Annotated in this window: 48 protein-coding genes and 1 tRNA gene (2 of these 49 running past the window's edge); 16 read left to right on the top strand and 33 right to left on the bottom strand. The window is 72.8% G+C overall.

The window, feature by feature from the left end; translation table 11 throughout:
* On the top strand, positions 1-422 hold the end of the coding sequence (locus GD748_RS11115) for a glycoside hydrolase family 65 protein (protein WP_152195275.1). The gene continues 1,912 nt to the left of window position 1, outside the view; 422 of the gene's 2,334 nt are visible here — the last part of the coding sequence; its start codon lies beyond the left edge, outside the window; its stop codon occupies positions 420-422.
* A gap of 13 nt (positions 423-435) precedes the next feature.
* Here the strand turns inward: GD748_RS11115 and GD748_RS11110 are convergent, their stop codons facing one another.
* Together GD748_RS11110 and GD748_RS11105 are read right to left on the bottom strand one after the other, a co-directional pair.
* Positions 436-2,571, bottom strand: coding sequence for a DEAD/DEAH box helicase (locus GD748_RS11110; protein WP_152195274.1), 2,136 nt, complete (start codon positions 2,569-2,571; stop codon positions 436-438).
* A 277-nt stretch (positions 2,572-2,848) separates the two neighbouring features.
* Complete coding sequence (locus GD748_RS11105) at positions 2,849-4,516, bottom strand: FAD-dependent oxidoreductase (RefSeq protein ID WP_152195273.1); 1,668 nt, start codon at positions 4,514-4,516, stop codon at positions 2,849-2,851.
* 179 nt (positions 4,517-4,695) lie between these two features.
* On the opposite strand from GD748_RS11105, the gene GD748_RS11100 reads away from it, so the two are divergent.
* The gene (locus GD748_RS11100; protein ID WP_193312919.1) at positions 4,696-6,111 is read left to right on the top strand and encodes a two-component system sensor histidine kinase NtrB; all 1,416 of its coding nucleotides are present in this window, start codon (positions 4,696-4,698) and stop codon (positions 6,109-6,111) included.
* Between the two features lie 137 nt (positions 6,112-6,248).
* Here the strand turns inward: GD748_RS11100 and recQ are convergent, their stop codons facing one another.
* Positions 6,249-8,084 (bottom strand): DNA helicase RecQ, encoded by a 1,836-nt coding sequence (gene recQ / locus GD748_RS11095; RefSeq protein ID WP_152195675.1) that lies wholly within the window; start codon positions 8,082-8,084, stop codon positions 6,249-6,251.
* A gap of 310 nt (positions 8,085-8,394) precedes the next feature.
* Between recQ and GD748_RS11090 the strand changes: the two genes are divergently transcribed.
* Positions 8,395-9,162 carry a hypothetical protein gene (locus GD748_RS11090; protein WP_152195271.1) on the top strand — a complete coding sequence of 256 codons (768 nt, stop codon included), beginning with the start codon at positions 8,395-8,397 and terminating at the stop codon, positions 9,160-9,162.
* A 234-nt stretch (positions 9,163-9,396) separates the two neighbouring features.
* A complete protein-coding gene (locus GD748_RS11085) occupies positions 9,397-10,302 on the top strand; it encodes a hypothetical protein (protein WP_152195270.1) in 906 nt (301 codons plus the stop codon).
* A 28-nt stretch (positions 10,303-10,330) separates the two neighbouring features.
* Here GD748_RS11085 and GD748_RS11080 read toward each other — a convergent pair.
* Positions 10,331-10,404, bottom strand: a tRNA-Pro gene (locus tag GD748_RS11080).
* Positions 10,405-10,585: 181 nt separating this feature from the next.
* On the opposite strand from GD748_RS11080, the gene GD748_RS11075 reads away from it, so the two are divergent.
* Entirely contained in the window at positions 10,586-11,266 is a 681-nt protein-coding gene (locus GD748_RS11075) for an STM3941 family protein (RefSeq protein ID WP_152195269.1), read from the top strand.
* Positions 11,267-11,288: 22 nt separating this feature from the next.
* Positions 11,289-11,555, top strand: coding sequence for a zinc-ribbon domain-containing protein (locus GD748_RS11070; RefSeq protein WP_152195268.1), 267 nt, complete (start codon positions 11,289-11,291; stop codon positions 11,553-11,555).
* A gap of 43 nt (positions 11,556-11,598) precedes the next feature.
* Here the strand turns inward: GD748_RS11070 and GD748_RS11065 are convergent, their stop codons facing one another.
* Positions 11,599-11,853 carry a hypothetical protein gene (locus GD748_RS11065; protein WP_152195267.1) on the bottom strand — a complete coding sequence of 85 codons (255 nt, stop codon included), beginning with the start codon at positions 11,851-11,853 and terminating at the stop codon, positions 11,599-11,601.
* 157 nt (positions 11,854-12,010) lie between these two features.
* Between GD748_RS11065 and GD748_RS20205 the strand changes: the two genes are divergently transcribed.
* Positions 12,011-14,956: a helix-turn-helix transcriptional regulator gene (locus GD748_RS20205; protein WP_152815541.1), complete on the top strand. Its 2,946-nt coding sequence runs from the start codon at positions 12,011-12,013 to the stop codon at positions 14,954-14,956.
* Between the two features lie 74 nt (positions 14,957-15,030).
* Here GD748_RS20205 and GD748_RS11055 read toward each other — a convergent pair whose 3' ends face one another.
* The 12 genes from GD748_RS11055 to GD748_RS11000 all read right to left on the bottom strand — a co-directional run bounded on the left by GD748_RS11055 (position 15,031) and on the right by GD748_RS11000 (position 26,193).
* Complete coding sequence (locus GD748_RS11055) at positions 15,031-16,074, bottom strand: hypothetical protein (protein ID WP_152195265.1); 1,044 nt, start codon at positions 16,072-16,074, stop codon at positions 15,031-15,033.
* Positions 16,075-16,076: 2 nt separating this feature from the next.
* Positions 16,077-17,630 carry a ribosome biogenesis GTPase Der gene (gene der, locus GD748_RS11050; RefSeq protein ID WP_152195264.1) on the bottom strand — a complete coding sequence of 518 codons (1,554 nt, stop codon included), beginning with the start codon at positions 17,628-17,630 and terminating at the stop codon, positions 16,077-16,079.
* 5 nt (positions 17,631-17,635) lie between these two features.
* Positions 17,636-18,394, bottom strand: coding sequence for a lysophospholipid acyltransferase family protein (locus tag GD748_RS11045; RefSeq protein ID WP_152195263.1), 759 nt, complete (start codon positions 18,392-18,394; stop codon positions 17,636-17,638).
* Positions 18,394-19,200, bottom strand: a complete 807-nt coding sequence (gene cmk / locus GD748_RS11040; protein WP_152195262.1) for a (d)CMP kinase — start codon at positions 19,198-19,200, stop codon at positions 18,394-18,396. Before cmk ends, GD748_RS11045 begins: the two co-directional genes overlap by 1 nt.
* Positions 19,197-20,327 (bottom strand): prephenate dehydrogenase, encoded by a 1,131-nt coding sequence (locus GD748_RS11035; protein ID WP_226921212.1) that lies wholly within the window; start codon positions 20,325-20,327, stop codon positions 19,197-19,199. Before GD748_RS11035 ends, cmk begins: the two co-directional genes overlap by 4 nt.
* 83 nt (positions 20,328-20,410) lie before the next feature.
* Positions 20,411-21,154, bottom strand: coding sequence for a pseudouridine synthase (locus tag GD748_RS11030; protein ID WP_152195260.1), 744 nt, complete (start codon positions 21,152-21,154; stop codon positions 20,411-20,413).
* A complete protein-coding gene (scpB, locus tag GD748_RS11025; RefSeq protein WP_226921209.1) occupies positions 21,151-21,870 on the bottom strand; it encodes an SMC-Scp complex subunit ScpB in 720 nt (239 codons plus the stop codon). The genes GD748_RS11030 and scpB overlap by 4 nt, the downstream gene beginning before the upstream one ends.
* Positions 21,863-22,963 (bottom strand): segregation and condensation protein A, encoded by a 1,101-nt coding sequence (locus GD748_RS11020; protein WP_152195673.1) that lies wholly within the window; start codon positions 22,961-22,963, stop codon positions 21,863-21,865. Before GD748_RS11020 ends, scpB begins: the two co-directional genes overlap by 8 nt.
* Positions 22,953-23,825 (bottom strand): ParA family protein, encoded by an 873-nt coding sequence (locus GD748_RS11015; protein ID WP_405002678.1) that lies wholly within the window; start codon positions 23,823-23,825, stop codon positions 22,953-22,955. The genes GD748_RS11020 and GD748_RS11015 overlap by 11 nt, the downstream gene beginning before the upstream one ends.
* A gap of 71 nt (positions 23,826-23,896) precedes the next feature.
* Positions 23,897-24,187, bottom strand: coding sequence for a PLDc N-terminal domain-containing protein (locus GD748_RS11010; RefSeq protein ID WP_152195259.1), 291 nt, complete (start codon positions 24,185-24,187; stop codon positions 23,897-23,899).
* Between the two features lie 134 nt (positions 24,188-24,321).
* Positions 24,322-25,260 (bottom strand): site-specific tyrosine recombinase XerD, encoded by a 939-nt coding sequence (gene xerD, locus GD748_RS11005; RefSeq protein ID WP_152195258.1) that lies wholly within the window; start codon positions 25,258-25,260, stop codon positions 24,322-24,324.
* A gap of 21 nt (positions 25,261-25,281) precedes the next feature.
* The gene (locus tag GD748_RS11000) at positions 25,282-26,193 is read right to left on the bottom strand and encodes a heme o synthase (RefSeq protein WP_152815554.1); all 912 of its coding nucleotides are present in this window, start codon (positions 26,191-26,193) and stop codon (positions 25,282-25,284) included.
* A 445-nt stretch (positions 26,194-26,638) separates the two neighbouring features.
* Between GD748_RS11000 and tkt the strand changes: the two genes are divergently transcribed.
* Genes tkt through GD748_RS10975 form a run of 5 tightly spaced genes read left to right on the top strand, consistent with a single transcriptional unit; the run spans position 26,639 to position 34,174 of the window.
* Positions 26,639-28,825 carry a transketolase gene (tkt, locus tag GD748_RS10995; protein WP_226921203.1) on the top strand — a complete coding sequence of 729 codons (2,187 nt, stop codon included), beginning with the start codon at positions 26,639-26,641 and terminating at the stop codon, positions 28,823-28,825.
* Positions 28,826-28,874: 49 nt separating this feature from the next.
* The gene (tal, locus tag GD748_RS10990) at positions 28,875-30,017 is read left to right on the top strand and encodes a transaldolase (RefSeq protein ID WP_152195255.1); all 1,143 of its coding nucleotides are present in this window, start codon (positions 28,875-28,877) and stop codon (positions 30,015-30,017) included.
* Entirely contained in the window at positions 30,014-31,699 is a 1,686-nt protein-coding gene (locus GD748_RS10985; protein WP_405002677.1) for a glucose-6-phosphate isomerase, read from the top strand. The genes tal and GD748_RS10985 overlap by 4 nt, the downstream gene beginning before the upstream one ends.
* The gene (gene zwf, locus GD748_RS10980; RefSeq protein WP_152195254.1) at positions 31,696-33,225 is read left to right on the top strand and encodes a glucose-6-phosphate dehydrogenase; all 1,530 of its coding nucleotides are present in this window, start codon (positions 31,696-31,698) and stop codon (positions 33,223-33,225) included. The genes GD748_RS10985 and zwf overlap by 4 nt, the downstream gene beginning before the upstream one ends.
* Positions 33,226-33,250: 25 nt before the next feature.
* Positions 33,251-34,174: a glucose-6-phosphate dehydrogenase assembly protein OpcA gene (locus GD748_RS10975; protein ID WP_152195253.1), complete on the top strand. Its 924-nt coding sequence runs from the start codon at positions 33,251-33,253 to the stop codon at positions 34,172-34,174.
* Positions 34,175-34,411: 237 nt separating this feature from the next.
* Here the strand turns inward: GD748_RS10975 and GD748_RS10970 are convergent, their stop codons facing one another.
* The 11 genes from GD748_RS10970 to uvrA form a co-directional block, all read right to left on the bottom strand.
* On the bottom strand, positions 34,412-34,759 hold the full coding sequence (locus GD748_RS10970) for an RNA polymerase-binding protein RbpA (protein ID WP_152195252.1): 348 nt from the start codon (positions 34,757-34,759) through the stop codon (positions 34,412-34,414).
* A gap of 10 nt (positions 34,760-34,769) precedes the next feature.
* Positions 34,770-35,015, bottom strand: a complete 246-nt coding sequence (secG, locus tag GD748_RS10965) for a preprotein translocase subunit SecG (protein WP_152195251.1) — start codon at positions 35,013-35,015, stop codon at positions 34,770-34,772.
* Positions 35,016-35,299: 284 nt separating this feature from the next.
* The gene (tpiA, locus tag GD748_RS10960) at positions 35,300-36,094 is read right to left on the bottom strand and encodes a triose-phosphate isomerase (RefSeq protein ID WP_152195250.1); all 795 of its coding nucleotides are present in this window, start codon (positions 36,092-36,094) and stop codon (positions 35,300-35,302) included.
* Position 36,095: 1 nt separating this feature from the next.
* Entirely contained in the window at positions 36,096-37,286 is a 1,191-nt protein-coding gene (locus GD748_RS10955) for a phosphoglycerate kinase (RefSeq protein ID WP_152195249.1), read from the bottom strand.
* Between the two features lie 92 nt (positions 37,287-37,378).
* Positions 37,379-38,386 (bottom strand): type I glyceraldehyde-3-phosphate dehydrogenase, encoded by a 1,008-nt coding sequence (gene gap, locus GD748_RS10950; protein WP_152195248.1) that lies wholly within the window; start codon positions 38,384-38,386, stop codon positions 37,379-37,381.
* Between the two features lie 217 nt (positions 38,387-38,603).
* Positions 38,604-39,584: a DNA-binding protein WhiA gene (whiA, locus tag GD748_RS10945; RefSeq protein ID WP_152195670.1), complete on the bottom strand. Its 981-nt coding sequence runs from the start codon at positions 39,582-39,584 to the stop codon at positions 38,604-38,606.
* Between the two features lie 17 nt (positions 39,585-39,601).
* Positions 39,602-40,630 (bottom strand): gluconeogenesis factor YvcK family protein, encoded by a 1,029-nt coding sequence (locus tag GD748_RS10940; protein ID WP_152195247.1) that lies wholly within the window; start codon positions 40,628-40,630, stop codon positions 39,602-39,604.
* Positions 40,627-41,577: an RNase adapter RapZ gene (rapZ, locus tag GD748_RS10935; RefSeq protein WP_152195246.1), complete on the bottom strand. Its 951-nt coding sequence runs from the start codon at positions 41,575-41,577 to the stop codon at positions 40,627-40,629. Before rapZ ends, GD748_RS10940 begins: the two co-directional genes overlap by 4 nt.
* A gap of 4 nt (positions 41,578-41,581) precedes the next feature.
* Positions 41,582-43,741, bottom strand: a complete 2,160-nt coding sequence (gene uvrC / locus GD748_RS10930; RefSeq protein ID WP_152195245.1) for an excinuclease ABC subunit UvrC — start codon at positions 43,739-43,741, stop codon at positions 41,582-41,584.
* A 98-nt stretch (positions 43,742-43,839) separates the two neighbouring features.
* On the bottom strand, positions 43,840-44,325 hold the full coding sequence (locus tag GD748_RS10925; RefSeq protein WP_152195244.1) for an OsmC family protein: 486 nt from the start codon (positions 44,323-44,325) through the stop codon (positions 43,840-43,842).
* 58 nt (positions 44,326-44,383) lie between these two features.
* Positions 44,384-47,224, bottom strand: a complete 2,841-nt coding sequence (gene uvrA / locus GD748_RS10920; protein WP_152195243.1) for an excinuclease ABC subunit UvrA — start codon at positions 47,222-47,224, stop codon at positions 44,384-44,386.
* 335 nt (positions 47,225-47,559) lie between these two features.
* Between uvrA and GD748_RS10915 the strand changes: the two genes are divergently transcribed.
* The 4 genes from GD748_RS10915 to GD748_RS10900 all read left to right on the top strand — a co-directional run bounded on the left by GD748_RS10915 (position 47,560) and on the right by GD748_RS10900 (position 51,808).
* Complete coding sequence (locus GD748_RS10915; protein WP_226921200.1) at positions 47,560-49,782, top strand: glycoside hydrolase family 15 protein; 2,223 nt, start codon at positions 47,560-47,562, stop codon at positions 49,780-49,782.
* The gene (locus GD748_RS10910; RefSeq protein WP_152195242.1) at positions 49,775-50,455 is read left to right on the top strand and encodes an MBL fold metallo-hydrolase; all 681 of its coding nucleotides are present in this window, start codon (positions 49,775-49,777) and stop codon (positions 50,453-50,455) included. Before GD748_RS10915 ends, GD748_RS10910 begins: the two co-directional genes overlap by 8 nt.
* A gap of 103 nt (positions 50,456-50,558) precedes the next feature.
* Positions 50,559-50,846 (top strand): YciI family protein, encoded by a 288-nt coding sequence (locus tag GD748_RS10905; protein ID WP_152195241.1) that lies wholly within the window; start codon positions 50,559-50,561, stop codon positions 50,844-50,846.
* On the top strand, positions 50,846-51,808 hold the full coding sequence (locus tag GD748_RS10900) for a bile acid:sodium symporter (protein ID WP_152195240.1): 963 nt from the start codon (positions 50,846-50,848) through the stop codon (positions 51,806-51,808). The genes GD748_RS10905 and GD748_RS10900 overlap by 1 nt, the downstream gene beginning before the upstream one ends.
* A 122-nt stretch (positions 51,809-51,930) precedes the next feature.
* Here the strand turns inward: GD748_RS10900 and GD748_RS10895 are convergent, their stop codons facing one another.
* The 5 genes from GD748_RS10895 to uvrB form a co-directional block, all read right to left on the bottom strand.
* Positions 51,931-52,821, bottom strand: a complete 891-nt coding sequence (locus GD748_RS10895; RefSeq protein WP_226921197.1) for an IclR family transcriptional regulator domain-containing protein — start codon at positions 52,819-52,821, stop codon at positions 51,931-51,933.
* Positions 52,818-54,011, bottom strand: a complete 1,194-nt coding sequence (gene pcaDC, locus GD748_RS20200; RefSeq protein WP_152195239.1) for a bifunctional 3-oxoadipate enol-lactonase/4-carboxymuconolactone decarboxylase PcaDC — start codon at positions 54,009-54,011, stop codon at positions 52,818-52,820. The genes GD748_RS10895 and pcaDC overlap by 4 nt, the downstream gene beginning before the upstream one ends.
* 50 nt (positions 54,012-54,061) lie before the next feature.
* Entirely contained in the window at positions 54,062-54,886 is an 825-nt protein-coding gene (locus GD748_RS10885) for an IclR family transcriptional regulator domain-containing protein (protein WP_152195238.1), read from the bottom strand.
* A 117-nt stretch (positions 54,887-55,003) separates the two neighbouring features.
* Positions 55,004-56,089, bottom strand: coding sequence for a TerC family protein (locus GD748_RS10880; RefSeq protein WP_152195237.1), 1,086 nt, complete (start codon positions 56,087-56,089; stop codon positions 55,004-55,006).
* Positions 56,090-56,358: 269 nt separating this feature from the next.
* On the bottom strand, positions 56,359-57,671 hold the 3' portion of the coding sequence (gene uvrB, locus GD748_RS10875; RefSeq protein ID WP_152195236.1) for an excinuclease ABC subunit UvrB. The gene runs 784 nt beyond the window's last position; only the last 1,313 of its 2,097 coding nucleotides appear in the window; its start codon lies off the right edge, out of view — the gene reads right to left on this strand; its stop codon occupies positions 56,359-56,361.

The following is a 57,671-nucleotide window of genomic DNA, read 5'->3' as shown; positions in this document are numbered from 1 at the left end:
ACCACCCCGACCTGGCGCTGCGCTACCTGCGCGAGAGCGCGCTGGTGGACCTGCTGGACGTCCAGGGCGACACGGCCGAGGGGCTGCACCTGGCCTCGGTCGCCGGTGCGTGGCTCGCCCTGGTCGCCGGCCTGGGCGGGCTGCGCGAGGACCAGGCCACCCTCGAGCTCTCCCCGCTGCTGCCCTCGACGATCACCCGCACCGCCTACCACGTCACCTGGCGCGGGGCGCTGCTGCACGTCGAGACGACCCGCGAGGGCACGACGATCACGCTCCGGCGCGGCGACGGGCCGCTCGCCGTCACCGTCGACGGCGCGGCGTACGACGTCGGCCCGGGCCGCCCGGTGCACGTGCCGCTGCGCGAGCCGGCGCCGCTGCTGGCCGAGCCGACGCAGCCCGCCGGGCGCGAGCCGCGGACGTAGAGCGCACCCGCCGCTACGCGGTGACCGCCAGCTCCGTGAGCGCGTCGGTGATGAGCGCGACCAGCGCCTCCAGCTGCACGTCGCCCGAGGCGGAGATCTCCTCGTCCGAGCCGTCGAGCGCCCGGGCCGCGAGACCGGCCTTGCTGTCGATCAGCTCCGCGATCCGCGCGTCGAGGGTCTGCGCGGCGATGATCCGCCAGGCCGTGACCGGCTCCTTCTGGCCGATCCGGTGGATCCGGTCGATCGCCTGGGTCTGCTCCGCGTCCGTCCACGAGAGCTCGGCGAGCACCATGTTGGAGGCGGCCTGCAGGTTCAGCCCCACCCCGGCGGCGGTCAGCGAGCAGACGGCGACGGCGACGTCGGCGTCGTTCGTGAACGCGTCGATCGCCTTCTGCCGTGCCGTCGTCGACTGCTCGCCGCGGATCGACACGTACTGGATCCCGCGCCCGGCGAAGGTCTCCTCGGCGGCGTCCATGACGTCGACGTGCTTGGCGAACAGGACGACCTTGCCGACGCTGCGCACGAGCTGCGCCGCGTAGTCCGCCGCGGGGCCGGCCTTCGCCTGCCCGATGCGTCGCATCATGGAGAAGACGTTCTCCTCGGACTTCGCCGCGGTCTTGCCGGACAGCTCCGACCTGGCGATCTGGCGGACGAGCTCGTGGTCGATCCCCTCGGGGACGTCGGGGCCGCGGGCCTCGAGCGCCCGCTCGTACCGCGAGACCAGACGCCGGGTCAGCGCCTGCTCCGACGCGCGGATCGACCGGCCGGCGTCGTCGTCGAGCTCCACCGGCAGGTCCGCCACGCGGCGGGCCGGGATGTCGGCGGCGACGTCGATCTTGCGACGCCGGACGATCCCCTGCTCGATGACGGCGGAACGAGCCGCCGGGTAGAAGCCGCGGTCGGCCGGCGTCAGGCCGATCTCCTCGAGATCCTCCATGAGCGCGCCGAGCGGCTTCTTCTCGTCGATCCAGCCGAGGAACTGCCAGATGGCGCGGAAGTCCTCTATGTCGTTGATCAGCGGCGTGCCGGTGAGCGCCATGAGCAGCGGGCTGCCGGTGCGCAGGCGGATCTGCTCGGAGATCTGCAGGACGTGCTGCGAGCGCTGGGACTTCTTGTTCTTGATGTAGTGCGCCTCGTCGACGACCATGCCGCGGAACCCGAGGTCGCTGATCCAGCCGACGTGGCGGTCGAGGATCTCATAGTTGACGATGACGATGTCGGCGAAGGCGTCGACCGTGTCGCCGTCGCCGTGCACCACCGTCGCGCGGCGGTTCGGGGTCCACAGGCCGACCTCGCGCGCCCAGTTCATCTTGACCACGTTCGGCACGACGACGAGCAGCGGGTAGGCGTTCGCGGCCTGCGCGGCGAGCAGCGCCTGCGCCGTCTTGCCCAGCCCCGGCTCGTCCGCGAGCAGGAAGGTGCGGTGACCGGCTGCGGCCGCGGCGACCATCCGCGCCTGGTGCGGCATCAGCTCGAGGTCGGTCTGCGCGTGGAACGAGGACGGGGCCGGCAGGTCCATGCAGGACGAGGCCCCGCCGAGCTCGAACGACCGGAACAGCGGACCGAGCAGCTCCCAGCCGGCGAGCCGGCGCGGCTGGACCCGCCGCTTCTCCGCGGCCGAGTAGTCCGGCGCGAGGAACGGGTTGGCGAGCTGCCGCGACACGACCGACTGCGGCACGACCTGCCGCTGGGCGGGCGCGGCGGCGGCCGCCGGTTCCGGCTCCGGGGGCTCCTCGGGGGGCACCTCGATGCCGGCGTCCTCGAGGAGCTTGCGGCGCAGGTCGCGGGCCGCGTCGGAGGGCACGACGTCGGTGTCGAGCAGCCTGAGGAGGGAGGTGTCCCGGGCGGCGGTCTTGGCGAGGATGACGGCGATGCCGTCGAGGCGCTTGAGCTGCTCGGCGCGCCGGGCCTCGGTGATGGTCGTGTCCGCCTTCTGCCGGGAGCGCTCCTCGCGCACCAGCAGGGCGACGACCTGGAACCTGGTCCGGACCGACGGTGACACGCGGCCGCGCTGCACGGCCGCCTCGACCTCGCGCACGACCTTCGCGAGCACCGGGATGATGCCCTCCTCGTCGCGGTTGCGGGGCCGTCGTCCGTTCTCCGGAGCGGTCCGGCGCGCGCCCGACTGGCGCTGGGCTCCTCGAGCCACAGAGTCCTCCTCTTGTGTTTCCGACCGCACCCCCCGAGGGAGACGCGGACACAGCCCCGCGGACGGGGCGACAGGCCGGGTGGAGCGGCCGTGACGACCGCACCGGGGCTGAGCCGGCCTCGCGGACCTACGGATCGACGCGTCGGACTCGAACGGTCCCGCTTGCTACCCAGGAACGACCGACCCTCGAGGGCCGATCACCGAGCGGACGGGCCGCCGTCGGGGCGAGCCGATCCGTCGGTGCACGACCATGCTACCGCCTGTGCCGGTCTCCGCCTCACAGACCCGTCCCGGCCCGGTACTGCCAGACGGACATCACAGCCGTCGCGCCCTCGCCCACGGCTGTCGCCACCCGCTTGCCGGAGCCGAGTCGCACGTCCCCCGCGGCGAACACCCCCGGCACGTTCGTCTCCATGAGGTAGGGGTCCCGCTCCAGCGGCCAGCTGCGTCCCGCGCCCGCCCTACGGACCGTCGGCCCGCTGAGGACGAAGCCGCGGTCGTCGCGGGCGATACCGCCGTCGAGCCAGTCGGTGCGCGGCACCGCTCCGATGAGCACGAAGAGCGCGTTCGCCGGTTCGGTGGTGAGGTGCCCGTCAGCGGTGTCGCGCAGCACGATCTCCTCCAGGCGGTCCCGCCCGCGCACCTCCTCGACAGCCGTGCTGTAGCGGACCTCGATGTTCGGCGTCGCCGCGATGCGCTGGACGAGGTAGTGCGACATGCTCGCCGAGAGGTCGGCGCCCCGCACGAGGATCGTCACCCGCTCCGCGGCGGCGGCGAAGTGGAGGGCCGCCTGTCCGGCCGAGTTGGCGGCCCCGACGAGGTGGACCACCTCCCCCCGCACGGACGACGTCTCGGAGACGGCGGCGCCGTAGTAGACCCCACGCCCGGTCAGCCGGTCCGCCCCCGGCACGTCCAGCCGCCGGTAGTCGACCCCGGTGGCGACGACGACCGAGTGCGCCCGCAGCTCGGTGCCGTTGCCGAGCGAGACACCGATGACGCCGGCGTGGCCGTCGATCGCCACCACCTCGTCCGTGAGCAGGAACTCCGCGCCGAAGCGCCGGGCCTGCGCCGTCGCACGCCTGGCGAGGTCGGCACCGGAGAGCCCGCTCGGGAAGCCGAGGTAGTTCTCGATGCGCGAGCTCTGCCCCGCCTGCCCGCCGGCGGCGTCGCGCTCGATGATCAGCGTGCGCAGGCCCTCCGACGCCCCGTAGACCGCCGCCGCGAGGCCGGCCGGACCGGCGCCGACCACGATGAGGTCGTACAGCGGCACCTCGGCGCGGCCGCGCAGCGACGCCTTCTCGGCGACCTCCTGGGTCGTCGGGCGCTCGAGGACCGCGCCGTCGGGGAACAGCAGGAGCGGGAAGTCGCGGTCGGCGCCGCCGGTGAGCCGGAGCAGCTCGGGGGCCTCGGCGTCGGAGTCGAGGTCGATCCACCGGTACGGGACCAGGTTGCGCGCGAGGAACTCCCGGACGGCGTGCGACTCCTGCGACCACCGGTGACCGATGACCCGGATGCCGCGGTACTCCGGGGGGTGGTCGGCGAGCCAGTCGTCCAGCATCTCGTCGAGCATGGGGAACAGCCGCTGCTCGGGCGGGTCCCAGGGCTTGACCAGGTAGTGGTCCAGCCGTACCTCGTTGATCGCCGTGATGGCGGCGTCGGTGTCCGCGTACGCGGTGAGCAGGGCCCGCTTCGCCTCGGGGAAGAGACGCCTCGCCGCGGTGAGCAGCTCGAGGCCGGACATGCCTGGCATGCGCTGGTCGACGAGCATGAGGGCGACGGTCTCGTCGGCGACCCGCAGGCGCTCGAGCACGTCCAGGGCCCGCTGCCCCGACTCGGCGCGGATCACCCGGAAGTGCTCACCGAAACCGTGCCGGACGTCCCGTGCGATCGCCTGGAGCACCTGCGTGTCGTCGTCGACCGTCAGGATGATCGGCTTCGTGGCCACGTCGCTCTCCTATCGAACCGGTGCCACGGCTGCCACGTCCCCACGTCGGGACGGGCGGGTACACACGGCGGGCGCACTTTCCACGACCTGCCCGGGATCTGGTGCCACACTACAGGGACGGACCTCCGCTCAACCCCTGTTCTGCACAGGCTTCGGCCCAGCCAAGGATGGAGTCCCTGATGGTCGAGAAGGACCCGGCCGACCTGCGCCTGCTGGAGAGCGAGCAGCGCTACCAGGCGGTGATCGAGAACGCCTCGGACATGATTCAGAGCGTGCGACCGGACGGCACCTTCGAGTTCGTCAACCGTTCGTGGGCAGACACGTTGGGCTACACGGCCGACGACGTCGCCGGCATGACGGTGTGGGACATCATCCACCCCGACTCCCTCGACCACTGCCGCGTCGAGTTCAGCAAGGCCATCGGCGGACAGCCGCTGGAGTACTTCACCGCCACGTTCGTCACCAAGGACGGCCGCGCCGTGCCGGTCGAGGGCAACGCGACCTCCCGGCTGGTCGGTGACGAGGTGGTCGCGACGCACACCTTCATCCGTGACATCACCGAGCGGCTGCACGCGCAGGAGCTGGAGGAGCGCAACGCCCGCCTCGAGCGCGACGAGCGGGCGATGTACCTCGAGAAGATGGCGGCCCTCGGCAAGCTCGCGGCCGGTCTTGCCCACGAGCTGAACAACCCGGCCGCCGCGGTGCAGCGCGCCAACGCGGGTCTGCGGGAGACCATCGAGCGTCGGGACCGCACGCTGCAGCGTCTCACCGACGCCGGCCTGACCGCCGAGGGCTGGCGGCTCCTGACGGAGGTCCTCGACGAGGTGCAGGCGTCGGCGGCGGCGGGGCCGGCGGACCCGGTGGCCGTGGGCGAGGCCGAGGAGGCGATCGAGTCCTGGCTCGAGTCCCGCGGCGTGGACCGGGCGTGGGAGCACGCCGCGACGCTCTCGGAGGCAGGCTTCGCCGTCGCCGACCTCGAGCGGATCGCGGCCTGCGTCCCCGCCCCGGTGCTCGCGGACGCGATTGACTGGACCTCCGGCACGCTTGCCCTGAACGAGTCGGCCGAGACCATCGCCCAGGGCACCCGGCGCATCGACGAGCTCGTGCAGGCCATCAAGGGCTACTCGCACATGGACCGTGCCACCGAGCGCGACACGGACATCCACGACGGCCTGGACCAGACCCTGGTGATCCTCGCGCACCGCCTGAAGGACGTCGACGTGGCGAAGCGGTACGACCGTTCGCTGCCGCCGCTGCGGGTGTACGGCAACACCCTCAACCAGGTGTGGACGAACATCCTCGACAACGCGATCGACGCCGTCGGGGGCAAGGGCCGGATCGCCATCACCACCCGGTCGGAGGACGGGCGCGCCGTCGTCGAGATCGAGGACGACGGCGTCGGGATCCCGGCCGAGTCGCTCAGGCGGATCTTCGAGCCGTTCTTCACGTCCAAGCCGCAGGGCCAGGGCACCGGTCTCGGCCTCGACGTCGCCTGGCGCATCGTCACGAAGGAGCACGCGGGCACGATCTCGGCGGAGTCCGAGCCCGGGCGCACGGTCTTCCGGGTGAGCCTGCCGATCGCACCCCCAGCCTGACGCCGGTCGGCCGCGCACCCTCGAGAGACCGGCGTCGGCCGCACGTCGTCGGCTCGCCGTCGTCGGCTCGATGTCGACGGCGGCGTTGGCTCACCAGCGATCCCGGTCCGGTCCAGCCACCGGAAGATCGCCGGCCCTCAGCCGGTGGCGCCGACCACGTCGAGGACGGCGGCGCCGTAGCGCTCCAGCTTGGCGTCTCCGACGCCGGCGACGCCGCGCAGCTGGGCCTGTGTCGCGGGCCGGGTCTGGGCGATGCCGGCGAGGGTGGCGTCGTTGAAGACGACGTAGGCGGGCACCCCCTGCTCCTTCGCGACGCCGGCCCGCCAGGCGCGCAGCTGCTGGAAGAGCTCCTGCTGCGGCTCGTCCAGCTCGGCCCGGGCGGACCCCTTGGCACGCGCCCGGCGCGGGGCGCGGGTGCGCTCGGTCTCCCGGCGCAGCAGCACCTCGCGGCGGCCCCCGAGCACCTCGCCGGCGGCGGGGGTGAGGGCGAGCACGCCGTACTCGCCCTGGACCTCGAGGAGCCCCTGCGCGAGCAGCTGACGCACGACGCCGCGCCACTCCTGGTCGCCGAGCTCGGTGCCGATGCCGAAGGTCGTCAGCTCGGTGTGCCGGAGCTTCACCGTCCGCTCGGTCTCCCGGCCGAGCAGGATGTCCACCAGGTGCCCGGCGCCGAACTGCTGGCCGCGCTCGCGCTGCAGCCGCACGATGGTCGACATGAGCTTCTGGGCGGGGACCGTGCCGTCGAAGGCCTCGGGCGGGGCGAGGCAGGTGTCGCAGTTGCCGCACGGCTCGCTCGCCTGCCCGAAGTAGCCGAGCAGCTGCTGCCGGCGGCACCGGACCGTCTCGCACAGCGCGAGCATCGCGTCGAGGTGGAGGGTCTGCGCTCGCTTGCGCTGGGCGTCCCCCTCGCCGTCGGCGATCATCCGCCGCTGCTGGACGACGTCCTGCAGGCCGTAGGCGAGCCACGCCGTCGACGGCAGGCCGTCCCGGCCGGCGCGACCGGTCTCCTGGTAGTAGCCCTCGATGCTCTTGGGCAGGTCGAGGTGGGCGACGAAGCGGACGTCGGGCTTGTCGATGCCCATGCCGAAGGCGATGGTGGCGACCATGACGACGCCGTCCTCGCGCAGGAAGCGTGCCTGGTTGCGGGAGCGGGTCTCGGCGGGCAGACCCGCGTGGTACGGCAGTGCGGTGATGCCCCTGCCGGCGAGCCACTCGGCGGTCCGCTCGACGGAGGCGCGGCTGAGGCAGTAGACGATGCCGGCCTCGCCGGGGTGCTCGGCGTCGATGATCTGCAGGAGCTGCCCCTTGGCGTCCTGCTTGGGCGCGATGCGGTACTGGATGTTCGGCCGGTCGAAGCTGGAGACGAAGACGCGTGCGTCGTCGAGGTCGAGGTTGCGGACGATCTCCTCACGGGTCCCCTCGGTGGCCGTCGCGGTGAGTGCGATGCGCGGGACGTCGGGCCAGCGCTCGTGGAGCATCGAGAGCCTGAGGTAGTCGGGCCGGAAGTCGTGGCCCCACTGGGCCACGCAGTGGGCCTCGTCGATGGCGAACAGCGCGACGCGGGCCCGGTCGAGGAGGCCGGCGGCGGCGGGCAGGCGCTCGGGGGCGATGTAGAGGAGGTCGAGCTCGCCGTCGAGGAGCTGTCGCTCCACGGTGCGTCGCTCGTCGACCGACTGCGTCGAGTTGAGGTAGGCCGCGCGCACGCCCAGCTGCTCGAGGGCGTCGACCTGGTCGTGCATCAGCGCGATGAGCGGGCTGATGACGACGCCGGTGCCCTCCCGGACCAGCGCCGGGATCTGGTAGCACAGGCTCTTGCCGCCGCCGGTCGGCATGAGGACCAGGGCGTCCCCGCCGCGGGAGACGGTCTCGATGATCTCGGCCTGCTCGCCGCGGAAGGCGTCGTAGCCCCACACGCTGGTGAGCGCCTCGAGCGGTGACGAGGCCGACGCGCGAGCCGCGGCGGCGGCCTGCAGCGGCGCGGCGCCGCCAGGGTCGACGGCGACGGCCTCGGCGACCTCGTGGTCGTGCAGGTCCCACTCGCTCAGCTCGTCCGGAGGCGGTTCGTCCCAGTCGGGCGGCGGGGTCCACGTGTCAGTCACCTCACCAGCCTACGTGCGAGCGGCTCGCGCGGGATCGGCCGCGGCATGACGGCGAGGCACCAGGATCCTGAGACGCGGCCGGCCCTCCGGGCGGAGAATCGAGCGTGTCGCCGTATGCCGTTCGCGGGGGGACGCCATGGTCGGTATCGGAGTGCGGAGCTTGCGGGTCTCGGATCCCGCCGACGTGACCGCCGCAGCCACCGCCCTCGCCCACGGTGCCTTCGTCGTCCACGCGTTCGCCAACGTCTATGCGTTCACGACGCGCGGCGACGCTCCGAGCGTGCGCGCGGCGAACCTGTTCAAGGGTCGCCCGACGGCGCAGGTAGGAAGCGTGACGACGGCGCCGGCCCGGCTGAGCGGGCTGTTCGACCTGGGCCGACTGGGCGGAGGACTCCGCGCCGCCGACGTGCTGGGCCTCATCGACGAGTTCCTGTGTCTCGGTCCGGTGGGCTTCCGCGGCCCAGCAGCCGAGCACCTCCCCGACCACCTGACCGTCCGGGACGCTGCAGGTGATCGGTGGGTGCAGGCGATCGTCCCGGGATACCGGTGCCCCTCGAACGCCTTCCTCGCACAGTGCCTGCACCTGTGCGGCACCGATCACCTCCACATCACCTCGGCGAACCCGTCGCACCATGCGACCGGCGCACCGGAAGAGCCAGCGCACTACCGTGCCGCTGAGATCAGGGCCGCCTTCGCCGACGAGCCGCGCCTGGTGGTGCTCGAGCACGCCGACGAGGAGGCGGCGCTGCGCGCCTATCCAAGACATGCGCCGATGTCGGTCACGGTCCTCGGCATCGGGACGCACCAGGCCGGAACCTCGCGCCCGACGGTGGTCCTCGAGCGGCTCGGCTCTCTTCCGCTCGACGAGGTGCGCGCGGTCACGCGGCGTCTGGGCATCGACCTGAAGGTCGCGCCGGGCGGCCGCAGGCGCCAGCAGCAGCGTCACTACTGAAGCCGTGAACGGCCCGACCCGCACGGAGCGCGCTGCGGCACCGGCCGGCACGGCGTCGAGCCGGAGGCAGTCCGCGGCACCGGGACCGGCGCACGCGAGGTCGGGGTGGCGTCCTCGACAACGCACGCGAGGTCGGGGCCGCGTCCTCGACAAGCCGCATCAGGTGTCCCGTTTGCCGGCGCGACGTCGCTGCAGCGGGCACGATGTGAGTTCCTCCACCTCGAAGGAGCGACGATGGTCACCGGTGCCCCTTCGCTCACCAGGCGCGCTGCGGGGGCCCGCGCGCTCGCCGACGTGGTCATCGTGGTTCTGCGCGTCGTGGCCGTGCTGCTGCTGGTGGTCTCGGCCGTGGCCGGCTCTCAGGCGGCATGGTCCCGTTGGGCGGTGTGCTTCGTCGGTGGCGATCCGCCGGTGGACGGACTGCCCGCGGACCGGGCGGCGGACTGGTGTCTCTACCTGCAGGACCACCTGTACGACTACACCCTGCCGTCGGACCCGTGGGTGCCGATCGCCGACGCGGCGCAGCGGGAGGGGGTTAGTCTGCTGGCACTGGGTGCGGTGGTCGTGCTCGTCTCCCTCACGGTGGTGGACCGCTGGTACATCTGGCTGCTCACCGTGGCCGCCGGCGGAGCTCTCGGCACCATGTGGGTGGTGACCGGGTTGTCGACGCTGCTCAGCGGGCAGGCCGGCGAGCCGGTCGAGGCAGACCTCACGGTCCCCCTGGCGCCGCTGATCTGGCTCATGCCGTGGGTCACTATCGGCCTTGCCGTTCTTGCCCGGCGGCGCGGCGAGGCTGACGCCGCGGTCCGGAAGCCGGGCACGGCGCGTGACGGGCGGCAGCTCGCGGTGTTCTGGGCGGCGATGACGGCGACCCAGCCCTTCCCCGAGTACTTCATCACGCTGATGATGTGGCCGTCCCACGACTCCTCGCCGCTGGAGGGGTTCTTCCGGTGCACGGCCGTCACCGTCGCGGCGGCGGCCGTGGCGCTGACGTTGATCTCACCGGAAGGTCGATCGAGGCTGCTACCGCCTCCGCTCAGGTGGGTGGGGCGGGTGACCATGAGGGGTCTGGCGACCGTGTCCGACCGTCTGAGGCGCGCAGACACCGGGCCGGACCCGAGCATGACGAAGCCGTGGTGAGATTCGCTGTCTCACCACGGCTCTTGTGTCGGGCTGACAGGATTTGAACCTGCGACCCCCTGACCCCCAGTCAGGTGCGCTACCAAGCTGCGCCACAGCCCGTCGCCGTCCAGCACAGGCCGATCGGGACTGGACGATGCTACCCCAGCGGCGGGACCGTCTCCGAATCCGTCGCGCAGCGCGTCAGTGTGACCCTTGCGACAGATCCCACGGCCGGCCCTTCGGCCGAGGTCCGCCGCTGGGCCGATACCGTCACCCCGGGATGCGACGAAACGGGAGGAACGTGTCTGATACAGAGCTCTGGGAGTCCGAGCTGGCCGGCACCGGTCAGGTGCGGCTGCGCACGAACCACGGCAAGAACGTCCTCGCGCTGCTGGGCTGCCTGGCCTTCGCCGTCGTGGGGCTGGCCCTCATCGGTGCGGACTCCTCGGTGGTCCGGACCATCGTCGGGTACGCCGCGGTGGTCTTCTTCGGCGTCATCGGGATTCCGGCATTGGTCGTGCAGCTCTTCCGCCCTCGCGACGTCGTCGTCACGCCTACCGAGGTACGGCTGAGGAACGCCACGGTCCCGTGGAACCAGGTGCTCCGTGTGGAGTACGGCGCGATCAGCGGCCAGACGTTCGCCGTCCTGCGCCTGACCGACGAGGGCGCCGTCGCCGTCCAGCAGCAGTACGGCCCGCTCACCCGGCTCCTCGACAGGGCCAACAGCAGGCTCACCCAGGGACCGTCCGTCGCGCTGCCTGCCCAGCTCAAGGCTGACAGGCGTGAGCTGACCGTGTGGCTCGTGTCGGTCCACCAGCGGGCGCTCGCGCAGGTCTGGCATGCCGTCGGTCAGCAAACCTCCAGCGGCCCCGAGTCACCGGCGGCACCCGGTCCGTCAGCCCCGCCGACCGACGGGCCGGGCGACGAGGGCACGGACTCCGTGGACCACACCCGGTTCATGCCCGGCCCGCCGGCGTCCTGACCGAACTCCGTAGGCTGGTCGGATGATCATCCTGTTCGGGCTCAAGCCCTACACGACGCTGCTCGCGACACCCACGCTGGTCTGCCCGCAGTGCCACAACCCGGCAGCGCACCGCCTTGTCCGGATGGTCAACAAGTTCACGCTGTTCTTCGTCCCGCTCTTCGCCGTGTCGACCAAGCACACGATCGACTGCACCTTCTGCGGTCTGCGGCGCACGCCGAGCCGGGGTGAGGCGGAGGGGCTGCGGAGGTACGCCGAGGCGCAGCAAGCACCCTCCCCGCAGCCTTGAGGTCCGGATGGACGCAGCCGAATCAGCCTGACGACGCGGCGGGTCAGCGCGACATCGTCGTGATCGCTGCTCCTTGGGGCACGTAGGACGGCGCACTGACACCGCCACCGGTGTAGTTGTCGCACCGCATGTACTGGTCATCGAGCCGAGTGAGCGGGCACGGCCGCTCGACGCCGGTGAGGTCGCCGAGCGAGGCGTCGTCGGGGCTCGCCATGGCCGCCGGCGCCAGTGCCAGCGCCGTCATGCCTGCCAGTGCGACCGCCGCGAGGCGGCGGGCGAGGTTCTTGCGCGGATTCATGATGAGCACCTCCAACAGGTTCTGATGGGTTCACCCTCCGGCCGCGTACCCCTTAGTCACATCAGGTGCCCACCCTCAGATTTCGCTTCCCCGCAACGCAGGCGCCCGAGCCTCTTATGCACTTCTCCCTCAGGAGTCGCGGTGTCACACTCGACGGGTGGACGACGGGGTCCCCCCACGGTCCCTGCTTGCCGGGCGTGAGGCCGAGCTCGGCCGCCTTCTCCGAGTGATAGAGGAAGCGGTCGCGGGCCACTTCGCGATGTCGCTCCTCCCTGGCGAGCCGGGCGTGGGCAAGACCTCGCTGGTCGGCGAGATCTGCGCCCGGACGGCCGAGAGGACGGACCAGCTCTTCGGGGCCTGCCTGCCCTTGAGCTCCCTCTCCCTCCCGTTCCTCCCCCTTCGGGCTGCGCTGCGGGCGTGGCAGAACGCGCACGGCGAACCTGGACCGGCCCTCTCCCGGAGCGACTACGACCGCCTGCCCGAGGTCTTCGAGGAGTGGCTGGACAGCCGGACCGCCGAGCGCGCCGTCCTGCTCGTGATCGACGACCTGCACTGGGCAGACCAGTCCACCCTGGACGTGCTGACCTACCTCCTCGCGGGCCGGGCCGACCGGCACCTCGCCATCCTCCTCACCGTCCGGTCCACGGAGGTGACCGAGGGACACCGGCTGCACCGGTGGCTCGCCGACGCCGCCCGCATGCCGGGGTTCACCACGATCCCGCTGAGGCCGCTCGACCGGACAGCCACGTCCGAGCAGATCGCAAACCTCCTCGGTGGCCCGGCACGGGAGTCGCTGGTGGATGACGTCTTCGCCCACACCCATGGCAACCCGTACCTCAACCGGCTCCTGCTCGACGGTCTCCCGCCAGACGCTGCCAAGCTTCCCAAGGAGCTCCCCGCAACCCTCCGGGAGGCGCTGCTGCGTTCCTGGCACGGCCTGTCGAGCGGGGCACGCACACTCACCCGGCTCATCGCGGTCGGCGGGCACCCCGTCGACACGGACGAGCTCGTTGCGGTCGCAGGCACGCTCGGCCTGTCGCTGCCTGTCGTCGACCTGCTCCACGAGGCCCTCCGCGGCGGGGTCCTGGAGATGGACGCGTCTGGCCCGTACTGGTTCCACCACCCGCTGCAGGCCGAGGTCCTCGAGGCCGTCACCCCGCCGTACGAGCGCCAGCTGTGGCACCGTGCCCACGCGCGCCGGCTGGCGGGCCGCACGACCCCGGAGGCTCGCACCGTCTCCCAGCTCGTGGCGCTGGCCGACCACCACGCCCGGGCGGGCGACCTCGACGAGGCCTACCGGGCCGCGCTGGTCGCTGCCACGGCCGTGGGCGAGGTCTCCGGACGGTCCGAGCAGCTCCGCCTGCTGCGCCGGGCGATCGCCCTGCGGGTCTCCGTGGACGCACCGGAGTCCCGGGTAGAGCTGCTGCGGACAGCCCGTGCCGCGGCAGAGCGGTCGGGCGACCACGAGGCAGAGCTCTCGCTGGTCGAGGACCTCCTGGCCGAGCTGTCCCACGCCGACGCCCTCGCGGTCTCCGAGCTGCTCCTGCGACGGATGCTCCTGCGGCACGCGACCGGGCGCGGCTTCCGGGAGATCGACGACGTCGCCGAGGCGGTACGCATCACGGCCGACCGCCCCGACAGCTGGCAGCACCTCAGGTCGCTCGCCGACCTCGCCGGGAACGAGCTCTGGCACGGTGTTCCCGGCGCGGCCGACCGTGCGCGGCTCGTGCTGCAGCTGGCACGAGCTTCCGGAGACTCCCGAGCCCTCGGCCCGGCGCTCGTGGCCGCCTCGATGGCGTGGACCCTGCAGGACCGGCCGGGTGGCGCCGATCTCGCGGACGAGGCGGTCGCCGCAGCACGCACGGCCGGCGACCTGTACACCTACACCAGCGCCACCGCCTGGGTGACGAACGCACTCCTGCTGGACTCCCCCGACCGCGCGCTCGACTACTTCGAACGGCGCCGTCGCGAGCTGAGCTCCTCGGGAGCCCCGCACACCTACGTCGGGCTCCTCAGCGCCTGGGAGGCGGACCTGAGCCTGGAGCTCGGCCGGGCGGAGCAGTGCGACGCCCTGCTCCGGGTGGCGCTCGGCACGAGCACATCGCCGATGACGGAGGTCAACGCCAGGCTGACGGCAGCGCGGCTCGCCGCGCTGCAGGGCCGCCCGGCGGAGGGCCGCGCCCATCTGCACCGTGCCGAGGAGATCTTCGCCGAGCAGTCCAGGTTCCTGGCGCTGCCGTTCGACGAGGTACGGGCACTGGTCGCGCTCGCGGAGAGCGACCCCGAGCGCGCCCTGCGAGCCGCCCGCGACGGCTTGGACACCGGCGAGGGTGATCGGGACCGACTCAGGTCCCTGCTCCCGTTGGCCGCCCGGGCGGTCGCCGACCTGGCCGAGTCCCGCACCGACAGCCACGAGCTCGGCCTACTACGCAGCGAGCTGACCACGATGAAGTCGCAGCACGCCGAGCCGCTCGCGTGGCCCAGGACGGGGACCGCGCACGAGGCCGTCAAGACACGTGCCACGCTCTCGCTCTTCCGGGCCGAGAGCCTCCGGTCCGGTCTCGGTGCCGTCCCACCCGAGGGCACCGATCACACAGCCGTCCGTGAGGCGTGGGTACAGGCCACCGAGGGGTGCCGTGCCGCCATGATGCCGTGGGCGGAGGCCTATGCGTCCGTCCGGGCGGCCGAGTCCTTCCTCGGCCACCGCTCGGGGCGACGGGGCGGCGCATCGCTCCTGCGCCGCGCGTATGCCCTCGCGACCGAGCTCGGCGCCGAGCCGCTGCTCGCGGACCTCGAAGCGCTGGCACGCAGCGCCCGGCTGCCGCTGGCTCCGCCCGGCGGCTCGTCGCCCGGCGACCAGCCGCCGGGACCGGAGGAGACCATCACGACGTCGGGGCTGCCCCACCTCACCCCGCGCGAGCGGGAGGTGCTGGCGCAGGTGGTGGCGGGCCGCACCTATGCCGAGATCGCACAGGCGCTCTTCATCAGCGAGAAGACCGTGAGCGTGCACGTCTCCAACCTGCTCCGCAAGACCGGCACCGCGAGCCGGGTCGAGCTGGCAAGCGTGGCGCGACGTCGCGCGGGCCGGCCGGCGACGACCTGAGCGAGCGTCACGCCGCCCGTGGGCGACGACCTGAGCGAGCGTCACGCGGCCCGGCCGGCGACGAGCTGACCGCGTCAGACCTCGGCCTCGTGCAGCCGCTCGAGCCGTAGCTTCTCCACGCCGATGACCCCCAGGGCCGCCAGCGCCAGGAACAGGCCGAGCGTCGCCGGCCACGGGGCGATCCGGAACAGCGCCACCTGGGTGAGGAGCAGGTTCACCAGCACCGCCCGGCGCAGCCACTGGAAGGCCCGGAAGCGGTCGCTGCCGAGCAGCGTCCACCCGCGCACGGCGGCCACCAGGGACAGCGCCACCGTCAGCAGCGCCCCCACGAGCGCCCACGCCGGCTCGCCGCGCTCCCCCGGCTCCCAGCTGAGCGCGACGGTGGCGAGGGTGCCGACCAGGACGACGACGAGCAGCACTGCAGTCGTGCGCGTCGCCCACCGCCGGGTGACGATGGTGCGCAGCAGGCCGCGGATGCGCCGGCCGGCGAGGTCGAGCGGGTCGGGCGCCTCGGCGTCGTCGTCGGGGATCACCCGCAGCAGCGCCGCGGTCTGGTCGGCCCCGGGCGCGCGCCCGCCCTTGGCGAGCAGCTCCTCGGCCACCGCCCGGCGCTCGGCACTCAGCCCGCCGGCCAGCCCGGCGACGGCGTGGTCGGCCGCCGCGGCGAGGTGCTCCGTGGGGTGGTGGGCACGCCGGCCGTGCAGGGTGTCGGCGGCGATCATCACCACGACCAGCGTGACGTACATGATCATCGGTGCGGGCCGGAAGAAGTAGTCGTTGTCCTGCGTGAGGAACTTGCCGACCTCGTCGATGAACAGGCCGAAGCCGATGCCACCGACGAACGCGACGAGCGGCCGCACCACCGGGCCGGCGAAGGACACCGCCAGCACCACCGCGACGCCCAGCAGCAGCCCGCCCCACAGCACGTGGGCCACGTGGAGGCTGTCGCCCCCGATCTGCGGGAAGCCTGACAGCTGGAGGATGCCGCGGGTCACCGCGATGGTGAGCACGGTGGTGACCGCGAAGCCGAGCACGTGCTCCGACGCCCGCGGGTCGCGCGGCAGCCCCCAGCGCAGCAGCCGGTGCGGCCGCTCCGCGGGAGACCGGACCGGTGCCACCCTCAGCGCCGCCGCTTCTCCCGGACCCGCACGCTGATCTCGATCGGGCTGCCCTCGAAGCCGAAGTGCTCGCGCAGCCGGTTCTCGATGAAGCGGCGGTAGCCGGCCTCGATGAAGCCGGTGGCGAAGATGACGAACCGCGGCGGCCGGTTGGACGGCTGCGTCGCGAACAGGATCCGCGGCTGCTTCCCGCCGCGCACCGGGTGGGGGTGCGCGGCGGTGAGCTCGCCGAGGAACGCGTTGAGGCGTCCGGTGGGGATGCGCGTGTCCCAGGAGTCCAGCGCCGTCTCCAGCGCCTTGACGAGGCGGTTGGTGTGCCAGCCGGTCCTCGCGGAGACGTTGATGCGCGGCGCCCACTGGACCTGCACCAGGTCGAGCTCGATCTCCCGCTCGAGGAACGGGCGGCGGTCCTCGTCCATGAGGTCCCACTTGTTGTACGCCACCACCAGCGCCCGGCCGGAGTCGATGACCTGCTGGATGACCCGGGTGTCCTGCTCGGTCATCGGCACGGACGCGTCGACGAGGACGACGGCGACCTCGGCCTTCTCCAGAGCCGCCTGGGTCCGCAGCGAGGCGTAGAAGTCCGCGCCGGAGGTCTGGTGCACCCGCCGGCGGATGCCGGCGGTGTCGACGAACCACCACGGCCTGTCGCCGAGCACGATGAGCTCGTCGACCGGGTCACGGGTCGTGCCGGCGGTCTCGTGCACCACCACGCGCTCGGCGCCGGCGAGGGAGTTCAGCAGCGAGGACTTGCCCACGTTGGGCCGTCCCACGAGGGCCACCCGCCGCGGGCCGCCCTCGGGGATCCTGCCGGCGACGGCGGAGACCCGGGGCAGCACGGCCATCGCGGCGTCGAGGACGTCGCCCGAGCCGCGGCCGTGCAGGGCGGAGACCGGGTAGGGCTCGCCGAGCCCCAGCGACCAGAGCAGGGAGGCGTCGGCCTCCTGCACCGGTGAGTCGACCTTGTTGGCCACCAGGACCACCGGCTTGCCCGAGCGGCGCAGCAGCCGCACCACCTGCTCGTCGGTGTCGGTGGGTCCCACGGTGGCGTCGACGACGAACATCACCGCGTCGGCCATGGCGATGGCGACCTCGGCCTGCTGCGCCACCGAGGCGTCGATGCCCGCGACGTCGGTCTCCCAGCCGCCGGTGTCCACGAGGGTGAAGCGGCGCCCCGCCCACTCGGCCGGGTAGCTGACGCGGTCGCGGGTCACGCCCGGGGTGTCCTGGACGACCGCCTCGCGACGGCCGAGCACGCGGTTGACGAAGGTCGACTTGCCCACGTTGGGGCGGCCGACGACGGCCAGGACCGGCAGCCCGGACGGGCCGCGCTCCTCGGTCTCGCCCTCGGCCTCCTCCAGGACGGCGAGGTCCTCGTCCTCCAGGACGTAGTCGGCCAGGCCCGCCCGCAACGCCTCGGCGCGGCGTTCCTCCTCGACCGGGTCGGCCGTGCGGTGCTCGGGGCTGCGCAGGGCCTCCGCCCGTGCGTCGTTCTCCTCGGCGGGGGCGTCCAGGTCCGTCTCGGCCGCGGGCTCGCGCGCTGGGTCGGTGCTCATGGGGGTCATTCTCCCCTGTCGGTGGTCCCGTCACGACCAGGCCCGGCCGCCGGGCCCGCGGGCGGTGCCCCGGGTCCGCTGTCGGCAGGCAGGTCGACGCCGGTCAGTGCGACGGCGTCGCGCACGTGGGCGGTGAGGCCGGTGCTGATGGCGGACATCGCCGTCGCCATGGCCTCACGACCGGTGGACCCGGCCGGGATGTCGAGGTGGATCGGGTCGCCGAAGACGACGTGGAGGCGGCTGCGCGGGGGCGGCACGTAGCCGCGCCTGTCCCCGGTGCGGCGCGTGCCCAGGCAGGCCGCGGGCACGACCGGTGCGCCGGACTGGACGGCGAGCCAGGCGACGCCGGCGCGCACGGAGCTGACGTCGCCCCGGCCCCGGGTGCCCTCGGGGAAGATCCCGACGACGCGCCCCTCCTCGAGCATGGTCTTCCCCACGGCGAGGGCGGCGCGGCCGGCCCTGCGGTCCACCGGGATCTGCCCGGCCCAGGTCATGAGGAAGCCGATCTTCGCGTCGAAGAACTCCTGCTTGACCAGCACGTGCGAGCCGCGCGGCAGGGCGCCGTGCAGCAGCGGCCCGTCGATGACCCCGGTGTGGTTGGAGGCGATGATCACCGGGCCGGTGGCGGGGACCTTCTCGGCGCCGTGGACCTCGGTGTTCCACCAGACGTGGTCCAGGACCCAGCCGACGCGCCGGGACCAGACCGGGCCCCACCGGTAGATGTCCTCGGCGCGGATCCGCTGCCCTCGGCTCTGGCCGGCCATCAGCGTCGTCCCTGGGCCGCGGTCACTACCCCGAGCACCGTCTCGACCGTCTCCTCGATCCCCAGGGACGAGGAGTCGACCGTCACGACGCCGTCGGCCGCGGTGAGGAAGGTCGAGACGGTGGAGTCGTCGGCGTCACGGCGCACGACCTCGTCATGGGTGGCGGCGAGCGTCGCCTCGTCGGCGGTGCCGTGCCGTTCCTTCGCGCGGCGGGCCAGGCGGGCGGCCTCGTCGGCGATCAGGAGGATCCGTACGTCGGCGTCCGGGGCGACGACGGTCGTGATGTCGCGGCCCTCGGCGACGATGCCGCGTCCGCCGGAGCGTGTGCCCGCGACGGTCGGGTCGGACTCGGCGGCGATCAGCTCCCGCTGGAGCCGGGCGAGCTCGGCGCGCACGTCGAGGTTGGTGGCGACCTTGGACACCACGGCGGTGATGTCCGCCTCGCGGATGGCGGCGGTGATGTCGACCCCGTCGCACACCACGCGTGGCTCGGCGGGGTCGGTGACCATCTCCAGGGGCATGCGGCGGACGGCGGCCGTCACGCCTGCGGCGTCGTCGAGGTCGATCTCCCGGCGCCGGCACCACCAGGTGGCGGCCCGGTACATCGCACCGGTGTCGAGGTAGGCGAGCGCGAGCGCGGCGGCCAGCCGCCGGGAGACGGTGGACTTCCCGGAGCCCGAGGGCCCGTCGATCGCGACGACGACGCCGCGCCCCCCGTCTGCCTGTGCTGCCTGCTCCACCGTGTCCTCCTGCCGCGCCGTGGCGCCTGTCGTCCCGGCCCGTCGGCCGGCGGGTGCTGCTGTCATCGGGCGACCACGCGCCAGCCGCGACGGTCCAGCTCCGCCTCCAGCGGTGCGACCGCGGAGGGCAAGACCGACAGGATCGCCAGTCCGACGCGCTGGCCGGCCGAGTGCTCGAGCTGGAGGTCCTCGATGTTGATGCCCGCCTCGCCGACCTCGCCGAAGAGTCGACCCAGCTCGCCGGGGCTGTCCGGCACCAGGACGCTGACCTCCCCGTACCGGCGGGGCGCGCCACCGTGCTTGCCGGGGATCCGGGCCACCCCGGTGCGGCCGGCGGCCACCACCTGCGCGAGCGGGCCGGTGGCGCCGGGAGCGTCGGGCCCCTCGGTGGCGGCGCGGTCGAGGGCCGCGAGCAGCGTGTCGAGGTCGGTGCGGACCTCACGGAGCGCCCGGGCCACGGGCGCGGCGTTGCCGACCAGGATCGTCGCCCAGAGCTGGGGGTCGGAGGCGGCGATGCGGGTGACGTCGCGCAGTCCCTGGCCGGACAGGGCGAGGGCCGCCTCCGGGGTCTCGCGCAGCCGGGCGGCGACGAGCGAGGCGGCGAGCTGGGGCAGGTGCGAGACGAGCGCGACGGCGTCGTCGTGCTCCTGCGCCCCGAGGGTGACGGGAGCTGCGCCGACGTCCACCGCGAGGGAGCGCACGGCGAGCACCGCTGCCGCGTCGGAGGCGGCGCCGGGGACGATGACCCAGGGGCGGCCGGCGAAGAGGTCGGCGTCGGCCGCGGCGGCGCCGGAGCGTTCCCGGCCTGCCATGGGGTGCGAGCCGACGTACCGGGCGGCGCCCTCCCCCGCGTCGGCCTCGACCTCGGCCGCGACCGCGGCCTTGACGCTCGCGACGTCCGTCACGACGGCGGCCGGGTGCCGGGCGAGCTCGGCCAGCACCGTCACGGCCGCGACGTCGGGCGGCGTGGCGACGACGACCAGGGCGGGTTCGCGGTCCGTGCCGGCGGCCGGGCTGCCGGCGCCGATGTCGCGGGCCAGTGCCAGGGCGGACGGGGAGGCGTCGGCCAGCTGGACGGGGACCCCCGCGGCCCGCAGGGCCAGCCCGAGGCTCGCACCGAGGAGCCCGGTGCCGACGACCTTCACCGGTCCCGAGGTGGCGACCGGGTGCGTGGCGGGAGGGGTCTCGGGCACCAGGTGAGGGTACCGCCAAGGCAGGGGCCCGCCGGGGCGCGGCGCGGTGGGGGCGCTCACAGCGCGCGAGGGCACCGCCTCACCTACAGGTCTACGGCCTTCATGAGCGTGCCGAGCTCGGTGCCGCCGATGACCCGGGTGCGGCCCGGGCGCAGGTTGCCGAGGTTGACCGGGCCGATGCGGGTGCGGGTGAGCTGGACGACCGGGTGCCCGACCTCGGCCATGAGACGGCGCACGATGTGGTTGCGGCCCTCGTGCAGCACGACCTCCACCAGGGAGGCGTCGGGGCTGGTCTCCTTGACGGTGAAGGCGTCGACCTTCACCGGGCCGTCCTCCAGCTCGACGCCCTGCTTGAGCCGCTGGCCCAGGCCGCGCGGGACGCGCCCCTCGACGGCGGCGACGTAGGTCTTGAGGACCTCGTAGGAGGGGTGGGCGAGCCGGTGCGCGAGCTCGCCGTCGTTCGTGAGCAGCAGCAGGCCGGAGGTCTCGACGTCGAGGCGGCCGACGTGGAAGAGCCGCTCCGGGCGGTCCGCGACGTACTGCGCCAGCGACGGCCGGCCGCGGTCGTCGTCCATGGTGGACACGACGCCGACCGGCTTGTTCAGCGCGAGCGTCACCACGGAGTCGTCGAGCTGCACCCGCAGCCCGTCGACGTGGATGACGGCGGTCGCCGGGTCCACCCGGGTGCCGAGCTCGCGGACCTTCTCGCCGTTCACGGTCACCCGGCCGGCGGCGATGATCTCCTCGCAGGCGCGGCGCGAGCCGAGGCCCGCCCCGGCGAGCACCTTCTGCAGCCGCACCCCGTCGGGCACGTGCTCGTCTCTCATCTCAGCTCTCCGTCGACGTCGTCCAGTGCGCCCATCTCGGGCAGGTAGGGGGCGAGCGGCGGCAGATCCTCCAGGGAGGACAGCCCCATCCGCTCGAGGAAGTAGGGCGAGGTGCGGTAGCGCATGGCGCCACCCTCCTCGTCGTGGCCCGCCTCCTCGATCAGGCCCCGCGCCACCAGGGTACGGACCACCCCGTCGACGTTGACACCGCGGATCGCGGCGATGCGTCCGCGTGAGACCGGCTGGCGGTAGGCGATGACGGCGAGGGTCTCCAGGGATGCCTGGGTCAGCCGGGCGGTCTGCCCGTCGAGCACGAAGCGGCCGACGACGTCGGCATGGACGGGCGCCGAGTAGACGCGCCACCCGCCGGCGACCTCGCGCAGCTCGAAGCCGCGTGCGCGGGAGCCGCGCTCGCCGCGGTAGTCCGCCGCGAGCTCGGCCAGCAGCTCGAGCACCTGACCCGTGGGCAGGCCGAGGATGCTCGCGAGGTCGGTGGCCGGGACCGGCTCGTCGACGACCATGAGCACCGCCTCGATGGCGCTGAGGTGCTGCTCCGGCAGCACGTCGTCGGGCACCGGCTCGTAGCGCGGTCCGGAGTGCAGGTCCTCACCCACCGCCACGGCCCGCGGCCCGGACTGCATTTCGTCGCCCACCGCCTCGTCGAGTGGCCCGGACGCCATGTGGTCACCCACTGCCTCGTCGCGTGGCTCAGTCATCGTTCTCCTCGTGCTCGGCGGTGGCGGCGTCTGTCTCGTCGACCACGTGGTCGGTGTCGTCGACCACGTGGTCGGTGTCGTCGACCGCGTGGTCGGCACCCGGCTCGACGGGGGCGGTGCCGTCGTACTCCTCGCCGACGGCGATCTCCCCCTCCTCGGCGCCGGACCAGCGGATGGTGAGCTCACCGAGTGCCTCGGCCTGCTCGAACGCCACCGCCCCCTCGCGGAAGAGCTCGAGCAGGGCCAGGAACCGGGAGACGACGACGGCGGTGGAGGTCGCGTCCTCCGTCAGGGCGCGGAAGGTGGCGCTGCGCGTGCGGCGCAGCTTCTCCACCAGCAGCGCGGCCTGCTCGCGCACCGGGACCACCGGGTTGTGCAGGTGGGTGAGCTCGACGGTGGGTGCGCCGGGGCGCGGGGCGAGCGCGCCGGCGGCGAGCCGGGCGAGCTCGTCCGGGCCGACCCGGATCACGAGCTCGGGCAGCAGCGCGGCGAGGTGCGGCTCGAGGGGCACGCTGCGCGGGAAGGTGCGGGCGTTGGTCGCCCACCCCTCCCCGAGGTAGGCGGCGACCTCCTTGTACGCGCGGTACTGCAGCAGCCGGGCGAAGAGGAGGTCCCGGGCCTCGAGCAGCTCGAGGTCGTCGTCGTCCTCCACGGCTCCCCGCGGGAGCAGCCGGGCGGCCTTGAGGTCGAGGAGCGTGGCGGCGATGACCAGAAACTCGCTCGCCTGGCCGAGGTCCCAGTCGGGCCGGCCGGAGATGTGGGCGATGAACTCGTCGGTGACCTCGGCCAGCGCCACCTCGGTGATGTCGAGGCGGTGCTTGCTGATCAGCGACAGCAGCAGGTCGAAAGGACCCTCGAAGTTCGTCAGGGTGACGGCGAAGGTGCCCGCACCCGTCCGCGCGATGGCCGGGGCGGCGTCGGGCGTACGAGCGTCGTGCGGTGCGCCGTCGTGCGTACGAGCGTCGTCTGGTGCGCCGTCGTTTGGCGCACCGTCGCGTGGTGCGCCGTCGGGCGTCGAGACGTCGAGCGGGGCGCCGTCGGGGGTGGGGACGTCCGCGGCCGGCGCTGCGGGCAGGGTTGGTTCAGGCGGCATCGCCACGGGCGACGAGCTCACGGGCCAGACGCCGGTACGCCTCGGCGCCCGGGTGGCTGGGCGCGTAGGTGGTGATCGGCTCGGTGGCCACGGAGGCGTCGGGGAACTTCACCGTGCGGGAGATCATCGTGTCGTACACCTTCTCGCCGAAGGTCTCCCGCACACGCTCGATGACCTCGCGCGAGTGCAGCGTGCGCAGGTCGATCATGGTCGCGAGGATCCCGTCGATGCGCAGACGCGGGTTGATCCGGTCCTGGACGCGCTCGATGCTCTCGACGAGCAGGGCGACGCCGCGCAGGGCGAAGAACTCGGCCTCGAGCGGGATGATCACGCCGTGCGCCGCGGTGAGGGCGTTGACCGTGAGCAGGCCGAGCGAGGGCTGGCAGTCGATGAGGATGACGTCGTAGTCGTCCTGGACAGGGCGCAGCACACGGGCCAGCGCCTGCTCGCGCGCCACCTCGTTGACGAGCAGCACCTCGGCGGCGGAGAGGTCGATGTTTGCGGGCACGACGTCCAGGCCCTCGACGGCCGTCTCCTCGATGATCTCGCGCACGTCGCCGCGCGGCTCCATCAGGAGGTTGTAGATCGTCCGGTCGAGCTCGTGGGCGTTGATGCCCAGGCCCGCCGAGGCGGCGCCCTGCGGGTCGAAGTCCACGATGAGCACGCGTCGGCCGTACTCGGCCAGGGCGGCACCCAGGTTGATGGTCGTCGTCGTCTTGCCGACGCCGCCCTTCTGGTTGCACATGGCGATGATGCGGGCCGGCCCGTGACCCTCGAGCGGGGCGGGGACCGGGAACTCGACCGCGTCGCTGACGGTGCCCACGGCGGCGTCGCGGGTCAGGCCTGGTTGCTCGGTGCTCACGGCGCCACGCTAGTCGACGCCGTCCGGCCGCCCAACACCATCGCCCTGCGTGGCGCAGGATCGCCCGTCGTCTACGGGGACTCGGGCGCCGTCGTCGCCGGGCCGGCCTCGAGCGGGACGAGCCGCACCCGACGCCGCGTGAAGAGGTACAGCAGCGGACCGACGACCGGCGCCGCGACGACGATGACCACCCACAGCACGGCGAGAGGGCCCAGCTTCTGCCGCTCCCGGCCCACGTGGACGAGCGCGACGACCGCGAGGGCGACGGCGATGACGGCCACGACAGGCCAGACGAGCTCGTTCCCGGGAAGGAGGTCGTGCGCCGGCGCCAGTCCCTCGCTCGGCACCTCGGTGGGCGGCATGTGGCCGACCGTACCCCCGCGCCGGGGCCGACGCCCCTCGACCGGATCGGGCACAGCGCGGGCAGCCTCGCGCGCTCCACGACGCCGGTCCCGGCGCGCCGTGGCCGGTCGCCTGCCCGCCAGGCGCGGGGCTCTCAGGCCCGGGCGCGGGGGTGCGCGGCGGCGTAGACCTCGCGCATCGTCTGGACCGTGACCTGGGTGTAGATCTGCGTCGTCGTCACGGACGCATGCCCGAGGAGCTCCTGCACCACGCGCACGTCGGCGCCGCCGGCCAGCAGGTGGGTGGCGAAGGAGTGGCGCAGGGTGTGCGGCGAGATGTGCTCGCTCAGACCGGCCCGACCGGCCGCCGCCTGCAGGACCGCCCAGGCGCTCTGCCGGCTCAGCGGGTTGCCGCGCGTGTTGAGGAAGACGGCCGGGCTGCCGCGCCCGGCCCGGGCGAGCTCGGGCCGGCCGCGCACGAGATAAGCCTCCAGCGCCTCGACGGCGTACCGGCCCACCGGGACCACCCGTTCCTTGCGCCCCTTGCCGAACAGACGCACGGCAGCCACATCGCCGTCGAGGTCCAGGTCGTCCACCGCCAGGCCGACAGCCTCGCTGATCCGGGCACCCGTGCCGTACAGGACCTCCAGCAGGGCGCGGTCGCGCAGCGGGACCGGCCCGTCCCCCAGCGACGCGGCCTCGAGCAGCGCCTCGACGCGCTCCACGGCGACGGCCTTGGGCAGCCGCTTCGCCGACGCGGGCGGCCGGACGGCGGCCGAGGGGTCCGCCGTCGTCGTGCCCTCCTCCAGGGCGAAGCGGTGCCAGCCGCGCACGGCGGTGACGGCGCGCGCCGCGGACGAGGCGGCGAGCGGCGAGCGCCCGTCCGAGCCGCTGCGCAGCGCCTCGACGTAGGCGAGCACGTCGGCCTCGGCCACGCGCTCGAGCTCGGTCAGCCCCAGGCCGGCGAGGAAGGCGCAGTACCTGTCGAGGTCGCGCCGGTACGCGGCGAGGGTGTGCTCGCTGACGCCGCGCTCGATCGCCAGGTGCGCCAGGTACTCCCCCAGCGCGCGTTCGGCCGCCGTGCGTGACGTCATCGTCGATCAGTGTCCCGCGGCTCAGAAGGGCAGGAAGGGATCGACCGCCACCGCGACGAAGACCACCGTCAGGTACGTGATCGAGCCGTGGAAGACCTTCATCGCCGCGAGCTTGCCCCGCTCGGGGTGCAGGGCGCGGCGGTAGAGCTGCACGCAGGACCAGAGGAACCACGCGCCGGCGGCGACGGCCGCGACCGTGTAGAGCCAGCCCATGCCGGCCACCGGGACCAGGGCCAGCGTGGCCGCGACCATCGCGGCGGAGTAGACCAGGATCTGCCGGCCGACGCGCACGTCGTCGGCGACGACCGGCAGCATCGGCACCCCGGCGCGGGCGTAGTCGTTCTTGAACTTCATCGATAGCGGCCAGTAGTGGGGCGGCGTCCAGAAAAAGATGATGAGGAAGAGCACGAGCGGTGCCCAGCCGACGGTGCCCGTCACCGCCGACCAGCCGATGAGCACCGGCATGCAGCCGGCCGCACCGCCCCAGACGATGTTCTGGGAGGTCCGACGCTTGAGCAGGATCGTGTAGAAGACGACGTAGAGCAGGATCGCGGCGAGCGTCAGGCCGGCCGACGCCCAGTTGACGAGAAGGCCGAACCACAGGATCGACACGGCCCCGAGGACGGCGGCGAAGACGAGCGCCTGGGTGTCCCGCAGCTCGCCGGTCACCAGCGGCCGCTGCTTGGTCCGGTTCATCACCCGGTCGATGTCCCGGTCCAGGTACATGTTGAACGCGTTGGCGGAGCCGGCGGCGAAGGAGCCGCCGACGAGCGTCGCGAGCAGCAGCCAGGTGCCGGGCCACCCGTCGGCCGCCAGGATCATCGTCGGAATGGTGGTGACGAGCAGGAGCTCGATGATGCGCGGCTTGGTCAGTGCCACATACGCCCAGAACTTCGACCGCGCCGTGGGCGTCGCCGCCGCCTGCGGGTGCAGCGGCCCGGCCGCGGCCGCCTGCGGGTCCAGCGACCCCGCTGCCTCCGCCGCACGTGCGCTGCCCGCCTCACGCGCCGGCTCCGGGTGCCCCTGCGGGTGGGCGGCGGCGGCCTGCTCGAGCGGCCGGTCGGCGGCCGGGTGGGCGCTGTGCACGTGGATCGTCGCTCCTGATCTGCCCGTGACGTCGGTCACGGACCGCTGGGAGGGCGGAACATTCGCCGCTCCGTCCGCCTTCCATCGTACGTGGACCCGCCCGTCCGGACGGAACTCCTCGCCGTGGTCCTGGCTACAGATCGCCGGCCCGCGGCAACAAATGGACCCCGCCTGCCGGGTCGCGTGCCCGGCGGTAAGGTCGCACAGTATTACGCGCTGCCCGCGGTCACCTCGACCGGTGGAGCCGACGGTCGACATTGTCCCGGGCGGACCGGGACGGAAACGAGGACTTGTGAACTCAACGCCCGCCACCCCCGCCCTGGAGTGGTCCGACCTCGACCGGCGCGCGGTGGACACCGTCCGCGTGCTTGCCGCCGACGCCGTCCAGAAGGTCGGCAACGGGCACCCCGGCACCGCCATGTCGCTCGCGCCCGCCGCATACATGCTCTACCAGAAGGTCATGCGTCTGGACCCGGCCGACGACCAGTGGCTGGGCCGCGACCGGTTCGTCCTCTCGGCCGGGCACTCCTCGCTCACCCAGTACATCCAGCTCTACCTCGCGGGCATCGGGCTCGAGCTCGAGGACATCGCCGCGCTGCGCACGTGGGGCTCGAAGACCCCCGGGCACCCGGAGTACCGCCACACCACCGGCGTGGAGGTCACCACCGGACCGCTCGGCCAGGGCATCGCCTCCGCCGTCGGCATGGCTTACGCCACCCGTAAGGAGCGCGGACTGCTCGACCCGAACGCAGCGGCCGGGACCAGCCCGTTCGACCACCACATCTACGTCATCGCCTCCGACGGCGACCTGCAGGAGGGCGTCTCCGGCGAGGCCTCCTCGCTCGCCGGCACCCAGGAGCTGGGGAACCTCGTCGTCATCTACGACGACAACGAGATCTCCATCGAGGACGACACCAACATCGCCTTCACCGAGGACGTCCTCGCCCGCTACGAGGCCTACGGCTGGCACACCCAGCGGGTGGACTGGACCCACGGCGGCGGCGAGTACTCCGAGGACGTCGACGCCCTCTGGGCCGCGATCCAGGCCGCCAAGGCCGAGACCGGCAAGCCCTCGATCATCTCCCTGCGCACCATCATCGGCTGGCCCGCGCCCACCAAGCAGAACACCGGTGCGATCCATGGCTCGGCCCTGGGCGACGACGAGGTCCGAGCCGTCAAGGAGATCCTCGGCTTCGACCCGGAGAAGACCTTCGAGATCACCGACGAGGTCCTCAGCCACACCCGCGAGAACGCCAAGGCCCGAGCCGCTGCCGCCCGGGACGGCTGGGACCAGGCGTACTCCGCGTGGCGCACCGCTTCGCCCGAGGGTGCAGCCCTGTTGGACCGGCTGCGCGAGCGCGCCCTCCCCGAGGGGTGGACGGAGTCCCTGCCCACCTTCGAGGGCGGCAAGGCGGTCTCGACCCGCAAGGCCTCCGGCGAGGTGCTGTCCGCGCTGGCCGACCCCCTGCCCGAGCTCTGGGGCGGCTCCGCCGACCTCGCCGGCTCGAACAACACGACGATGAAGGGCGAGCCCTCCTTCCTGCCGGTGGAGCGCTCGAGCAAGATGTTCCCGGGCAACGAGTACGGCCGCACGCTGCACTTCGGCATCCGTGAGCACGCCATGGGCTCGATCCTCAACGGGATCACGCTGCACGGCCTCACCCGCCCCTACGGCGGCACCTTCCTCACCTTCTCCGACTACATGCGCCCCGCCGTGCGGCTCGCCGCCATCATGGGGGCCCCGGCCACGTTCGTGTGGACACACGACTCGATCGGCCTCGGCGAGGACGGCCCGACGCACCAGCCCGTCGAGCACCTGACCGCGCTGCGTGCCATCCCGGGCCTCGACGTCGTCCGACCCGCCGACGCCGCCGAGACCGCCTACGCCTGGCGCGGCATCCTCGAGCGCACCGACCGCCCGGCCGGCATCGTCCTGACCCGTCAGGACGTGCCGAACCCCGAGCGCGGCACCGGCGCGGCCGACGGCGAGACCCTCGCCTCCGCCGAGGGCACGCTCAAGGGCGCCTACATCCTCGCCGAGGCGGCCGGGGGCACCCCGGACGTCATCCTCATGGCCACCGGCTCCGAGGTGCAGCTGGCCCTCGCGGCCCGTGAGCAGCTCGCCGCCGAGGGCGTGAACGCGCGCGTGGTCTCCGTGCCGAGCCAGGAGTGGTTCGCCGAGCAGGACGAGGCCTACCGCGAGCAGGTCCTGCCCGCAGCCGTCCGCGCCCGCGTCTCGGTCGAGGCCGGCATCGCGATGAGCTGGCAGCACCTGATCGGAGACGCCGGCCGGGCGATCTCGCTCGAGCACTACGGCGCCTCCGCCGACTACAAGGTGATCTTCGAGAAGTTCGGGATCACCGCCGAGGCCGTCGCCGCCGCCGCCAAGGACTCCATCGCCGCCGCCTCCGGGCACGACGGGGGCGCCGGCGCGACGGACGTCCCTACGCAGGCCGGCACCGGCGACCTGCCCAAGTAACGACCACGGTCACGCCCACCACCCTTCCGACACGTCTGGAGCAGCAACCATGAGTGAGAGCACCACGAACGACCGGCTCCGCGAGCTCAGCGAGCACGGCGTCTCCATCTGGCTGGACGACCTCTCCCGCGAGGCCCTGACCAGCGGGGAGCTCATGTCCCACACGAAGGAGCTCCACGTGGTGGGCGTGACCACCAACCCCACCATCTTCGCCGCCGCCCTCGCCGAGGGCTCCGCCTACGACAAGCAGATGGCGCACCTCGCCGAGCAGGGCACCAGCATCGACGACGCCGTCATCACCGTCACCACCGACGACGTCCGCCACGCCTGCGACCTGTTCACCGACGTCTACGAGGCCACCGGCGGCGAGGACGGCCGCGTGTCCATCGAGGTCGACCCGCGCCTGGCCAACAGCACGGAGAAGACGATCGAGCAGGCCCGGGTGCTGTGGTCGACCGTGGACCGCCCGAACGCCTTCGTGAAGATCCCCGCCACCATGGAGGGGCTGCCCGCGATCACCCAGGCGATCAGCGAGGGCATCAGCATCAACGTGACGCTGATCTTCTCCCTGGACCGCTACCGCGCGGTGGCCGCGGCCTACCTCGACGGCCTGGAGCTGGCGCACCGCGCCGGCATCGACCTGAGCACCATCCGCTCGGTGGCGAGCTTCTTCGTCTCGCGCGTCGACACCGAGGTGGACAAGCGGCTCGACGCCATCGGGACCGACGAGGCGAAGGCGCTGAAGGGCAAGGCCGGCATCGCCAACGCCCGCCTGGCCTTCCAGGCCTACGAGGAGATCTTCTCCACCCCGCGCTGGGAGGAGCTCGCCGCCGCGGGCGCGCACCCGCAGCGTCCGCTGTGGGCCTCCACCGGTGTCAAGGACCCCGCCTACCCGGACACGATGTACGTCGACGAGCTGGTCGTGGACGGCGTGGTCAACACCATGCCGGAGAAGACCCTGCTCGCCGCCGGTGACCACGCCCAGCTGCGCGGCGACACGGTGCACGGCACGTACGCGGAGTCCCGCCAGGTCCTCGACAGCCTCGAGCGTCTGGGCGTGAGCTACACCGACGTCACCGACACCCTGGAGCAGGAGGGCGTTGTGAAGTTCGAGAGGAGCTGGGCCGAGCTCGTCGAGACCGTCGACGCCGCGCTCAAGGGCGATACCGCCACGCAGAAGGCGGCCGAGTGACCACACCCTCCGCGACGATCGCGTGGGCCGGGCCCGAGGAGGGCGCGGTCATCGAGGTCAGCGCGACCGGTGACGCCGCCCGCGCCGTCGGGACGCACCTGCCGACTCTTGTCAGCGACAAGGTCGCGAGCCGGCTGAGCGCGCAGGACGCCACGCTGTGGGGCGCCGACGCGCAGGCCGAGGCAGAGGTGCGGCTGGGCTGGACCGCCCTGCACGAGACCTCCCGGTCGCTGCTCGAGCCGCTGGCGAGGCTGCGCGCCGAGCTGCTGGCCGAGGGCATCGACCGGGTCGTCCTGTGCGGCATGGGCGGGTCGTCCCTCGCGCCGGAGGTCATCACCGGCACCCACGGCGCCCAGCTCGTCGTCCTCGACGGGACCGACCCCGGCCAGGTGCGGCGGGCCCTCGACGGCGACCTGCGCAGCACCGTCGTCGTGGTGTCGTCCAAGTCCGGCACCACCCTGGAGACCGACTCCCAGCGCCGCACGTTCGAGGCCGCGTTCACCGCGGCCGGGATCGACGCCGCGCGCCGGATGGTCGTGGTCACCGACCCCGGCTCACCACTGCAGCAGCAGGCCGCGGAGGCCGGCTACCGCGCGGTCTTCGAGGCCGACCCCACGGTCGGCGGACGGTTCTCCGCGCTCAGCGCGTTCGGCCTCGTGCCGAGCGCGCTGGCCGGGGTGGACGTCGAGGAGCTGCTCGAGGAGGCGGCCGCCGTCGCGCCGTTCTTCGCCGAGGACTCCGAGGCGAACCCCGCCCTCGTGCTCGGCGCGGCCCTGGGGGGCACCGAGCCGCTGCGGGACAAGGTCGTCATCGTCGACGCCGGATCAGGCCTGTTCCACCTCGGCGACTGGGCCGAGCAGCTCGTGGCCGAGTCGACCGGCAAGGCCGGGACGGGGCTGCTGCCGGTCGTCGCCGAGACCGGGGCGCCCGAGCTCGACAGCCCGGCGCCGGACGTCCTGCCCGTCCTGCTCACCCCGCTCGCCGACGAGGACGACAGCGACGCCGACGAGGCGGCCGCGGCGACCACCGAGGTCACCGTCTCGGGCACGCTCGGCGGCACCCTGCTGCTGTGGGAGCACGCCGTCGCGGTCGCCGGGCGCCTGCTCGGCATCAACCCGTTCGACCAGCCCGACGTGGAGGCCGCCAAGGCCGCCACCCGGACCCTGCTTGACGAGACGCCCGGGCCTCCGCCGCCCGCGTTCACCGACTCCGGGGTCGAGGTGCGCGCCTCGAAGGGCCTCCTGACCGGCGCCTCGTCGGTGGGCGAGGCGGTCGAGCGGCTCCTCGCCGAGATCGGCGAGGACGGCTACCTCGCCGTCATGGCCTACCTCGACCGCGAGGGCCGCGCGGCGGACGTCCTGGACGACACCCGCGCCGGCCTGGCCGCGCGCACGGGTCGTCCCGTCACCTTCGGCTGGGGTCCGCGCTTCCTGCACTCCACCGGCCAGCTGCACAAGGGCGGCCCGGCCGTCGGGGTGTTCCTGCAGATCACCGCGTCGCCGCGCGCGCACGTGGACATCCCCGGCCGTGACTTCGACTTCACCACCCTGATCTCGGCGCAGGCCGCCGGCGACGCCCGCGTGCTCGCCGAGCTCGGCCGGCCGGTGCTTCGCCTGCACGTGACCAGCCCGGACGCGCTGTCGTGGCTCGCCGGCCTTCTGGGGGGACCCGCACCGTCATGACCGGAACGAACAACAACCCGCTGCGCGACCCCCTGGACCGTCGCCTCCCGCGGATCGCCGGACCGTCGTCCCTCGTGATCTTCGGGATCACGGGCGACCTGGCGAAGAAGAAGCTCATGCCGGCGGTGTACGACCTCGCCAACCGCGGCCTGCTCCCGCCGTCGTTCGCGCTGACCGGGTTCGGCCGGCGCGACTGGTCCGACGCCGACTTCGCCGCGGTGGTGCACGACGCGGTGCGCGAGAACGCGCGCACCCCGTTCGACGAGCGGACGTGGCAGCAGCTCGCCTCCGGCTTCCGGTTCGTGCGCGGCGAGTTCGACGACGACGAGGCCTTCGACCGGCTGGCCACCACGGTCCAGGAGCTCGACGCCGAGCGCGGCACCGGGGGCAACCACGCCTTCTACCTCTCGGTCCCGCCCAACGCCTTCCCCCTGGTGCTGCGTCAGCTGGCCCGCTCGGGCCTGTCCGGCTCGGAGCCGGACAGCTGGCGCCGGGTGGTCATCGAGAAGCCCTTCGGTCACGATCTCACCTCCGCCCAGGAGCTCGACGCCGTCGTCTCCGAGGTCTTCCCGCCCGACTCGGTCTTCCGGATCGACCACTACCTCGGCAAGGAGACGGTCCAGAACATCCTGGCGCTGCGCTTCGCCAACCAGCTGTTCGAGCCGATCTGGAACGCCAACTACGTCGACCACGTGCAGATCACCATGGCGGAGTCCATCGGGATCGGCTCGCGCGCCGGCTACTACGACGGTATCGGGGCGGCGCGCGACGTCATCCAGAACCACCTGCTCCAGCTCCTGGCGCTGACCGCCATGGAGGAGCCGGTCTCCTTCGACGCCGACGCGCTGCGCGCCGAGAAGGAGAAGGTCCTCTCCGCCGTCGGGCTGCCCGCGGACCTGGACGCCGCCACCGCCCGGGGGCAGTACGCCGCGGGCTGGCAGGGCGGCGCCCAGGTGCGCGGCTACCTGCAGGAGGACGGGATCCCGGCCGACTCGGCCACCGAGTCCTACGCCGCCGTCCGGCTCGACGTCGACACCCGGCGCTGGGCCGGGGTGCCGTTCTACCTGCGTGCGGGCAAGCGCCTGGGCCGGCGCGTCACCGAGATCGCCGTGGTGTTCAAGCGGGCCCCGCACCTGCCGTTCGACCTCGGCGCCACCCAGGAGCTGGGCGCCAACGCCCTGGTGTTCCGGGTCCAGCCGGACGAGGGCGTGACGATCCGCTTCGGCGCCAAGGTCCCGGGCACCGCCATGGAGGTGCGGGACGTGACCATGGACTTCGGCTACGGCCACGCCTTCACCCAGGACTCCCCCGAGGCCTACGAGCGGCTCATCCTCGACGTCCTGCTGGGCGACCCGCCGCTCTTCCCGCGGCAGAAGGAGGTCGAGCTGTCCTGGAAGATCCTCGACCCGATCCTGGAGCACTGGGCCGAGAACGGCCAGCCCGAGCAGTACGCGCCGGGCACCTGGGGACCGGCCGGGGCAGACGAGATGCTGGCACGCGACGGGCGCAGCTGGCGCCGGCCGTGAACCGGACCACGACGAAGGAGCACCGATGATCGTCACGATGCGTTCCACGACCTCCGCGGACGTCGGCGCCCGCATGGTCTCCCTGCGCGACGAGGGCGGCGCCGTCGCCCTGGGTCGCGTCCTCACCCTGATCATCCGGCCGGACGACGACGCCACCGCCGAGCGGGCCATCCGCACGGCGAACGGCGCCTCCCACGAGCACCCCATGCGGGTCATCGTGGTCCTGCCCGACGACGACGCCGCACCGGCGGGCCTGGACGCGGAGATCCGCGTCGGCGGTGACGCCGGGGCCTCCGAGGTGGTCGTGCTCCGTCCGCGTGGCGGCGCCGGCGCCAACCCGGACACCCTGGTCACCCCGCTGCTCCTGCCCGACGCCCCGACCGTGGCGTGGTGGCCGAGCCAGCCGCCGGCGAGCCCGTCCGAGGACCCGATCGGCGCGATGGCCCAGCGGCGGATCACCGAGGCGATCCGCTGCGAGGACCCCGTCGCCACCTTGCACGTCCTGGCCGACGGCTACGCCGCCGGCGACACCGACCTCGCCTGGGGAGGGCTGACCCTCTGGCGCGGCATGCTCGCCGCGGCGCTGGACGAGCCGCCGCAGGAGCCGGTGCTCTCGGCCCAGGTGTCGGGGTCCGCCGAGCACCCCTCGGTGGACCTGCTCGCCGCCTGGCTGCGGGTGAGCCTCGGTGTGCCCGCCACCGTCGTCAACGAGGGCCACGACGCGATCAGCAAGGTCGTGCTCGAGCGCGCCTCGGGACCGGTGAGCATCACCCGGCCGGAGGGGTCCACGGTGGCGGTGCTCTCCCGCCCCGGCCGGCCGGACCAGCGGCTCAACCTGCCCAAGCGCAGCACGGAGAACACGCTCATCGAGGAGCTGCGCCGGCTCGACCCCGACGTCACCTATGGCCGGGTCCTGACCAAGGGGCTGCGCGAGCTCTCCCAGGCCTGACAACCCGGGGACGGAGCACCTTCGCTCGCGCTTTCATCGCCGAGTGACACGTACCGGTCCCCCGTACGCCACTCCGACGGTGCCAAAAGTGTCACGCGACGCCCGCTAGCGCCCAGTGACACGAAAGCGTCGCCCACACGGCGCTCGGACGGTGCCGAACGTGTCAGTCGGCGGTGCGAGGTGCGTGGCGAGCGTGGTGGTGGTGCGCAGCCTCGGTCGGGTCTGACCGCTGGGCAGTCAGCCGCCGCGGCGCTCGCGCAGCGCGGCCAGCGCCTCGTCGAGGAGGGCGGCACCGTCCTCGTCGGAGCGGCGCTCCTTCACGTAGGCCAGGTGGGTCTTGTACGGCTCGTTCTTGGGGGGCAGCGGCGGGTTCTCCCGGTCCTGCCCGGCGGGCATCCCGCACCGGGGGCAGTCCCAGGTCTCCGGGATGACGATGTCCGGCTCCTTTGCGAAGCTCGGACGTACCTCGTGCCCCTGGGAGCACCAGTAGCTCACCCAGACCCTGGGTGCGGCCTCCCCGCGCTCGGCCTCGCCCATGGGGCCCGCACCGACGCGCGAGCCGCGGATCGCACTTCCACCAGCCACGACGATCTCCTCAGAACTCGAACTTCTGGATCAGCCCGATCAGCGCGACGGTGACGCCCCACACGATGGCGACCGCGACGGTGATCCGGTTGAGGTTGCGCTCGGCGACTCCCGAGGACCCGACCGAGCTGGAGATCCCTCCGCCGAACATGTCGGACAGACCGCCACCCTTGCCCTTGTGCATGAGGATGGTCAGGATCAGGAAGAAGCTGGTCAGGATCAGCAGCACCTGGAGTGCGATCCGCAGTGCGTCCAAGGGAAGTCCGTTCGTCGTCTCGAGCTGTGCCGGCGCCGCGGCGCCCCGACAAGGATAAGCGATCCCGACCGTCCTCAGGTCCGTAACCCGCCCGGGCCGGTCGCATCCGTGCCGACACGCGTGTGCCGACACGCGTGTGCCGACACGCGTGTGCCGACACGCGTGTGCCGCCGTCGGAGCGACGGCGGCACACGGCACGGCGGGCCAGGGGTTACAGCGCGGCCCGGTGATCCTGCGTCACGACCCGGTGCTCCCGGGTCACAGGCCGAGCCGGTGCTCCTGGGTCAGAGGCCGACCTGGTGGTCCTGGTAGCGCACGATGGCCGCGAACTCCTCGGCCTTGAGGCTGGCGCCACCCACGAGCGCGCCGTCGACGTCCTCCTTGGCCATGATCGAGGCAACGTTGGAGGACTTCACGGAACCGCCGTAGAGCACGCGCACGGCGTCCGCGACGCTCTGGTCGTACCGCTCGGCGAGCCGGGCGCGGACCGCCTGGCAGACCTCCTGGGCGTCCTCCGGGGTCGCGACCTCACCGGTGCCGATGGCCCACACGGGCTCGTACGCGACGACGGTCTTCGCCGCCTCCTCGGCGGAGAGCTCCGCGTAGACGCCGTCGAGCTGCGCGAGGCAGTACGTCACCTGCTCGCCGGCCTGGCGCACGTCCAGCCCCTCACCCACGCACACGATCGGCGTGATGCCCGCGCCCAGCGCGGCCTTGGCCTTGGCGCCGACGAGCACGTCGGACTCGCCGTGGTACTCGCGCCGCTCCGAGTGGCCGACGACGGCGTAGCTCACGCCCAGCTTGGCCAGCATGGCGGCGGAGATCTCCCCGGTGCGCGCGCCGGCGGCGTGCGCGGAGACGTCCTGGGCGCCGTAGCGGATGTCGAGCTTGTCGCCGTCGACCAGGGTCTGGACCGACCTGAGGTCGGTGAACGGCGGCACGACGACGACTTCGACGGAGGCGTAGTCGTGCTTGGCGTCCTTCAGCGTCCACGCGAGCTTCTGGACCAGCGCGATGGCCTCGTGGTGGTCGAGGTTCATCTTCCAGTTGCCCGCCATCAGCGGGGTGCGGTCTGCCATGTCAGTCCTCCAGGACGGCGATGCCGGGGAGGGTCTTGCCCTCGAGGTACTCCAACGACGCGCCGCCGCCGGTGGAGATGTGGGAGAAGGTGGCCTCGTCGAAGCCCAGCGTGCGCACGGCCGCGGCGGAGTCGCCCCCGCCGACGATGGTGAACCCGTCGGCGTCGGACATCGCCTGGGCGACGGCCTTGGTGCCGGCCGCGAACGCCTCGAACTCGAACACGCCCATCGGGCCGTTCCACACCACGGTCTTGGCGTCGGCGATCTTCGCCGCGAAGGCCTGCTGGGACTCCGGGCCGATGTCCAGGCCCATCTGGTCGGCGGGGATGGCGTCGGCGGCCACCACGGTGGCCGGCGCCTCGGCCTTGAACTCCGGCGCCACCACGATGTCCGTGGGCAGGACGATCTCGACGCCCTTGGCCTCGGCCTCGTCGAGGTAGCCGCGGACGGTGTCGAGCTGGTCCTCCTCGAGGAGCGAGGAGCCGACCTCGAGGCCCTTGGCGGCCAGGAAGGTGAACACCATGCCGCCGCCGATGAGCAGGCGGTCGGCCTTGCCGAGGAGGTTGGCGATGACGCCGAGCTTGTCGGAGACCTTGGAGCCGCCGAGCACGACGACGTAGGGACGCTCGGGGTCCTCGGTCGCGCGGCGCAGGGACTCGATCTCCTTCAGGACGAGCTTGCCTGCGGCGTGCGGGAGCCGCTCGGCGACGTCGTAGACCGAGGCCTGCTTGCGGTGGACGACGCCGAAGCCGTCGGAGACATAGGCGTCGGCCAGCGCGGCCAGCTCGTCGGCCAGCGCGCCGCGCTCGGCGTCGTCCTTGGAGGTCTCGCGGGCGTCGAACCGGATGTTCTCCAGGAGGGCGATCTCGCCGTCGGACAGGTCCGCGACCACGGCCTTGGCGTCCTCGCCGACGGTGTCCTTGGCGAGGGTGACCTTCGCGCCGAGCAGCTCGCCCAGGCGGTCGGCCACCGGGGCGAGGGAGTACTTCTCGTCCGGGGTGCCCTTGGGCCGGCCCAGGTGCGCGGTGACGATGACGCGCGCGCCGGCGGCGACGAGCATCTGCAGGGTGGGCAGCGCGGCTCGGATCCGGCCGTCGTCGGTGATCGTCGTCCCGTCGAGCGGGACGTTGAAGTCGGAGCGGACGAGCACGCGCTTGCCGCGCAGGTCGCCCAGGTCCTCGATGGTCTTCATGGTTCTCCTCGGTGTGCTCACAGGCGGACGTCCGCGTGCACGAGCCAGGAGCTGCGCACGCGGACGTCCGTCGGGGTCTGGCGGTCAGCCGGTCAGAGACGCGCGCCCACGTACTCGGTGAGCGTCACCAGCGAGGTGGAGTAGCCGTACTCGTTGTCGTACCAGGCGACGACCTTGACCTGGTCGCCGATCACCTTGGTGAGGCCGGCGTCGAAGATCGAGGGGTGCGGGTTGCCGATGATGTCGGAGGAGACGATCGGGTCCTCGGTGTACTCGACGACGTCCTTGAGCTCGGCGGTCTCCGAGGCCTTCTTCATCGCCGCGTTGACCTCCTCGACGGTGACGTCGCGCGAGGCGGTGAAGGTCAGGTCCGTCGCGGAGCCGGTCGGGACCGGCACGCGCAGGGCGTAGCCGTCGAGCTTGCCCTTGAGCTGCGGGAGGACGAGCGAGACGGCCTTGGCGGCGCCGGTCGACGTCGGGATGATGTTCACGGCGGCGGCGCGGGCGCGGCGCAGGTCCTTGTGCGGGCCGTCCTGCAGGTTCTGGTCGGCGGTGTACGCGTGGATGGTGGTCATCAGGCCGCGCACGATGCCGAACTCCTCGTCCATCACCTTCGCCATCGGGGCGAGGCAGTTGGTGGTGCAGGAGGCGTTGGAGATGATGTGGTGGCTCGCCGCGTCGTAGTCGGTGTGGTTCACGCCGACGACGAAGGTGGCGTCCTCGTTCTTGCCGGGGGCCGAGATGATGACCTTCTTGGCGCCGGCGTCGATGTGCGCCTTGGCCTTGGTCGCGTCGGTGAAGCGGCCGGTGGACTCGATGACGATGTCCGCGCCCAGCTCGCCCCACGGCAGCGCGGCGGGGTCCTTCTCCTCGAGCGCCTTGAAGGTCTGCCCGCCCACGGAGATGGAGTCCTCGGTGTAGGACACGTCCTCCTTGAGGACGCCGAAGACCGAGTCGTACTTCAGCAGGTGCGCCAGGGTCTTGTTGTCGGTGAGGTCGTTGACACCCACGATCTGGATGTCAGCCCCCGAGGCCAGCAGGGCGCGGGTGAAGTTACGGCCGATACGGCCGAAGCCGTTGATGCCGACGCGGATGGTCACTATGTCCTCCTGGAGTGCGCCGCTCGGCGCACGCATTGTCCGGATTCGTCAGCACCGCTAAAGGGTGCTCCTGACCGGGTCGGTCCGCGCGCGGTGCGCGGCGGGGACCTGCCCGACCAGCACTGCCGAGTTTACCCACCGCTGGGACAAACCACCCAAGGACCATGGTCCGCGGGGCCCCATCTGTGAGTGCTCTCACAACGAGGTTAGGGCTTGGTCACAGGTCCAGCATGTCGGGGGTCAGGATGGCCTCCGTGTCCGGGATCCCCTGCTCGTGGGCGCGCTTGTCGGCCATCGCGAGGAGGCGCCGGATGCGTCCCGCGACGGCGTCCTTGGTCAGCGGCGGCGTGGAGAGCTGACCGAGCTCCTCCAGGCTCGCCTGCTTGTGCTCGAGGCGCAGCCGCCCGGCCTGGATCAGGTGCTCGGGCACCTCGTCGCCGAGGATCTCGAAGGCCCGCTCGACCCGGGCGCCGGCGGCCACCGCGGCGCGCGCGGAGCGACGCAGGTTCGCGTCGTCGAAGTTGGCGAGCCGGTTGGCCGTACCGCGGACCTCGCGGCGCATCCGCCGCTCCTCCCACACGAGCACGGCGTCGTGGGCGCCCATGCGGGTGAGCATCGCCGAGATGGCGTCACCGTCGCGGATGACGACGCGGTCGATGCCGCGGACCTCGCGGGCCTTGGCGGCGACGTTCATGCGGCGGGCGGCGCCGACCAGGGCGAGCGCGGCCTCGGGGCCGGGGCAGGTCACCTCGAGGGAGCTGGAGCGGCCCGGCTCGGTGAGCGAGCCGTGCGCGAGGAAGGCGCCGCGCCACGCTGCGGTGGCCTCGGCGACGCCGGCGGAGACGACCTGCGGCGGCAGGCCCCGCACCGGGCGGCCCCGGTTGTCGAGCAGCCCGGTCTGCCGGGCGAGGGACTCGCCGTCCTTGACGACGCGGACGACGTAGCGGTTGCCGCGGCGCAGCCCGCCGCCGGAGACGACGATGATGTCGGAGGAGTGCCCGTAGACCTCCTGCATGGTCTGGCGCAGCCGGCGGGCGGCGATGCCGGCGTCGAGCTCGGCCTCGACCACGATGCGGCCCGAGATGATGTGCAGGCCACCGGCGAACCGCAGCGTCGCGGCCACCTCCGCCTTGCGGGCCGACACCTTGTCCACCCGGAGACGGGCGAGCTCATCCTTCACGGCGGAGGTCAACGACATGCCGGTCATCTTCGCACTCATCGCGCCGACGTTCCTCCCGCGCCCGGCGCGACGTCGCCCAGGACGCCCTCGAAGGCGTCCCGGTAGGCCGCCGCCAGCCGGAGGGGGTCGTGCCGGTCGCGGGCGTCCCCGCCGCCGATCTGGCGCAGCAGCACCCGGGCGCCGCACCCGGAGGCCGCGTCGGTGAGGTCGTCGATGTCCTCGACGGCGGTGGGGTCGGCGAGGATGACGTCCAGCCGCAGGTCGGGGGCGTGCTCGTGGAGGCTGCGCACGTGGTCGGCGGCGGTCATGCCGCTGGTCTCCCCCACCTGGGCGGTGAGGTTGATGGTCAGGGCGCGGTGCGCCGTCGTCTCGTGGAGCGCGCGGTAGAGCTCGGGCACGAGCAGGTGCGGAATCACGGAGGTGTACCAGGAGCCGGGGCCGAGGACGACCCAGTCCGCGGCCCGCACGGCCTCGAGCGCCTCGGGGCACGCGGGCGGGTCCTCGGGCACGAGCCGCACGTGCTCGACCCGCCCCTCGGAGACGGCGACGTTGGCCTGGCCGCGCACGGTGCGCACGACGCCGTCGGAGCACACGTCGGCCTCGATCTCCAGCGGGACCGCGGCCATCGGCAGCACGCGTCCGCGCACGCCGAGCAGCCGGCCGACGAGGTCGAGCCCGGCGACCTCGTTGCCGAGGAGCTCCCAGAGCGCGACGATGAGCAGGTTGCCGACGGCGTGGTTGTTCAGCGGCCCCTCGGAGACGAAGCGGTGCTGGAGCACGTCGCGCCAGGTCAGGCCCCACTCGCCGTCGTCGCACAGCGCGGACAGCGCCATGCGCAGGTCCCCCGGCGGGAGCACACTCAGCTCGTGGCGCAGGCGGCCGGACGATCCGCCGTCGTCTGCGACCGTCACCACCGCGGTGAGGTTCTGCGAGATGTGGCGCAGCGCCCCCAGGGTCGCGGCGAGGCCGTGCCCACCGCCGAGCGCGGCCACGGCGGGCCCGCGCGCGCCGGGCTGCAGGCCCGTGCCGCGGTCGGGGACGCCTCCCGGGTCGAGGACGCTCATTCGCGCCCCAGGTCCCGGTGCAGGGTGCGCACCGACTGGCCGCGGTCGCGCAGCCGCTCGGCGATCGCCTCCGTCATCGCCACGGAGCGGTGCTTGCCGCCGGTGCAGCCCACCGCGATGGTCACGAAGGGCTTGAGCTCGTTGATGTAGCCGTCCAGCACGGGGGCGATGGCGTCGACGTAGCGGTCGGCGAACTCCTCGGCCCCCTCGAGGCCGAGGACGTAGTCGCGCACCTGCTCGTCGCGGCCGGTGAGGTGGCGCAGCTCGGTCACCCAGTAGGGGTTGGTCAGGAAGCGCACGTCCACGACGTGGTCGGCGTCGAGCGGCAGGCCGTACTTGAAGCCGAAGGAGACCACCGTCAGCCGCAGCGGCCGGTCGCCCTCCCCCGCGACGACCTCACGGACCTTGCGGGCCAGGTCGTGCACGGACAGGTCGGTGGTGTCGATCAGGACGTCGGCGCGGCGGCGCAGGTGCGCCAGCAGCTGGCGCTCCTCGGCGATGCCGTCCAGCAGGCGGCCCTCGCCCTGCAGCGGGTGCGGGCGGCGGACGGACTCGTAGCGGCGGACGAGCTCGTCGTCGGCGGCGTCCAGGAAGACGATCCGGTAGTCGGTGCCCTGCATGCGCAGCTGGTCCAGGACGCTGACCAGGTCCGCGAAGAACTCGCGGCTGCGCACGTCGACGACGGCGGCGAGGCGGTGCACGCCACCCTCGGCCGGGGTCATCATCCGGGCCAGCGCGGCGAGCATCCGCGGCGGCAGGTTGTCGACGACGTACCAGTCGAGGTCCTCCAGCGCGGCGGCGGTGCGCGAGCGGCCGGCGCCGGACATGCCGGTGATGATGAGCAGCTCTGGCGGGTCGTTCTTGGGCAGCCGCGACTCGGCGTCCAGCAGCGGGATCCCCTCGGGGACGGTCTGCGGACGCGTGTCGTCGGTGCCCTCGTTCGTCATGCCCTCAGGATGCCAGGTGGTCACGCCCGCCGGGTGCCAGCGCGTCCAGGACCGCCTGGGCGGTGCGCGGGCCGACGCCCTTGACGGCGGCGACCTCCTCCACGGAGGCGGCCCGGATGTTCTTGACCGAGCCGAAGGCCTTGAGCAGGGCCGCCTGGCGGGTGGGGCCGAGGCCGGGGACGTCGTCGAGCACGGAGCGGGTCATGGCCTTGGCGCGCCGGGAGCGGTGGTGGCTGATGGCGAAGCGGTGCGACTCGTCGCGCAGGTGCTGCAGGAGGTACAGGGCCGGCGAGGTGCGCGGCAGCACCACCGGGAAGTCGTCGCCGGGCAGCCAGACCTCCTCCAGACGCTTGGCCAGACCGACGAGCGCGACGTCGTCGATGCCGAGCTCGTCGAGGACCCGCTGGGCGGCGGCGACCTGGGGCTGCCCGCCGTCGACCACCACCAGGTTGGGCGGGTAGGCGAAACGGCGTGCCCGTCCCGTGGTGGGGTCCACCGGTCCGGATCGCAGCGGCACGCCGTCGTCGTCCACGGCGTCGAGGTCGACGACGGGGGTGTCCTGGCGGTCGGGGTCGTCGCCGGCGAGGGCGGCGCCGACCGCGAGCGCCGCGGCGTCGGCGAGACCCGGCGCGTCCGCGCGGGCCTGGGCGAGCGCCTCCTGCTCGGCGACGTAGCGGCGGAAGCGCCGGCGCAGCACCTCGTCCATGGCCGCGGTGTCGTCGCGGGCCCCCTCGCCGTCCTCGCCGCGGACGACGAAGTGGCGGTACTCGGACTTCTTGGCGACGCCGTCCTCGAAGACGACCATGGAGCCCACCTGGTGGGCGCCCTGGGTGTGGGAGATGTCGTAGCACTCGATGCGCAGCGGGGACTCCGCCAGCCCGAGCGCCTCCTGCAGCTCGCCGAGGGCCTTGGACCGGGACGTCAGGTCGCCGGCGCGGCGGGTCTTGTGCAGCGTCAGCGCCTGCTCGGCGTTGGCGTGCACCGTCTCGGCGAGCTTCCTCTTGTCGCCGCGCTGCGGCACCCGGATGCTGACCCGGGCACCGCGAAGACCCGAGAGCCACGCCGTCACGCCCTCGAGGTCGGCGGGCAGGACCGGCACGAGGATCTCGCGCGGCACGGCCGTGGTCGGGGTGTGGGGAACGTCGTCGACGCTCGTCGCCTCGCCGTCGGCCCGGCGCGCACGGGACTTGCCGACCGAGTTCGCATCGTGCGGGGCGACGGCGGCCGGGGCGTCGCCGTACACCTGCAGCAGGAGGTGCTCGACGAGGCCCGCCTCGTCGAGCTCCTCGACGCGCTCGACCACCCAGCCGCGCTGGCCGCGGATCCGGCCGCCGCGCACGTGGAACACCTGGACGCTCGCCTCGAGCTCGTCGGCGGCGAGGGCGAAGATGTCCGCGTCGGTGCCGTCGGGGAGGACGACGGCGTTCTTCTCCACCACCTTGCGCAGGGCGGCGACGTCGTCACGCAGGCGGGCGGCGCGCTCGTAGTCCTGCTCCGCCGCGGCCGCGCGCATCTCCCGCTCGACGCGGCGCAGGTGCGGACCGGTCTCGCCCTCCATGAAGCGGCAGAACTCGTCCGCGAGCTCGCGGTGGTCCTCCTTGGAGATCCGCCCCACGCACGGCGCCGAGCACTTGTCGATGTAGCCGAGCAGGCACGGCCGGCCCGAGGACTCCGCGCGCCGGTACACGCCCGGCGAGCAGGTGCGCACAGGGAAGACCCGCAGCAGCAGGTCGACTGTCTCGCGGATCGCCCAGGCGTGCGTGTAGGGACCGAAGTAGCGGGTGCCCTTGCGCTTGGCGCCGCGCATGACCTGGACGCGGGGCACCTCCTCCCCCATGGTGACGGCGAGGAAGGGGTAGGACTTGTCGTCGCGGTACTTGACGTTGAACCGCGGGTCGAACTCCTTGATCCAGGCGTACTCGAGCGCGAGCGACTCGACCTCGGTGCCGACGACCGTCCACTCCACCGAGGAGGCGGTCGTGACCATCTGCCGGGTCCGTGGGTGCAGCGCCGCGATGTCCTGGAAGTAGCTGGCGAGCCGGCTGCGCAGGCTCTTGGCCTTGCCGACGTAGACGACGCGGCCGTGCGGGTCGCGGAAGCGGTAGACGCCCGGCTGGTCGGGCACCTCCCCCGGCCGGGGTCGGTACGTGGACGGGTCGGCCATGCCCTCGAGCCTACGTCAGCACGGGGACGCCTCGCGGCGCCGTCGCGTCGGATCCGGACCCCACTCGGCCGGTGGCGCTGCCGCCGGTCGCGCGGTGGTCAGGCGGTGGTGTGGGCCGTGGTGTGCGCGGGTTCGACACGGACCGGGAAGCCGACTGACCGGGCGACGTGGTTGTACTCACGGGCCTCGTGGTGCAGGCGGGCGGCGAGCTCCTCGCTGACGCCCGGGTCGGCGAACGTCACCCGGGGGCGGAGCACGACCTCGACGAAGGGCCCCGAGCCGGCGCCCTCCACGCGCTGCGTCCCGGTCGCCTTGTCGGCGTAGCCGAGCACGACGACGTCGTGCCTCGCGGCGGTGCGCAGGAACCACAGCATCTGGGCCTGGGAGATGGAGCCGACGAAGAGCTCCTCGGCGCGGTACCGGCTCACGTCGGTGCGGACCTTGAGGTCCGAGGTGGCCAGCAGCGTGGGCTTGCCCTCCACCCGCACCTCGTGGTCGCGCGAGTAGCTGGTGTAGCTCGACGTGCCGCGCTCGTCGGCCCCGGTCCAGTCGACTGTCACGTTGTACGTCTGGAGTGCTCCCATGACCACACGCTAGCCGTCCGCCGGTGCCCGGGCGAGGATTCACCGTCTGCCGCGCAGGTCAGCGCGCGGCGAGGATCTCTGCGAGGAACTGCCCGGTGAACGACTCGGGGACCTTCGCCACCTTCTCCGGGGTGCCGGCCGCGACCACCGTCCCGCCGCCGGAACCGCCCTCGGGGCCCATGTCGATGATCCAGTCGGCGTTCTTGATGACGTCGAGGTTGTGCTCGATGACGATGACCGTGTTGCCCTTGTCGACCAGGCCCTGCAGCACCTGGAGGAGCTTGCGGATGTCCTCGAAGTGCAGCCCGGTGGTCGGCTCGTCGAGCACGTAGACGGTGCGACCGGTCGAGCGTCGCTGCAGCTCGGAGGCGAGCTTGACCCGCTGCGCCTCGCCGCCGGAGAGCGTCGTGGCGGACTGACCGAGGCGGACGTACCCCAGGCCGACGTCGACGAGGGTCTGCAGGTAGCGGGTGATCTTCTGGACCGCGCCGAAGAAGTCGACGGCCTCCGCGATCGGCATGTCGAGGACCTCGGCGACGGTCTTGCCCTTGAAATGCACCTCGAGGGTCTCGCGGTTGTACCGCGCGCCCTGGCACACCTCGCACGGGACGTACACGTCCGGCAGGAAGTTCATCTCGATCTTGATGGTGCCGTCGCCCTTGCAGGCCTCGCACCGTCCGCCCTTGACGTTGAACGAGAAGCGGCCGGGGCCGTACCCACGCACCTTCGACTCGGTCGTCTCCGCGAACAGCTTGCGGATGTGGTCCCACACGCCCGTGTACGTCGCGGCGTTCGAGCGCGGGGTCCGGCCGATCGGCGACTGGTCCACGTGCACGACCTTGTCCAGCCCGTCGAGGCCGGTGACCCTCTTGTGCCGCCCGGGCACCGAGCGCGCCCGGTTGAGCTCGGCGGCGAGCACCTTGTACAGGATCGCGTTGACCAGGGTGGACTTCCCCGAGCCGGAGACACCCGTGACGGCGACGAGCGTGCCGAGCGGGAAAGAGACCGTGACGTCCTTGAGGTTGTTCTCCTTCGCCCCGACGACGGTCAGCTGGCGGCCCTTGTCGACCTTGCGCCGCTTCGTCGGCATCGGGATGGAGCGCCGACCCGCCAGGTACGCGCCGGTCACCGACTCCTCGGCGGTCAGCAGCCCGGGCAGGTCGCCGGTGTGGATGACCCGGCCGCCGTGCTCGCCCGCGCCCGGTCCGATGTCGACGATCCAGTCCGCCATCCGGATGGTGTCCTCGTCGTGCTCGACGACGATGAGGGTGTTGCCGAGGTCGCGCAGCCGGGTCAGGGTGTCGATCAGCCGCCGGTTGTCCCGCTGGTGCAGCCCGATGCTCGGCTCGTCGAGGACGTACAGCACACCCACCAGGCCGGAGCCGATCTGGGTGGCGAGCCGGATGCGCTGCGCCTCGCCGCCGGAGAGCGTGGCCGCCCCGCGCGAGAGCGTGAGGTAGTTCAGGCCGACGTCGAGGAGGAACTGCAGGCGGGCGTGGATCTCCTTGAGGACCTGGCCGGCGATCGCCGACTCCCGGGTGCCCAGGTGCAGGCCGTCCAGGTACGCCTTGGCCTCGGCGATGGAGAGGTCGCTGAGCTGGGAGATGTTGAGCTCGCCGACCCGCACGGCCAGCACCTCGGGCTTGAGGCGGGCGCCCCGGCACACCGGGCACGGCACCTCGCGCATGTAGCCCTCGTAGCGCTCGCGCGACCAGTCGGACTCGGTCTCGTCGTGCTTGCGCTTGATGAAGTCGACGGCGCCCTCGAAGCCGGACGTGTAGGAGCGCTCCCGTCCCCACCGGTTGCGGTACCGGACCTTGACCTCGTAGTCCTTGCCGTGCAGCACCGCCTGCTTGGCACGCTGGGGCAGGGCGCGCCAGGGCACGTCGACGGAGAACTCGAGCTGCTCGGCCAGGGCTCGCAGCTGGCGCAGGAAGTACTCGCTCTGCGCGGCCCACGGCGCGACGGCGCCCTCGGCCAGGCTCAGCTCCTCGTCCGGAACGACGAGCTCGGGGTCGATCTCGAGCCGCGAGCCGATGCCGGTGCACTCGGGGCAGGCGCCGTAGGGGGCGTTGAAGGAGAACGTGCGCGGCTCGATCTCCTCGAGCGAGAGCGGGTGGTCGTTGGGGCACGCCCGCTTCTCGGAGAAGCGGTGCTCGCGACCCGGGTCGTTCGCGTCGAGGTCGACGAGCTCGACGACCACCAGGCCGTCGGCCAGGCGCAGGGCGGTCTCGACGGAGTCGGTCAACCGCTGGCGGACGTTCTCCCGGATCACGAGGCGGTCCACGACGACGTCGATGTCGTGCTTGAGCTTCTTCTCCAGGACCGGCGGCTCGCTGAGCGGGACGACCGTGCCGTCGACCCGGGCACGCGCGAACCCCTGCGTCTGGAGGTCGCGGAAGAGCTCGGTGTACTCGCCCTTGCGGCCCCGGATCATCGGTGCGAGCAGCTGGAACCGGGTGCCCTCGGGCATCTCCCTGAGGCGGTCGACGATCTGCTGGGGTGTCTGGGCGGTCACCCGCTCGCCGCACACGGGGCAGTACTGGGTGCCGGCCCGGGAGAACAGCAGCCGAAGGTAGTCGTGGACCTCGGTGATCGTGCCGACCGTCGACCGCGGGTTCCGGTTGGTGGACTTCTGGTCGATGGAGACGGCGGGCGAGAGCCCCTCGATGAAGTCGACGTCGGGCTTGTCCATCTGCCCGAGGAACTGGCGCGCGTAGGAGCTCAGCGACTCCACGTAGCGCCGCTGCCCCTCGGCGAAGATCGTGTCGAACGCCAGGGACGACTTCCCGGAGCCGGACAGGCCGGTGAAGACGATGAGCCGGTCGCGCGGGAGCTCGAGGCTGACGTTGCGGAGGTTGTGCTCGCGCGCGCCGCGCACGAGAAGCTGATCACTCACCCGGCGATGATATGCGCCCGCACCCACAGCCGCACAACTGTTCGATTCGTCACATGTTCCGGCTGCGCACGCCCCTGCTCGTCGGCCGGTCCCGGTTCCGCGCGCCCCCCTGCCCGTCCGTCGGTCCGGATCCGCACGCCCCTTCTCCTCGGGCGGTCCGGATCCGCGCGCCCTCTGCTCGTCACGCTCCGGATACGCCACTCCCCCGTCGCCCGGTCCTGCCCGCCGACGATCGGGAGTCGACGGAGTGGGCGACGCGGCCGCCCCGGTCCCGGCGGTCGCGACGCCGGGCCTTCGCCGCGTCCCGGTTCGCGTGCTCTGCCAGGATGGGAAAGATGACGGCACCCAGCGACATCAGAGCAGCCGATGCGGCGACCGACGCAAAGGACGAGGCCACCGAGCAGCAGGCCACCGCGGAGCAGCAGGCCGACGCCGAGCGGCAGGAGACCGCTGACCAGCCCGGACCCACGCCTATCGAGGACTACGCCGTTGTCGGGGACGCGCGCTCGGTGGCGGTCGTCTCGCGGCGCGGTTCGGTGGACTGGCTGTGCCTGCCGTGGCTCGACTCGCATGCGCTGTTCGCCGCGCTGCTCGGTACCCCGGAGAACGGCCGCTGGCTGCTGGCCGCCGTCGCCACGGACCGCGGCGCGAACGACGCGGAAGGCGGCACCGACGACGACGGCGTTGACAAAAGCGGCGCCACCACCGACGACGGCGCGAACAGCAGCACCAGCAGCCGTGACGACGACGGCGCTAACAACGGCACCAGCAGCCGCGACGCCGGCGCGAAAACCGGCACCAGCCGGGGCAACGACGGCGGCGCGAACAGCGGCAACGACGACGGCGTGACCGCGTCCCGTCGATACGTCGGGGACAGCTTCGTGCTCGAGACCACCTGGACCACCCCCACCGGCACCGCCCGCGTGATCGACGCCATGCCGGTGGCGGACGGCCGGTCGGACCTCATCCGCCGGGTGGAGGGACTGACCGGCACCGTGACCTTCGAGCACGAGTGGGTCGTGCGCTTCGGCTACGGCAAGACCCGGCCGTGGGTGCACCGCGACACGGACCCCGACGGGGCCGAGGTGATCCGCGCCGTCGCCGGTCCCGACGCCATCACGCTCGCCGGCGACCGGCTGCCCAAGGGTGTCGAGGGCCGGCACCAGGACGGCTTCGAGGTGACGGGCGGGGAGACCGTCGAGCTGGTGATGACCTGGTCGAAGTCGTGGGAGGGCATCCCCACCCGCCCCGACGTCGAGAAGGCGCTGCGCCACACCGAGACGGTCTGGGGCGACTGGGCGCGAGCCAACTCCTACGACGGCGACTACTGCGAGCAGGTCGTCCGCTCCCTCCTCGTCCTCCGGCTCCTGACCCAGGAGCCCACCGGGGGCATCGCCGCCGCCGCCACCACCTCGCTGCCGGAGGAGATCGGCGGCGAGCGCAACTGGGACTACCGCTTCTCCTGGCTGCGTGACGCCGCCCTGACGCTGGAGGCCATGCTCGAGGTCGGGTTCCGGGAGGAGGCCGAGGAGTGGCGCGCCTGGCTCCTGCGCGCCGTCGCCGGCGACCCAGAGAACCTGCAGATCATGTACCGGCTGGACGGCTCCCGCGAGCTGCCCGAGCGCGAGCTCGCGCACCTCACCGGCTACGCGGGCTCCACACCGGTGCGGGTGGGCAACGGCGCCGTGGACCAGCACCAGAACGACGTCCTCGGCGAGGTCATGCTCGCCCTCGACCTCGCGCGGCGGTCCGGGCTGGCCGCCGACGGCGACTCCTGGGCGCTGCAGCGGGTCCTCGTGGAGAACATGATCGACAAGTGGCGGCTGCCCGACCACGGGATCTGGGAGATCCGCGGCCCGTTGCGCCACTTCACCCATTCCAAGGTCATGTGCTGGGCGGCGTTGGACTGTGCGGTCCGCGCCGTCGAGGAGGAGGGCTGCGACGGGCCGGTGGAACGCTGGCGCGAGGTCCGCGAGGAGGTCAAGGCCGACGTCCTCGAGCACGGCTACGACGAGGAGCTCGGCTCCTTCGTGCAGTACTACGGGTCGAAGACCACCGACGCGTCCCTGCTCCAGCTCGTCCAGGTGGGCTTCCTCCCGCCGGAGGACCAGCGCCTGCACGGCACCGTCAGGCGGGTCCGCGAGGAGCTCGCGGACGGGCCGTGGGTGCACCGCTACCTCACCGCGAGCGGGGTGGACGGCCTGGCCGGCGACGAGCACCCGTTCCTCGCCTGCTGCTTCTGGCTGGTGGACGCGCTCGCCCGGATCGGGGACGTCACCACCGCCAAGCAGCACATGGACCAGCTGGTCGCCGTGATGAACGACGTCGGGCTCCTGTCCGAGGAGTACGACCCCCACGGCGAGCGCTTCACCGGGAACTTCCCGCAGGCCTTCTCGCACCTGACCCTCGTCCGGGCCGCGCACGCCCTGCACGCCGCCGAGAAGAGCGCGGAGCCGCTGGGCGCGCAGGCCCGCCCGGACGACATGGAGGCCGTCGACGACGCCCCCGTCGCGCGGGAGGACGCCGACCCCGGCCCGGAGGGAGGCGACCATGACTGACCCCCTCGACGACGCCCACGTCACCTACGGCGGCCCGAGCGCCGCACACCGGCTCGGCGCGACGACGGTGCGCAAGGCCTCCGTCTCCGAGCAGGACAACAACGCCTACCTCGTCACCGCGCCGGACGGCACGCAGCTTCTCGTCGACGCGGCCGACGACGCCGACCGGGTCCTGGCGCTGGTCGCGGAGGGCAGCGGCTCCCTGGCCGCCGTCGTCACGACCCACCAGCACTGGGACCACCACCGCGCCCTGCCGGCCGTCGTCGCGGCCACCGGTGCACAGGTGCTCGCCGGGGCGGAGGACGCCGACGCCCTGCCCGTGCCGGTCGACCGCCGCCTGGCCGACGGCGACACGATCGCCGTCGGGGACCTCGTCGTGGAGGTGATCGCCCTGCGGGGTCACACCCCCGGCTCCGTCGCGCTAGCGCTGCGCGAGGGCGACGACGGCGACCGCCCGGGTCGCGTGCACCTCTTCACCGGCGACTCGCTCTTCCCGGGCGGCCCTGGGCGGACCACGTCGCCGGAGAGCTTCACCTCGCTCATGGACGATCTGGAGGAGCGGGTCTTCGCCCGGTTCGGCGACGACGCACGCGTCTACGCGGGGCACGGCGACGACACCACCCTCGGGGCCGAGCGCCCGCACCTCGGTCGGTGGCGAGCCCGCGGCTGGTGAGAGCACGGGCGGCGGCGGAGTCACCGGGCGGCCGCGCGGCGCGTCCCCGCCGGTGCCCGGCCCACCGGCCGCGGTCGGCCCGCAGGCCGCTACGCTGGCTCGTATGACCCTCTTCGCCGTCGAGTACGTCTACGACATCGGCCGGACCGGGGACCTCGACCAGCTCCGTCCCCAGCACCGCGCCTTCCTGTCCGGGCTGCACGACGAGGGCACGCTCGTGGCCTCCGGGCCGTGGTCGGACGCCGCGACCCCCGGGGCGCTGCTGCTCGTGAGGGCGGCCGACCACGACGCCGTCCTGAAGGTCCTCGACGCCGACCCCTTCCACCGTGCCCACCTGATCGTGCGCCGCACCGCCCGCGCCTGGAACCCGGTGATCGGCTCTCTCGGCTGATGGGCCGGGTGCTGCGCACCTTCGACCCCTTCGTCGTCGCTCTCCTCACCACGATGGTGGTGGGTCTGGTCGTGCCGGTGCCTGCGTACGCGCGCCAGGTGCTCACGGTGGCCGGCGACGTCGCCGTCACCGTCCTGTTCCTCGTCTACGGGATGCGGCTGTCCACCCGGGAGGTGCTGGGCGGCCTCCGCAACGTCCGTCTCCAGGGCTCGATCCTGGCGTCGACGTACCTGCTGTTCCCGGTGCTGGGGATCATCCTCTACGCCGTCGCGGACCCCTTGGTGGGTGCCGCGCTGGCCGCCGGGCTGCTCTACCTGACGCTCCTGCCGTCGACGGTGCAGTCGTCGGTGGCCTTCACGTCGATCGCGCGCGGCGACGTCGCCGGTGCGATCTGCGCCGCGACGGTCTCCAACGTGCTCGGCATGGTGCTCACGCCGCTGCTGGTCCTGCTCGTGATGGACCGCTCGGGATCGGTGGGGCTCGGTGGTCTGCGAGACGTGCTGCTGCAGCTGCTGCTGCCGTTCGTCGTCGGCCAGCTGCTGCAGCCGCTGGTGGGCGGCTGGGTCCGCGCGCGGCGGTGGCTGACGCTCACGGTCGACCGCGGCACGATCCTGGTCGTGGTGCTCGGCGCCGTGGCGGCGGCGACCGCCGCCGGCGTGTGGGAGACCGTCTCAGCGGGGACGATCGTCGCGCTGCTGGCGCTGTGCGCCGTGCTGCTCGCGGCCATGCTCGCAGCGACGTGGTGGGGCGGGCGTGCGCTGGGGCTGGGGCTGCCGGGCCGTGTCGCGCTGCTGATGTGCGGCTCGAAGAAGTCCCTCGCCACCGGGCTGCCCATGGCTGCCGTGCTGTTCCCGGTCGCGACGGCGGCCACGGTCGCGGTGCCGGTCATCGTCTTCCACCAGCTGCAGCTGGTGGTGTGCGCCGTGCTGGCGCGGCGCCTCGCGCGGCGCGCGTCGGCCTGAGGCCGCCGTCGGGCCCGTACCCGAGCCGCCGGGCGACGCGTCCCGCACGGGCGACGCGCCGACGGTCTCCCGGAGCGGCCGCGGGCGGGTACCCCCGGCGCACGCAGGCGAGAGACTCGTGCTCAGCCGAAGGGGCCGGGCCTTCGCAGCTGGTGACGCGCGACCGCCGCGCTGACCGCCCGCGCGCACGCCGTCACCGCCTCGGCGTGCCGGGTGCGGACGTGCCCGCCGGGCAGGGCGGCGACGGTGAGGGGCAGGTTCACGGCGGCGACCACCCGGCCGTCGGTGACCTGCACCGGGGCGGCGAGGGCGATGTGTCCGCGTTCGAGCTCGTCGTCCACCCGGCAGTGGCCCACGTCCCGCACCTCGTCGAGCTGGGCGCGCAGCGCCCGACCGTCCACCGGCCCCGTCCCGGGGGGCAGGGAGCCGAGGTGCGCGTCGAGCTCGGCCGGGTCCAGGCCCGCGAGCAGCACCCGGCCCATGGCCGTGCTGAGCGCGGGCAGGCGAGTACCGACCGGCAGGACGGTGTCGATGATCCGCGAGCCGGGCACCCGCTCCACGTAGACGATGTCGGCGCCGTCGAGCACAGCGAGCGAGATCGAGTGGCCGGTCTCGGCGCTGAGCCGCCGCATCGCGCCGACGGCGAGGTCCGGGAGCCGCAGGGCCGACCGGTAGGCCTCCCCCAGCTCGAGCACCCGTGGGCGCAGGCTGAAGTCTCGACCGCGCCCGAGCACGTACCCGGCCTCGGCGAGGGTGAGCAGCACCCGACGCGCGACCGCGCGGTTCAGCCCGGCCCCCTGCGCCACCTGCGCGAGGGTCATCGGTCCGGGCGCCCCGGCGAGCGCGCGGAGAACCGCCAGCCCGCGCGCGAGAGCCTGGAGTCCTTCAGAGGCGGGCTGCCCGGTGGGCGCTGGCACGTCGTGCCGGGAGCGCGCGGCCGGCGCCGGCCGGCCGGGCGGCGTCGTGGTCGGCGGCGCCGGCCGGCCGGGCGGCGTCGTGTTCGGCACGGTCACCCGAGCCCTTCCTCGGTGAGGACGCGCTGGGCGATGCCGTAGGCGTGGTTCGAGACGGGGATCCCCGCGTAGACGCCGAGGTGGAGGAGCACCTCGCGGATCTCGTCGACGGTGAGGCCGTTGCGCAGGGCGGCGCGCACGTGCATGGCGAACTCGCCGTCGTGCCCGAGCGCGGCGAGCAGCGCCAGCGTGATCGCGCTGCGGGTGCGCCGGTCGAGCCCCGGACGGGCCCACACGTCGCCCCACGCGTACCGGGTGATGAAGTCCTGGAAGTCCACGGTCAGCGTCGTGGTGCCGAGCTGCGCACGGTCCACGTGGGCGTCACCGAGAACCTCGCGCCGGACCCGCATGCCGGCGGCGTGGCCGGCCCGGTCGGCATCCAGGTGCTCGAGCAGCAGGGCGGTGACGGTCGCCGACTGCTGCACGGCGCTGAGGTGGGCGGCCCCGTCGACGACCTCGAGCCGGGCGTCGCCGCCGGCGGCGCGGACCGCCGCGACGAGCTCCTCGGACATCTCCGGCGGCGTGGAGCGATCCTCGGCGCCGGCGACCGCGAGCACCGGCGCCGTGATGTCGCCGAGCCCAGGCCGCAGGTCCGTGCTCGCGATGGCCTCGCAGCACTGGGCGTACCCCTCGGGCTCGACGGCGAGGAACGTCTCACGGATCCGGGCCAGGCGCTGCGGGTCGTGCCAGGCCGGTGTGAACCAGCCGGCGACGACGCTCTCCCAGATCGCACCCATGCCCTGCTCACGCACGATCGCCGCCCGCGTGAGCCACTTCTCGGCAGGCGGCAGGTGCGCGGAGCTGCACACGAGCGCGAGGCGGTTCACGCGCTCGGGGTGGTGCACCGCCAGCCACGTCGCGACCATGCCGCCCACCGACAGACCCACGTGGTGGGCGGCGGGCACCCCGAGGTGGTCCATGAGGCGCAGGACGCCGGAGCCCAGGTCCGCGATCGTTCTCCCGCCCGCCCCGGTGGTGGCAGGTTCGACCGGGATCGTCGCGCCCGGGGCGCGGGTGGCCGAGCCGCCATGGCCGGGCAGCTCGTAGCGCACCACGCGATAGCGCCGTTCGAGCAGGCGCACCTGCTCGTCCCACGTGTGCCGGTCGGTGCCCAGCGAGGAGCCCAGCACGACGACGGGTGCGCCGTCCGGACCGCTCGCCTCGTAGGCCGGGAGATGGTCGCTCAGCATCGTCGCCCTCCTGCCGAACCGTGGTCCGGACAGGGTATCCGTCCGTCGGCTCAGGCCACGACGTGGCCGAGGTGGACCAGGTCCGCGTCGACGGCGGCCGCGGCCGCACGCAGCTCGGGCAGCACGCGGTCGACCAGCGCCGACGGCGGTTCGTCGCCGACGGCGGTCGCGACGTTGATGGCGGCCACGACCGTGCCCTCGCCGTCATGGACGGGCACGGCGAGCGAGCGCAGCCCCTCCTCGAGCTCCTGGTCGACCAGCGCATAGCCCTGCTCGCGGGTCTCGGCGAGGATCTCGCGGAGGCGACCCGTGTCGGTGGTCGTGAAGGGTGAGCGTCGTTCGACGCGGACCGAGTCCACGAAGCCTTCGAGCCAGTCGTCCGTGCGGCCTGCCAGCAGGACTCGCCCCATCGACGTCGACTCGGCGGGGAAGCGGGTGCCTGTACGGATCCTCACCCGCATGACCCGCCGGGTGGCGACGCGGGCGACGTAGACGATCTGGCCGGCCTCGAGCACCGACGCCGATACCGACTCGCCCACGCGGCTCGACAGCTCCTTCAGGTGCGGGGTCACGACCTCGGCGAGCGTCAGCTCCGCGAGCTGCTCGAACCCGAGCTCGAGGAGGGCCGGCCGGAGGATGAACTCACGGCCGCGCTGGTCCGCGTAGCCGAGCTCGACGAGCGTGTGGAGCGCGCGTCTGGCGCCCGCGCGCGGCATGCCCGAGCGGGCTGCCACCTCGCTGAGCGTGAGACGGGGATGGTCCTCGTCGAAGACCCGGATCACCGAGAGGCCGCGCTCCAGGGACCGGATGGTCTCGGTGGGGCGCCCCGCGGCGGGGTCGGGCTCGGACTGGTCTAGTTCTCCCACGGGCCGCATGCTAACCGCCCGGTCCGGGCGCCCCGTGCGGGGCTGCCCGACCGGGCGGTCAGAAGGTCGACAGCTGATCGGCTGCGGTGGGGGCGGTCGCGGCCGGTTTACTGGCCGCGGGCCATGTCATTCGCCCGACGTGTGCCGTTCGGCGTCCACGGGCGGGCCGGAGGGACTGCTCGGCCCGTCCCCCTCGCCGCGGTCCCGGATGGCCGGCTCGGCAGCAGCGAGCCGTGCGTCCTTCTTGTTGCGCGCGAGGCTGGCGATCACGGTGATGGCCAGCACGCCGACGATCCAGGCGAGCGAGACCGCGATGCCCGGCTCGGGGATGGCGAGCCACGGCTCGCCGCCGTTGATGAAGCCCAGCTCGTTCTCGTGCAGCGCGTGGACGACCAGCTTGAGACCGATGAAGCCGAGGATCGCGGCCAGGCCGTAGTGCAGGTAGACCAGCTTGTCGAGCAGCCCGTCGACGAGGAAGTACAGCTGACGCAGACCGAGCAGCGAGAAGGCGTTCGCGGCGAACACCAGGTAGGGCTCCTGGGTCAGGCCGAAGATGGCCGGGATCGAGTCGACCGCGAAGAGGATGTCGGCGCTGCCGATCGCGATGATCGCCAGGAGCATCGGGGTGATGAACGTCTTGCCGGAGTGGCGGTGGATGAGCTTGCCGCCCACGAAGCCCTCGGTGACGGGGACGACGCGGCGCACGAGGCGGACGAACCCGTTCTCGTGGTACTCCTCCGTCTCGTCGGGCTTCTCCACGCCCTGGCGGGCCTGGGCGATCGCCGTGTAGATGAGGAAGGCCCCGAAGATGTAGAAGATCCAGGTGAAGTTCTCGATGGCGGCGGCGCCGAGCGCGATGAAGACGGCGCGCAGCACGATCGCGATGATGATGCCGGCCAGCAGGACCTCCTGCTGGTACTTCCGCGGGATCTTGAAGGCCGCGATGATGATGACGAAGACGAAGAGGTTGTCGACGGACAGGCTCTTCTCGGTGACGTACCCGGCGAAGTACTCGCCGCCGTAGGTCGAGCCCCAGACACCCCAGACGATCAGTCCGAAGACGAGGGCCATGGCGACGTAGGCGACCGACCACCAGGCGGCCTCCTTCAACGAGGGCGCGTGCGGGGTACGGACGTGTCCGACGATGTCGACGGTGATCATCACGACGATCAGCGCGATCAGGCCGATCCAGCCAAGGGCGTGAACTTCCACTGTTCCTCCGGTACGTAGGGGCGAGTACCGGAGGTCTCTTCCGCCTGGTCCGTGCAGCCCACGTCCCCGGTTCGGGATGTGGGCGACCTCGTGTCCGGGCCGGTGGCACCGAGCGGGCGAACTCGCCCGCCGTGATGACGGCACCACTGTTGGGGGAATACTCCCCTCCGCAGGCGACACGATACGGCAGGACGAGCCCGGCCGCGAACGTGGCGCGATGTGGGACGCGACACCGGCGAACCTGGACATACCGCCCGGGTCGAGGTGGGTCAGGCGTTCGCGGCAGCCATCTGCCGCAGCTCCTTCTTCAGGTCGGCGATCTCGTCCCGCAGGCGGGCGGCCAGCTCGAACTGCAGCTCCTCGGCGGCGGCGTGCATCTGGTCCGAGAGCTCCTGGATGAGCCCGGCGAGGTCGCTCGCGGCCGCACCGGCGAGCTTCTCGCGCGCCGACTCGCCCGCCTTCCGTCGCTCCTTCCCACCCGCGCCCTTCCCGGCGCCGCGGTAGCCGCCCTCGAGCAGCTCGGCGGTGTCGATGTCCTCCCGGGCGAGCATGTCGGTCACGTCCGCGATCCGCTTGCGCAGCGCTCTGGGCTCGATCCCGTTCTCGGTGTTGTAGGCGACCTGCTTCTCCCGGCGTCGCGTCGTCTCCTCGATCGCCTGCGCCATCGACCGGGTGATCGTGTCCGCGTACATGTGCACCTGTCCGGAGACGTTGCGGGCCGCGCGCCCGATCGTCTGGATCAGCGAGGTCGACGAGCGCAGGAAGCCTTCCTTGTCGGCGTCGAGGATGGCGACGAGCGAGACCTCGGGCAGGTCCAGGCCCTCGCGCAGCAGGTTGATGCCGACGAGCACGTCGAACGTGCCCATCCGCAGCTCGCGCAACAGCTCGACGCGACGCAGGGTGTCCACGTCGGAGTGCAGGTAGCGCACGCGGACGTCGCGCTCGAGGAGGTAGTCGGTGAGGTCCTCGGCCATCTTCTTCGTCAGCGTGGTGACTAGGACCCGCTCGTCGCGGTCGACCCGGTCGCGGATCTCGCCCAGCAGGTCGTCGATCTGTCCCTTGGTCGGCTTGACCACCACCTCGGGGTCGACCAGGCCGGTCGGGCGGATGATCTGCTCGACCACGCCGTCGGACTGGCTGAGCTCGTACGGCCCGGGCGTCGCGGAGAGGTACACCGTCTGGCCGATCCGCTCGAGGAACTCCTCCCAGCGCAGCGGACGGTTGTCCATGGCCGACGGCAGCCGGAAGCCGTGGTCGACCAGGGTGCGCTTGCGGGACATGTCGCCCTCGAACATGGCGCCGATCTGCGGGACGGTCACGTGCGACTCGTCGATGACGAGCAGGAAGTCCTCGGGGAAGTAGTCCAGCAGCGTGTGCGGGGCCGTGCCCGGCGCGCGTCCGTCGATGTGCCGGGAGTAGTTCTCGATGCCCGAGCACGTCCCGATCTGGCGCATCATCTCGAGGTCGTAGGTGGTGCGCATCCGTAGCCGCTGCGCCTCGAGGAGCTTGTTCTGCCGCTCCAGCTCCTCCAGCCGCTCGGCGAGCTCGGTCTCGATCGTGCCGAGCGCCCGCTCCATCCGCT

Origin of the sequence: Georgenia subflava (assembly GCF_009193155.1) — a bacterium.
Lineage (GTDB): Bacteria > Actinomycetota > Actinomycetes > Actinomycetales > Actinomycetaceae > Georgenia > Georgenia subflava.
This window is presented reverse-complemented; position numbering and strand designations above follow the sequence as displayed.

Bases quoted from the DNA above. Each gene is read 5' to 3' on its own strand.
- GD748_RS11100 (WP_193312919.1), top strand. From the start codon at position 4,696: ATGGTCGAGAAGGACCCGGCCGACCTGCGCCTGCTGGAGAGCGAGCAG.
- GD748_RS11085 (WP_152195270.1), top strand. From the start codon at position 9,397: ATGGTCACCGGTGCCCCTTCGCTCACCAGGCGCGCTGCGGGGGCCCGC.
- GD748_RS11070 (WP_152195268.1), top strand. From the start codon at position 11,289: ATGATCATCCTGTTCGGGCTCAAGCCCTACACGACGCTGCTCGCGACA.
- GD748_RS11065 (WP_152195267.1), bottom strand. From the start codon at position 11,853: ATGAATCCGCGCAAGAACCTCGCCCGCCGCCTCGCGGCGGTCGCACTG.
- der (WP_152195264.1), bottom strand. From the start codon at position 17,630: ATGAGCACCGACCCAGCGCGCGAGCCCGCGGCCGAGACGGACCTGGAC.
- GD748_RS11045 (WP_152195263.1), bottom strand. From the start codon at position 18,394: ATGGCCGGCCAGAGCCGAGGGCAGCGGATCCGCGCCGAGGACATCTAC.
- cmk (WP_152195262.1), bottom strand. From the start codon at position 19,200: ATGACAGCAGCACCCGCCGGCCGACGGGCCGGGACGACAGGCGCCACG.
- GD748_RS11030 (WP_152195260.1), bottom strand. From the start codon at position 21,154: ATGAGAGACGAGCACGTGCCCGACGGGGTGCGGCTGCAGAAGGTGCTC.
- scpB (WP_226921209.1), bottom strand. From the start codon at position 21,870: ATGACTGAGCCACGCGACGAGGCAGTGGGTGACCACATGGCGTCCGGG.
- GD748_RS11020 (WP_152195673.1), bottom strand. From the start codon at position 22,963: ATGCCGCCTGAACCAACCCTGCCCGCAGCGCCGGCCGCGGACGTCCCC.
- GD748_RS11010 (WP_152195259.1), bottom strand. From the start codon at position 24,187: ATGCCGCCCACCGAGGTGCCGAGCGAGGGACTGGCGCCGGCGCACGAC.
- xerD (WP_152195258.1), bottom strand. From the start codon at position 25,260: ATGACGTCACGCACGGCGGCCGAACGCGCGCTGGGGGAGTACCTGGCG.
- tal (WP_152195255.1), top strand. From the start codon at position 28,875: ATGAGTGAGAGCACCACGAACGACCGGCTCCGCGAGCTCAGCGAGCAC.
- zwf (WP_152195254.1), top strand. From the start codon at position 31,696: ATGACCGGAACGAACAACAACCCGCTGCGCGACCCCCTGGACCGTCGC.
- GD748_RS10975 (WP_152195253.1), top strand. From the start codon at position 33,251: ATGATCGTCACGATGCGTTCCACGACCTCCGCGGACGTCGGCGCCCGC.
- tpiA (WP_152195250.1), bottom strand. From the start codon at position 36,094: ATGGCAGACCGCACCCCGCTGATGGCGGGCAACTGGAAGATGAACCTC.
- GD748_RS10955 (WP_152195249.1), bottom strand. From the start codon at position 37,286: ATGAAGACCATCGAGGACCTGGGCGACCTGCGCGGCAAGCGCGTGCTC.
- whiA (WP_152195670.1), bottom strand. From the start codon at position 39,584: ATGTCGTTGACCTCCGCCGTGAAGGATGAGCTCGCCCGTCTCCGGGTG.
- GD748_RS10940 (WP_152195247.1), bottom strand. From the start codon at position 40,630: ATGAGCGTCCTCGACCCGGGAGGCGTCCCCGACCGCGGCACGGGCCTG.
- rapZ (WP_152195246.1), bottom strand. From the start codon at position 41,577: ATGACGAACGAGGGCACCGACGACACGCGTCCGCAGACCGTCCCCGAG.
- uvrC (WP_152195245.1), bottom strand. From the start codon at position 43,741: ATGGCCGACCCGTCCACGTACCGACCCCGGCCGGGGGAGGTGCCCGAC.
- GD748_RS10925 (WP_152195244.1), bottom strand. From the start codon at position 44,325: ATGGGAGCACTCCAGACGTACAACGTGACAGTCGACTGGACCGGGGCC.
- GD748_RS10915 (WP_226921200.1), top strand. From the start codon at position 47,560: ATGACGGCACCCAGCGACATCAGAGCAGCCGATGCGGCGACCGACGCA.
- GD748_RS10910 (WP_152195242.1), top strand. From the start codon at position 49,775: ATGACTGACCCCCTCGACGACGCCCACGTCACCTACGGCGGCCCGAGC.
- GD748_RS10905 (WP_152195241.1), top strand. From the start codon at position 50,559: ATGACCCTCTTCGCCGTCGAGTACGTCTACGACATCGGCCGGACCGGG.
- GD748_RS10900 (WP_152195240.1), top strand. From the start codon at position 50,846: ATGGGCCGGGTGCTGCGCACCTTCGACCCCTTCGTCGTCGCTCTCCTC.
- pcaDC (WP_152195239.1), bottom strand. From the start codon at position 54,011: ATGCTGAGCGACCATCTCCCGGCCTACGAGGCGAGCGGTCCGGACGGC.
- GD748_RS10885 (WP_152195238.1), bottom strand. From the start codon at position 54,886: ATGCGGCCCGTGGGAGAACTAGACCAGTCCGAGCCCGACCCCGCCGCG.